Source organism: Streptomyces sp. NPDC036822 (assembly GCF_055609145.1).
Genome location: NZ_JBVJPY010000004.1, coordinates 506881 through 562123, shown reverse-complemented (window position 1 = coordinate 562123; position 55243 = coordinate 506881). Strand labels below are relative to the sequence as shown.

Annotated in this window: 53 protein-coding genes and 1 pseudogene (2 of these 54 running past the window's edge); 22 read left to right on the top strand and 32 right to left on the bottom strand. The window is 73.5% G+C overall.

All coding sequences use genetic code 11. The features are described 5' to 3' along the window. From ACZ68P_RS13125 to ACZ68P_RS13100, 6 genes are all read right to left on the bottom strand, one after another. On the bottom strand, window positions 1-426 hold the 5' end (the start) of the coding sequence (locus ACZ68P_RS13125; RefSeq protein ID WP_471005511.1) for an ABC transporter substrate-binding protein. The gene continues 528 nt to the left of window position 1, outside the view; 426 of the gene's 954 nt are visible here — the first part of the coding sequence; the start codon lies at window positions 424-426; the stop codon falls past the left edge of the window. Continuing rightward, the gene (locus tag ACZ68P_RS13120; protein ID WP_471005510.1) at window positions 423-1100 is read right to left on the bottom strand and encodes an ABC transporter permease; all 678 of its coding nucleotides are present in this window, start codon (window positions 1098-1100) and stop codon (window positions 423-425) included. The genes ACZ68P_RS13125 and ACZ68P_RS13120 overlap by 4 nt, the downstream gene beginning before the upstream one ends. Further along, a complete protein-coding gene (locus ACZ68P_RS13115) occupies window positions 1097-1786 on the bottom strand; it encodes an ABC transporter permease (RefSeq protein ID WP_471005509.1) in 690 nt (229 codons plus the stop codon). Before ACZ68P_RS13115 ends, ACZ68P_RS13120 begins: the two co-directional genes overlap by 4 nt. Window positions 1787-1864: 78 nt before the next feature. Further along, window positions 1865-3115: a cytochrome P450 gene (locus tag ACZ68P_RS13110; RefSeq protein WP_471005508.1), complete on the bottom strand. Its 1251-nt coding sequence runs from the start codon at window positions 3113-3115 to the stop codon at window positions 1865-1867. A gap of 127 nt (window positions 3116-3242) precedes the next feature. Then, window positions 3243-3896, bottom strand: coding sequence for a UdgX family uracil-DNA binding protein (locus ACZ68P_RS13105; RefSeq protein WP_471005507.1), 654 nt, complete (start codon window positions 3894-3896; stop codon window positions 3243-3245). 35 nt (window positions 3897-3931) lie between these two features. Then, window positions 3932-4177 (bottom strand): DUF6381 family protein, encoded by a 246-nt coding sequence (locus tag ACZ68P_RS13100; protein WP_471005506.1) that lies wholly within the window; start codon window positions 4175-4177, stop codon window positions 3932-3934. 103 nt (window positions 4178-4280) lie between these two features. On the opposite strand from ACZ68P_RS13100, the gene ACZ68P_RS13095 reads away from it, so the two are divergent. After that, a complete protein-coding gene (locus tag ACZ68P_RS13095) occupies window positions 4281-5249 on the top strand; it encodes an LLM class F420-dependent oxidoreductase (protein ID WP_471005505.1) in 969 nt (322 codons plus the stop codon). 19 nt (window positions 5250-5268) lie between these two features. Here the strand turns inward: ACZ68P_RS13095 and ACZ68P_RS13090 are convergent, their stop codons facing one another. The 3 genes from ACZ68P_RS13090 to nadE all read right to left on the bottom strand — a co-directional run bounded on the left by ACZ68P_RS13090 (window position 5269) and on the right by nadE (window position 7138). Next, window positions 5269-5673, bottom strand: a complete 405-nt coding sequence (locus tag ACZ68P_RS13090) for a nuclear transport factor 2 family protein (protein WP_365715667.1) — start codon at window positions 5671-5673, stop codon at window positions 5269-5271. Window positions 5674-5773: 100 nt separating this feature from the next. Then, a complete protein-coding gene (locus tag ACZ68P_RS13085) occupies window positions 5774-6160 on the bottom strand; it encodes a VOC family protein (RefSeq protein ID WP_365715666.1) in 387 nt (128 codons plus the stop codon). A gap of 147 nt (window positions 6161-6307) precedes the next feature. Beyond that, complete coding sequence (nadE, locus tag ACZ68P_RS13080; protein WP_471005503.1) at window positions 6308-7138, bottom strand: ammonia-dependent NAD(+) synthetase; 831 nt, start codon at window positions 7136-7138, stop codon at window positions 6308-6310. A gap of 334 nt (window positions 7139-7472) precedes the next feature. On the opposite strand from nadE, the gene ACZ68P_RS13075 reads away from it, so the two are divergent. Further along, window positions 7473-10466, top strand: a complete 2994-nt coding sequence (locus tag ACZ68P_RS13075; RefSeq protein WP_471005501.1) for a carbohydrate binding domain-containing protein — start codon at window positions 7473-7475, stop codon at window positions 10464-10466. 125 nt (window positions 10467-10591) lie between these two features. On the opposite strand, the gene ACZ68P_RS13070 is transcribed toward ACZ68P_RS13075, so the two are convergent. The 11 genes from ACZ68P_RS13070 to ACZ68P_RS13020 all read right to left on the bottom strand — a co-directional run bounded on the left by ACZ68P_RS13070 (window position 10592) and on the right by ACZ68P_RS13020 (window position 21178). Further along, window positions 10592-12250: a molybdopterin-dependent oxidoreductase gene (locus ACZ68P_RS13070; RefSeq protein ID WP_471005499.1), complete on the bottom strand. Its 1659-nt coding sequence runs from the start codon at window positions 12248-12250 to the stop codon at window positions 10592-10594. A 58-nt stretch (window positions 12251-12308) separates the two neighbouring features. Next, window positions 12309-13223, bottom strand: coding sequence for an amino acid ABC transporter permease (locus ACZ68P_RS13065; protein WP_471005497.1), 915 nt, complete (start codon window positions 13221-13223; stop codon window positions 12309-12311). After that, window positions 13220-13885 (bottom strand): amino acid ABC transporter permease, encoded by a 666-nt coding sequence (locus tag ACZ68P_RS13060; protein WP_471005494.1) that lies wholly within the window; start codon window positions 13883-13885, stop codon window positions 13220-13222. Before ACZ68P_RS13060 ends, ACZ68P_RS13065 begins: the two co-directional genes overlap by 4 nt. 10 nt (window positions 13886-13895) lie before the next feature. Next, window positions 13896-14747 carry a glutamate ABC transporter substrate-binding protein gene (locus ACZ68P_RS13055; RefSeq protein ID WP_471005492.1) on the bottom strand — a complete coding sequence of 284 codons (852 nt, stop codon included), beginning with the start codon at window positions 14745-14747 and terminating at the stop codon, window positions 13896-13898. 43 nt (window positions 14748-14790) lie between these two features. Further along, complete coding sequence (locus ACZ68P_RS13050; RefSeq protein ID WP_365715660.1) at window positions 14791-15546, bottom strand: amino acid ABC transporter ATP-binding protein; 756 nt, start codon at window positions 15544-15546, stop codon at window positions 14791-14793. Window positions 15547-15650: 104 nt separating this feature from the next. Next, entirely contained in the window at window positions 15651-16802 is a 1152-nt protein-coding gene (gene pcaDC, locus ACZ68P_RS13045; RefSeq protein ID WP_471005491.1) for a bifunctional 3-oxoadipate enol-lactonase/4-carboxymuconolactone decarboxylase PcaDC, read from the bottom strand. Next, window positions 16799-18298: a lyase family protein gene (locus ACZ68P_RS13040; protein ID WP_471005490.1), complete on the bottom strand. Its 1500-nt coding sequence runs from the start codon at window positions 18296-18298 to the stop codon at window positions 16799-16801. The genes pcaDC and ACZ68P_RS13040 overlap by 4 nt, the downstream gene beginning before the upstream one ends. Continuing rightward, on the bottom strand, window positions 18295-18873 hold the full coding sequence (pcaG, locus tag ACZ68P_RS13035) for a protocatechuate 3,4-dioxygenase subunit alpha (protein WP_471005625.1): 579 nt from the start codon (window positions 18871-18873) through the stop codon (window positions 18295-18297). Before pcaG ends, ACZ68P_RS13040 begins: the two co-directional genes overlap by 4 nt. Further along, entirely contained in the window at window positions 18870-19640 is a 771-nt protein-coding gene (gene pcaH, locus ACZ68P_RS13030; protein ID WP_471005488.1) for a protocatechuate 3,4-dioxygenase subunit beta, read from the bottom strand. The genes pcaG and pcaH overlap by 4 nt, the downstream gene beginning before the upstream one ends. A gap of 138 nt (window positions 19641-19778) precedes the next feature. Beyond that, complete coding sequence (locus ACZ68P_RS13025; protein WP_471005486.1) at window positions 19779-20429, bottom strand: CoA transferase subunit B; 651 nt, start codon at window positions 20427-20429, stop codon at window positions 19779-19781. Beyond that, window positions 20426-21178 carry a CoA transferase subunit A gene (locus tag ACZ68P_RS13020; RefSeq protein WP_471005485.1) on the bottom strand — a complete coding sequence of 251 codons (753 nt, stop codon included), beginning with the start codon at window positions 21176-21178 and terminating at the stop codon, window positions 20426-20428. Before ACZ68P_RS13020 ends, ACZ68P_RS13025 begins: the two co-directional genes overlap by 4 nt. A 172-nt stretch (window positions 21179-21350) precedes the next feature. Between ACZ68P_RS13020 and ACZ68P_RS13015 the strand changes: the two genes are divergently transcribed. Further along, on the top strand, window positions 21351-21812 hold the full coding sequence (locus ACZ68P_RS13015; RefSeq protein ID WP_471005483.1) for a MarR family winged helix-turn-helix transcriptional regulator: 462 nt from the start codon (window positions 21351-21353) through the stop codon (window positions 21810-21812). Between the two features lie 37 nt (window positions 21813-21849). On the opposite strand, the gene ACZ68P_RS13010 is transcribed toward ACZ68P_RS13015, so the two are convergent. Further along, window positions 21850-23562, bottom strand: coding sequence for an IclR family transcriptional regulator domain-containing protein (locus ACZ68P_RS13010; RefSeq protein ID WP_471005482.1), 1713 nt, complete (start codon window positions 23560-23562; stop codon window positions 21850-21852). Window positions 23563-23777: 215 nt separating this feature from the next. Here ACZ68P_RS13010 and ACZ68P_RS13005 point away from each other — a divergent pair, with 215 nt between their 5' ends. Then, the gene (locus tag ACZ68P_RS13005; protein ID WP_471005481.1) at window positions 23778-24965 is read left to right on the top strand and encodes a 4-hydroxybenzoate 3-monooxygenase; all 1188 of its coding nucleotides are present in this window, start codon (window positions 23778-23780) and stop codon (window positions 24963-24965) included. A gap of 25 nt (window positions 24966-24990) precedes the next feature. On the opposite strand, the gene opcA is transcribed toward ACZ68P_RS13005, so the two are convergent. After that, the gene (opcA, locus tag ACZ68P_RS13000; protein WP_471005480.1) at window positions 24991-25968 is read right to left on the bottom strand and encodes a glucose-6-phosphate dehydrogenase assembly protein OpcA; all 978 of its coding nucleotides are present in this window, start codon (window positions 25966-25968) and stop codon (window positions 24991-24993) included. Between the two features lie 185 nt (window positions 25969-26153). Beyond that, window positions 26154-27407: an MFS transporter gene (locus ACZ68P_RS12995; protein ID WP_471005479.1), complete on the bottom strand. Its 1254-nt coding sequence runs from the start codon at window positions 27405-27407 to the stop codon at window positions 26154-26156. 122 nt (window positions 27408-27529) lie between these two features. On the opposite strand from ACZ68P_RS12995, the pseudogene ACZ68P_RS12990 reads away from it, so the two are divergent. Continuing rightward, window positions 27530-27965 (top strand): annotated as a pseudogene (locus ACZ68P_RS12990) (aldo/keto reductase); the annotation flags it as partial. A gap of 53 nt (window positions 27966-28018) precedes the next feature. On the opposite strand, the gene ACZ68P_RS12985 reads toward ACZ68P_RS12990, so the two are convergent. Further along, window positions 28019-28831, bottom strand: a complete 813-nt coding sequence (locus tag ACZ68P_RS12985; protein WP_471005477.1) for a hypothetical protein — start codon at window positions 28829-28831, stop codon at window positions 28019-28021. Window positions 28832-28929: 98 nt separating this feature from the next. After that, the gene (locus ACZ68P_RS12980; RefSeq protein WP_471005476.1) at window positions 28930-29517 is read right to left on the bottom strand and encodes an SMI1/KNR4 family protein; all 588 of its coding nucleotides are present in this window, start codon (window positions 29515-29517) and stop codon (window positions 28930-28932) included. Window positions 29518-29682: 165 nt separating this feature from the next. Here ACZ68P_RS12980 and ACZ68P_RS12975 point away from each other — a divergent pair, with 165 nt between their 5' ends. The 5 genes from ACZ68P_RS12975 to ACZ68P_RS12955 all read left to right on the top strand — a co-directional run bounded on the left by ACZ68P_RS12975 (window position 29683) and on the right by ACZ68P_RS12955 (window position 33182). Beyond that, window positions 29683-30891, top strand: a complete 1209-nt coding sequence (locus ACZ68P_RS12975) for a carboxylate-amine ligase (protein WP_471005474.1) — start codon at window positions 29683-29685, stop codon at window positions 30889-30891. A gap of 125 nt (window positions 30892-31016) precedes the next feature. Next, window positions 31017-31277 carry a hypothetical protein gene (locus tag ACZ68P_RS12970; RefSeq protein WP_471005471.1) on the top strand — a complete coding sequence of 87 codons (261 nt, stop codon included), beginning with the start codon at window positions 31017-31019 and terminating at the stop codon, window positions 31275-31277. Then, a complete protein-coding gene (locus ACZ68P_RS12965) occupies window positions 31274-31897 on the top strand; it encodes a class F sortase (protein ID WP_471005470.1) in 624 nt (207 codons plus the stop codon). The genes ACZ68P_RS12970 and ACZ68P_RS12965 overlap by 4 nt, the downstream gene beginning before the upstream one ends. 140 nt (window positions 31898-32037) lie before the next feature. Further along, window positions 32038-32367, top strand: a complete 330-nt coding sequence (locus ACZ68P_RS12960; RefSeq protein WP_471005468.1) for a hypothetical protein — start codon at window positions 32038-32040, stop codon at window positions 32365-32367. Between the two features lie 83 nt (window positions 32368-32450). Then, window positions 32451-33182 carry a formylglycine-generating enzyme family protein gene (locus ACZ68P_RS12955; RefSeq protein WP_471005624.1) on the top strand — a complete coding sequence of 244 codons (732 nt, stop codon included), beginning with the start codon at window positions 32451-32453 and terminating at the stop codon, window positions 33180-33182. Here the strand turns inward: ACZ68P_RS12955 and ACZ68P_RS12950 are convergent. Beyond that, window positions 33142-34347: an aromatic acid exporter family protein gene (locus ACZ68P_RS12950; protein WP_471005466.1), complete on the bottom strand. Its 1206-nt coding sequence runs from the start codon at window positions 34345-34347 to the stop codon at window positions 33142-33144. The two genes, ACZ68P_RS12955 and ACZ68P_RS12950, sit on opposite strands and share 41 nt — an antisense overlap. Window positions 34348-34545: 198 nt before the next feature. Here ACZ68P_RS12950 and ACZ68P_RS12945 point away from each other — a divergent pair, with 198 nt between their 5' ends. After that, the gene (locus ACZ68P_RS12945; RefSeq protein WP_471005465.1) at window positions 34546-35751 is read left to right on the top strand and encodes an amidohydrolase; all 1206 of its coding nucleotides are present in this window, start codon (window positions 34546-34548) and stop codon (window positions 35749-35751) included. A gap of 29 nt (window positions 35752-35780) precedes the next feature. On the opposite strand, the gene ACZ68P_RS12940 is transcribed toward ACZ68P_RS12945, so the two are convergent. Continuing rightward, window positions 35781-37247 carry an aminotransferase class I/II-fold pyridoxal phosphate-dependent enzyme gene (locus ACZ68P_RS12940; protein WP_471005463.1) on the bottom strand — a complete coding sequence of 489 codons (1467 nt, stop codon included), beginning with the start codon at window positions 37245-37247 and terminating at the stop codon, window positions 35781-35783. A gap of 367 nt (window positions 37248-37614) precedes the next feature. On the opposite strand from ACZ68P_RS12940, the gene ACZ68P_RS12935 reads away from it, so the two are divergent. The 3 genes from ACZ68P_RS12935 to ACZ68P_RS12925 all read left to right on the top strand — a co-directional run bounded on the left by ACZ68P_RS12935 (window position 37615) and on the right by ACZ68P_RS12925 (window position 42886). Continuing rightward, window positions 37615-39399, top strand: a complete 1785-nt coding sequence (locus ACZ68P_RS12935) for an N-acetylglutaminylglutamine amidotransferase (protein ID WP_471005461.1) — start codon at window positions 37615-37617, stop codon at window positions 39397-39399. After that, a complete protein-coding gene (locus ACZ68P_RS12930; RefSeq protein WP_471005459.1) occupies window positions 39372-41663 on the top strand; it encodes a S9 family peptidase in 2292 nt (763 codons plus the stop codon). Before ACZ68P_RS12935 ends, ACZ68P_RS12930 begins: the two co-directional genes overlap by 28 nt. 128 nt (window positions 41664-41791) lie before the next feature. Then, window positions 41792-42886: a carboxylate-amine ligase gene (locus tag ACZ68P_RS12925; RefSeq protein WP_471005457.1), complete on the top strand. Its 1095-nt coding sequence runs from the start codon at window positions 41792-41794 to the stop codon at window positions 42884-42886. A 221-nt stretch (window positions 42887-43107) separates the two neighbouring features. Here the strand turns inward: ACZ68P_RS12925 and ACZ68P_RS12920 are convergent, their stop codons facing one another. Beyond that, window positions 43108-44538, bottom strand: a complete 1431-nt coding sequence (locus ACZ68P_RS12920) for a polysaccharide lyase 6 family protein (protein WP_471005455.1) — start codon at window positions 44536-44538, stop codon at window positions 43108-43110. Window positions 44539-44895: 357 nt separating this feature from the next. Here ACZ68P_RS12920 and ACZ68P_RS12915 point away from each other — a divergent pair, with 357 nt between their 5' ends. Next, a complete protein-coding gene (locus ACZ68P_RS12915) occupies window positions 44896-46815 on the top strand; it encodes a glycosyl hydrolase family 8 (protein WP_471005453.1) in 1920 nt (639 codons plus the stop codon). A 95-nt stretch (window positions 46816-46910) separates the two neighbouring features. On the opposite strand, the gene ACZ68P_RS12910 is transcribed toward ACZ68P_RS12915, so the two are convergent. Next, window positions 46911-47414: a metallophosphoesterase family protein gene (locus ACZ68P_RS12910; protein ID WP_471005452.1), complete on the bottom strand. Its 504-nt coding sequence runs from the start codon at window positions 47412-47414 to the stop codon at window positions 46911-46913. A gap of 129 nt (window positions 47415-47543) precedes the next feature. Between ACZ68P_RS12910 and ACZ68P_RS12905 the strand changes: the two genes are divergently transcribed. Further along, window positions 47544-47765 (top strand): hypothetical protein, encoded by a 222-nt coding sequence (locus ACZ68P_RS12905; protein ID WP_471005451.1) that lies wholly within the window; start codon window positions 47544-47546, stop codon window positions 47763-47765. 49 nt (window positions 47766-47814) lie between these two features. On the opposite strand, the gene ACZ68P_RS12900 is transcribed toward ACZ68P_RS12905, so the two are convergent. Further along, a complete protein-coding gene (locus tag ACZ68P_RS12900) occupies window positions 47815-48456 on the bottom strand; it encodes a TIGR03086 family metal-binding protein (RefSeq protein WP_471005450.1) in 642 nt (213 codons plus the stop codon). Window positions 48457-48519: 63 nt separating this feature from the next. Here ACZ68P_RS12900 and ACZ68P_RS12895 point away from each other — a divergent pair, with 63 nt between their 5' ends. From ACZ68P_RS12895 to ACZ68P_RS12885, 3 genes are all read left to right on the top strand, one after another. Continuing rightward, window positions 48520-49329, top strand: a complete 810-nt coding sequence (locus ACZ68P_RS12895; RefSeq protein WP_471005448.1) for an AraC family transcriptional regulator — start codon at window positions 48520-48522, stop codon at window positions 49327-49329. Between the two features lie 491 nt (window positions 49330-49820). Beyond that, window positions 49821-50450, top strand: coding sequence for an alpha-ketoglutarate-dependent dioxygenase AlkB (locus tag ACZ68P_RS12890; protein WP_471005447.1), 630 nt, complete (start codon window positions 49821-49823; stop codon window positions 50448-50450). Between the two features lie 331 nt (window positions 50451-50781). Beyond that, window positions 50782-51162, top strand: coding sequence for a DoxX family protein (locus ACZ68P_RS12885; RefSeq protein ID WP_471005446.1), 381 nt, complete (start codon window positions 50782-50784; stop codon window positions 51160-51162). Window positions 51163-51199: 37 nt separating this feature from the next. On the opposite strand, the gene ACZ68P_RS12880 is transcribed toward ACZ68P_RS12885, so the two are convergent. After that, the gene (locus ACZ68P_RS12880; protein WP_471005445.1) at window positions 51200-52354 is read right to left on the bottom strand and encodes a saccharopine dehydrogenase family protein; all 1155 of its coding nucleotides are present in this window, start codon (window positions 52352-52354) and stop codon (window positions 51200-51202) included. Window positions 52355-52425: 71 nt separating this feature from the next. Between ACZ68P_RS12880 and ACZ68P_RS12875 the strand changes: the two genes are divergently transcribed. Next, window positions 52426-53442: a GlxA family transcriptional regulator gene (locus ACZ68P_RS12875; protein ID WP_471005444.1), complete on the top strand. Its 1017-nt coding sequence runs from the start codon at window positions 52426-52428 to the stop codon at window positions 53440-53442. Here the strand turns inward: ACZ68P_RS12875 and ACZ68P_RS12870 are convergent. Continuing rightward, entirely contained in the window at window positions 53426-54016 is a 591-nt protein-coding gene (locus tag ACZ68P_RS12870) for a DUF642 domain-containing protein (protein WP_471005443.1), read from the bottom strand. The genes ACZ68P_RS12875 and ACZ68P_RS12870 overlap by 17 nt on opposite strands. Window positions 54017-54406: 390 nt before the next feature. Here ACZ68P_RS12870 and ACZ68P_RS12865 point away from each other — a divergent pair, with 390 nt between their 5' ends. Then, window positions 54407-54916, top strand: a complete 510-nt coding sequence (locus ACZ68P_RS12865) for a hypothetical protein (RefSeq protein WP_471005442.1) — start codon at window positions 54407-54409, stop codon at window positions 54914-54916. Between the two features lie 198 nt (window positions 54917-55114). Then, a protein-coding gene (locus ACZ68P_RS12860) for a PP2C family protein-serine/threonine phosphatase (protein ID WP_471005440.1) crosses the window boundary here: on the top strand, window positions 55115-55243 show its start. It continues 1164 nt past the right edge of the window; 129 of the gene's 1293 nt are visible here — the first part of the coding sequence; it begins with the start codon at window positions 55115-55117; its stop codon lies off the right edge, out of view.

Below are 55243 nucleotides of genomic sequence, written 5' to 3'. Positions count from 1 at the left end.
GCCGGGGTCGAGGACGGTCAGTCCGCGGGGGCCGGCGAGGCCGCGCAGGGCGGTCATCGTGGCGGCGAGGTCGGGCGAGCCGACGGTCGGCGCGTCGGGGCCGTTGACCTTGGTGTTGAGCCAGTCCGCGAACGTCGCCGCGTACTCCGGTACGACGTCGACCTGACCGCTCTCCAGGGCCGGTTCGTACAGCTCCCGGTTGGTGACGGACAGGATCTCGGTGTCGTAGCCGGCGTGTTCGAGGAGCAGCGCGTACATCCGGGCGAGCAGCTCGCTCTCGGTGAACCCCGCCGTGCCGATCGTGAGCCGCCGGCTGTCTCCGGGCGGGGCGGTGAGGGCGCCCCGGTCCTCCAGGGACGGTCCGGTGGCGCAGCCGCCGAGGGCGAGGAGGACGGCGAGGACGCGGGGCGTCCGGTGCCGCCTCATCCGGCGCTCCCCCGCGTCCAGGCGGGGGCGAGCCACCGCCGGGTCGCTTCGAAGACGCCCTCCACGGCGAGCGCGAGGAGCGCGACCAGGACGGCTCCGGCGACGACCTGCGGGGTGGACGCGAGGTTGAACCCCGCGGTGATGATGCGGCCGAGCCCGCCGCCGCCGGCCAGCGCGGCGACGGTCGCGGTGGCCACGAGCTGCACGGCGGCGACGCGGACGCCGGTGAGGACGAGCGGCAGGGCGAGCGGGAGCTCGACCCGGAACAGCGTCTGGCTCCCGGTCATCCCCATGCCGCGCGCGGCCCGGACCACGTCGGCGTCGACACCGCGCATCCCCACGTACGCGTTGGTGAGCAGGGGAGGTACGGCGAAGAGCACCAGGGCGATGATCGTGGGCCACCAGCCGTACGCGCCGACCGGGCTGAGCAGCAGCAGGACCAGGACGGCGAAGGTGGGGACCGCGCGGCCGACGTTGGAGAGGTTGACGGCGAGGGCCCCGCCCTTGCCGAGGTGTCCGAGGACCAGCGCGACGGGCAGCGCGAGGACGCAGCTGAGCGCGAGGCAGACCACGGTGAGGAGCAGATGCTCGACGAGGCGGCGGCCGGCGCCGTTCTCGCCGGACCAGTTCGCGGCGTCCGTCAGCCAGTCCCAGGTGGCGGCGAGGGTGTTCACGCGGCCCGCCCGCGGGCCGGCGCCGTCCATGGGGTCAGGAGCCGTTGCAGGCCGAGGAGGAGCAGGTCGGCGACGACGGCGATGAGGACGCAGAGGACGGAGGCGGTGAGGACCTGCGCCTTGAAGTAGGTGTTCATTCCGGAGTAGATGAGGTTGCCGAGGCCGCCGTGGCCGACGATCGCGCCGATGGTGACCAGGGAGACGGCGGAGACGGTGGCGATGCGCAGGCCCGCCATGGCGGCGGGCAGGGCGAGGGGGAGCTCGACGGCGAGCAGCAGGCGCACGGGGCCGTAGCCCATGCCGCGGGCGGCCTGGCGGATGTCCTCGGGGACGGCGCGGAGCCCGGCGAGGAGGTTCCGTACGAGCAGGGTGAGCGAGTAGAGGACGAGCCCGGCGACGACGAGGGAGGCGCTCAGCCCGTAGAGGGGCAGGAGCAGCGAGAACATCGCGAGGGAGGGGATCGTGTAGAGGATCGTCGTCACCCCGAGCACGGGCCCGGCGCTCCAGCGCCGGTGGCGGGCGGCGACGGCGAGGGGCACGGCGAGCAGCACGCCGAGGGCGATGGAGACCGAGGTCAGCTGGAGGTGCTGGACGACGGCGTCGGTGAGGATCTCACGCCGCGAGGACAGATAGGCGCCGCAGATCCACTCGTTGCGCGCGAGGCAGTCGTCGGGAGGCGCGGTCATCACCCCATTCCAGGCCGGGCCCCGCGCGGCCGCACGCGGGACCGGGCCGTTCGGGGCCGCCCAGGGCTCCCCGGCCTGTCAGCCGGGGTGGGGAACGATCAGGAATCCGCTGCGGGGGCGGGTGGGCACCCGGTGGAGGGGGATGCGCAGGTCCTGCTCGGGGACCGTGTGGTCGAGCCGGGCCAGTTCGGTCGAGAGGGCGGCGAGCACGGCGACGGTGATGTCCTCGCCGGGGCACCGGTGGCCGCTCTTGGCGTCGCCCCCGCCCTGCGGGATCAGTTCGTCGCGGTGCGGCGGCCGGCGGAGGAACCGCTCCGGGTCGAAGCGGTAGGGGTCCTCGAAGAGCGCGGGGTCGTGGTTCTGGCCGTAGACGTCGAGCAGGACGAGGGTGCCGGCGGGGATGTCGGCGCCGTCCAGCCGGAGGTCCGTGGCGGCGAGGCCCCCGACGAAGGGGGCGAAGGGGTAGAAGCGGCGGACCTCGTGGGCGAAGGGCTCGGCGTAGGTCTCGGTGTACGGCTCCGCGTACGAACCGTCGTCCTCGCGGAGCAGGTGGCGCTGCTCGGGCCACCGGTGCAGGGCGTGGGCGGCGAAGGTGACGAACCAGGCGATGGCGACGATGGGACGGACGATGTTGAGCAGTTCGACGGCCGCGGTGTGCGGGTCGAGGACCGTGCCGTCGGCGTCGTGGTGGCGGACGATCGCGTCGAACGGCGTCGCGGGCGCACGGGTCGCGCCGGCCCGGGTCTCCTCCACCAGGTCCGCCAGGACCTGTTCCTGCCGTGTGCGGGCGCGCCGGGCGTTGAGATGACGCGGCCCCGGGGTGGCGAAGCCGTCGACCATGGCGACGCAGTCCCGGGCCATGAGCCGGATCTGCTCGTCGGTCAGCGGCAGGCCGGTCCAGGCGCAGGCGGCGCGGGCCAGGACCAGCGCGGCCTCGTCGAAGAGGACGACCTCCCGGCCGTGCGGCGGGGCGAAGACGCGCTGCCACTCCGCCCGGACCATGTCGACGAGTTCGGCGACGGCGGCGGGCCCGGTCAGCTCGGTCATGAAGAGCGCCTTGCGCGCCCGGTGGTCCTCGCCGTCGAGGGTGTGGACGGCGCCTCGGCCGAAGAGGGTGTCCAGGACGGGCCCGGGCAGGGCGTCGTGCCGCCGGATGTGCTCCTCGTCGTAGAAGAAGCGCACGGCGTCGGGGCCGTGCAGGGCGAGGGCGGGCCGCCCGAGGAGCCGGGTGCGCACGGGCGCTCCGCCGTTGCGGCGGCGCCGGTCGGGCAGCCAGGCGTAGCCCTTGAGGAGCAGGGCGGCGGTGCTGTCGAGTGTCATGGGGGCCATGGGGCCCGGGTGCCCTTTCCACGGCGGAACACGCGCCTGCGCCGGCGATCCACCCGAAGGCCGGGCCGCTTTCACCCGTTCGTCGGGGCGGGGCGGAGATCCGGGCTCTCGGGCGACGGCCGGGCGCTCACAGCGCGCCGGCCGCCACCCTCAGGTCGGCGACGAGGCCCGCGTACGCCGTCTCGCGGTCGTCCGAGCGCAGGACGGCCGACGGGTGCAGCGTCGCCACCACCCGCGGGCCGTCCCCGTCCGCGCCGGGCAGGGAGAGCAGGGCGCCGCGGTCGGCGCCCACCCGGAACGAGCGGCCGAGGACCGCCTTGCCGGCCGTGGCGCCGAGGACGACGACCACGTCGGGGTCGACCAGCCGCAGCTCGGCCTCCAGCCACGGGTGGCAGGCGGTCATCTCGCGCAGGCTCGGCGCCTTGTGGATGCGGCGCTTGCCGGGCCCCGAGCGGGTGAACTTGAAGTGCTTGACCGCGTTGGTGAGGTACGCCTCGCCCTCGTCGATCCCGGCGTCCCGCAGCGCCTCGGAGAGCAGCCGGCCGGCCGGCCCGACGAAGGGCTCGCCCTGCCGGTCCTCCTGGTCGCCGGGCTGCTCCCCCACGAGCAGGACGCGCGCGGCGGGGTCGCCCCGGCCGAAGACGGTGGCGGTGGCCTCCTCGAAGAGCGGGCAGCCGCGACAGTCGGCGGCGGCCCGTCGATGTGCCGTCAGGCCGCCTCGCGCGGGCAGGTAGGGCGTGGCGTCGTACTCCTGCCCGGCGCCCACGGTGGTGCCGCTCATGCGGAAACCTCCTCCCGCCCCGGGCCGGACGCCCGTCAGCCGGGGTACTCCTCGTGGAGGTCGTCGGCGGGCGGCCCGGGTTCCTCGCGCACGGCGCGCTCGCTGCGCTCCTTGAGCTGTTCTCCCTGGTCGCGCAGGCGCGCGGCCTCCTCGGGATCGGCGCTGCGGCGTGCCCGCTGGAGCAGGTTCTCGGCCTTGTCGCGCTGGTAGCGGGCGCGGGCGTGTGCGCCCTCGCCCTCGCGCGTGGCGTGATCGCGCGTGCCGTCCTCGCGTCCTGTCACCTCGCACCTCCTCAAGCGGCGGCTTCCCCCGGCGTACGGGGAGAAACCACCGGACGGCGCCCCGGGATGTTTCTCCTCCGCGGCCACCGGCAACGCGCGGGGCATGGCGAACTTCGGATACACGATGATGACGGAGCAGGCCGGCCCCCGGGACCTGGTGGCGCACGTGGTGCGGGCGGAGGAGGCGGGTTTCGACTTCTCCGTGACCTCGGACCACTACTTCCCCTGGCTGGAGAGCCAGGGCCACGCGCCGTACGCCTGGAGTGTGCTCGGGGCGGCCGCGCAGGCCACCTCGCGGATCCCTCTCATGACCTACGTGACGTGTCCCACCGTCCGGTACCACCCGGCGGTCGTGGCCCAGAAGGCCGCGACGATGCAGCTGCTGAGCGAGGGGCGGTTCCGGCTGGGCCTGGGCTCGGGCGAGAACCTCAACGAGCACGTGGTGGGCGCGGGCTGGCCCGCCGCCCACGTCCGCCTGGAGATGCTGGAGGAGGCCCTCGACATCATCCGGTCGCTCTTCGAGGGCGGGAACGTGAGCCGTCACGGCGCCCACTTCGACGTGGAGAACGCCCGGCTCTGGGACCTTCCCGACGAGCCGCCGCCGATCGGGGTGGCGGTGTCGGGCGACCGTTCCTGCGAGATCGCCGGGCGGCTCGCCGACCTGGTGATCGCCGTGGAGCCGAAGAGCGAACTCCTCGACGCCTACGACCGGCACGGCGGGGCGGGCAAGCCCCGGGTCGGCCAGCTGCCCGTCTGCTACGACCCCGACCGGGACGCGGCGATCAAGCGCGCCCACGACCAGTTCCGCTGGTTCGGCGGGGGCTGGAAGGTGAACTCCGAGCTGCCCGGGCCCGAGGGCTTCGCCGGTGCCACCCAGTTCGTACGCCCCGAGGACGTCGCCGAGTCGATTCCCTGCGGCTCGGACGTCGACGCCTTCGTCGAGGCGGTCCGGCCCTACACCGAGGCCGGGTTCACCGACGTCGCGCTCGTCCAGATCGGCGGCGAGCACCAGGAGCCGTACATCGAGTGGGCGGAGCGGGAGCTCCTGCCGGCGCTGCGCGCCTCCCTCTGAGACCCGGCGCCGGCGGGCGTCACCCGGCCGGGGACGCCTGCGCCGCCTCGCGCGCGATCCTGTCGAACTGCGCGCCCATCGCCTCGGCCAGGGCCGTGGCCGCCGAGAGCGGCCGGACCATGACCACGAAGTCGTCGATCCGGCCCTCCTCGTCGATGTGCAGAAAGTCGCAGCCGTTGATCTCCTTGTCCCCCACCTTCGCCGTGAAGACCAGGGCGTGGTCGCGCCCGTCGGCACCGGCGATCTCGCGGACGTAGCGGAAGTCGGTGAAGACCCGGCCGACCCCGCGGATGATCGCGGCGGTGATCGCCTTGCCCGCGTACGGCTTGAAGGCCACCGGGCTGGTGAAGACGACCTCCTCGGCGAGCAGGGCCTCGATGGCGGCGTGGTCGTCGGCCTCGACGGCCTGGCGGAACGGATGCATGCGGACCCACCCCATAAGCAACTAGTTGACTAGGTGCGGATGAGGGTAACAGCAGGCGCGCTCCCCCGGGGCGATCCGCCGAGGCCCTTCCCGAGGGGCGTCAGCTGTCGCGCAGGACGGAGAGGACATTCCCGGCGGGGTCGGTGAACCAGGCGATCGTGGGCCCGCCCCCGGCCCGCACGATGCCCTTCTCGTCCGCGTCGAACTGGGGGTACTTCTCGAAGGTCACCCCACGACGGACGAGTTCGTCGACGACGGCCTCGACGTCGTCCACGGGGAAGTTGAGGATCGTGAACGTCGCGGGCGTGTGGTCGTCCTTCGGGTAGACCATCACCTTGGCGCCGCTGCCGAGGCTGAGGGTGAGCATCCGCATGTCCCCCTCGCCGGTCTCCTCGACCGGGAGGCCCAGCGTGTCGGCGTAGAAACGCCGGGCCTCGCCGAGGTCGTTCACCGAGAAGCCGCTGAACGCGGCCGACTGTCCGAGCATGGAGGTCTTCCTTCCGGGATGACGCCGTGAGTCGCCCCCTCAGGGCACACCACCGGGCCGACCACCCGGACCCGCGCCACGCGGAGGCGTCCGGATGGTCGCGCCACATCACCCGTCCACCATGCCCGGCGGCGGGGGCGCGCGCGGTCAGGGCGCCAGGGGGAGCCTGCGCTTGTGCTCGGTGAGTTCGTAGCGGCGGACGATCGACGCGAAGGCGGCATCGCCGACCGGCTTGCCCTCCAGGAAGTCGTCGATGTCGTCGTAGGTCACGCCGAGCGCGTCCTCGTCGGGCTTGCCCGGGTCCAGGGTCTCCAGGTCGGCCGTCGGGGTCTTCCAGACCAGCGCGGACGGCGCGCCCAGGGCCTCGGCGACCGCCCGGACCCGGCGCTTGGTCAGGCCGGTCAGCGGGACGACGTCCGCGGCGCCGTCGCCGTACTTGGTGAAGAAGCCGGAGACGGCCTCGGCGGCGTGGTCGGTGCCGACGACCAGGCCGTCGCGGGCGCCCGCGACGGCGTACTGCGCGATCATCCGCTGCCGGGCCTTGATGTTGCCCTGGACGAAGTCCTGGTGGTGGGCGTCGCGGAACGCCACTCCCCCGGCGACGCAGGCCTCCAGCGCGGCGTCGGCCGCGGGCTTGATGTCCACGGTGAGGACCTGGTCGGCGGCGATGAAGCCGAGGGCCAGCTGGGCGTCCTGCTCGTCGGCCTGGACTCCGTAGGGCAGCCGCATGGCGTAGAAGGTCGCCTCGTGGCCGGCGGCCCGCGCCCGCTCGACGGCCAGCTGGCAGAGCCGGCCCGCGGTGGTGGAGTCCACGCCGCCGCTGATCCCGAGCACGAGACAGCGCAGCCCCGTGGCGGTGAGGCGCTCGGTGAGGAAGGCCACCCGGCGCTCGATCTCCGCGCCCGGGTCGAAGGTCTCGGAAACCTCCAGTTCCCGGGCGATCTGCTGCTGCGTGGCGGTGGACGCCGGGTCGGTCACGGGGTGCTCCTCGGGGTGGGGCGCGGTCAGGGAGGGAGGCCGGGCGGCGGCGCCCGGACCGGGTCCGACTCTAGGCGATCGCCGCCGCGCCGACCGGAGCGGCGGTGGCCCGGGCGCACGCCGCCCCTTCAGCGGATTCCGCGTGCGCGGACCCTTTACGCCTCTGTCATGTGCGGGTAACTTCCCGACTCGCAAGAGGTTGCAGCAAGTTGCTGGCTGTCGTTGCAGCGACCTGCGGCAGTCTCTCCCGTTCCGGTCCGAGGCGCGTCGGGTCGAGCGGGCCTGTCCGCCACGGCCGTGTCATCGCCGTGGCCCTGTTCCGGAGAAGAGACGCATGCGATCCACTCCCTTCCGGCTGACCGGACGCGCCCCGGCCCTGGCCGTCGCGGCCGGCTGCCTCGTCGGACTGCTCACGGCGGCGCCCCCGCCGACCGGGACCACGACCGCCCGGGCGGCCACCGTCGCGGCGGAGACGAACACCGCGACCGTCTTCTACTCGACGAAGACGAAGAACTGGTCGGCCTACCACCTGCACTACGCGCCCGACGGAGGTTCCTGGACCACCGTCCCCGGTGTGCGCATGGAGGCGGCCTGTACGGACTGGGTGAAGACGACCGTCACCCTGGGCGCGGCCGACGGACTCCAGGCCACCTTCACCGACGCCGCCGGCACCTGGGACAACAACAGCGGGCGGAACTACGACCTGGGCACCGGGAACATCACCGTCAAGGACGGCGTGGTCGCCCACTCCGACCCCTGTGCGACCGAGCCCGCCGAGCCGCCGGCCCCCGGCAACCAGGCGACCGTCTACTACTCCACCGCCGCCCTCGGCTGGACGACCGCCAACCTCCACTACCGGCCCGCCGGAGGGGCGTGGACCGCCGTCCCCGGCATCGGCATGGAGGCCGCCTGCACCGGCTGGTGGAAGCGAACCGTCGACCTGGGCGCGGCCACGGCGCTGAACGCCGTCTTCAACAACGGCAACGGCGTCTGGGACAACAACAACGGCGCCGACTACACCCTGTCCGCCGGTACGAGCACGGTCAAGGACCGGGTCGTCACCAGGAACGCCGCCGACCCGTGCGCGGCCGAGGTGCCCGACACCCGGGCGCCCACCGTCCCGGTCGGCGTCACCGCCAAGGCGGACGGCGTGTCGGTGGTGCTCGCCTGGGAGCCGTCCACCGACGACAGGGCGGTCACCCGGTACCAGGTGACCCGCACCGGCGGCACCCGCGGCACCGTCGTCAGCGATGTCGGCTCGACCGTTTTCTCCGACGCCGGGCTGGAGGAGAGGACGGCCTACACCTACACGGTGAAGGCAGTCGACGCGGCCGGGAACGTCTCCGCGGCCTCCGCCGCCGCAATGGCGACCACGGGCGAGAAGCCGCCGGCCGCCGCCCCCGGCAAGCCGCTGGGCACCGACCCGCGCAAGGACCCGATCTACTTCGTCCTGACCGCCCGCTTCAGCGACGGCGACGCGACGAACAACCGCGGCGGGAGCCAGCACCAGAAGTCGGGCAACGCCGCCAACGACGACCCGATGTTCCGCGGCGACTTCAAGGGCCTGGTGAAGAAGCTCGACTACATCAAGGGGCTCGGCTTCTCCGCCGTGTGGATCACACCCGTGGTCCTCAACCGGTCGGACTACGACTACCACGGCTACCACGGCTGGGACTTCTACAAGGTCGACCCCCGCCTGGAGTCGGCCGGCGCCTCCTACCAGGACCTGATCAACGCGGCCCACGCCAAGGGCATGAAGATCTACCAGGACGTCGTCTACAACCACTCCTCGCGCTGGGGAGCGAAGGGCCTGTTCACCCCGAAGGTGTACGGCGTCCGTGACGCCCAGTGGAGCCGGCACTACGACGAGCCCTCCGCCTCCTTCGAATACGACGGCCTGACCGTCGAGCCGAAGTCGGGGAAGTCGTACTACAACGGAGACCTGTGGTCGACGGCAGAGCCGTCCGGGAACACCTGCGTCAACTGGGGCGCACCGACGCAGTACACCTCCCCGGAGGGCTACCGCATCTACAACTGCCAGTGGCCCAGCCCCACCTCCGGCATGTTCCCGAAGTCGCTCTACCACAACTGCTGGATCGGCAACTGGGAGGGCGAGGACTCCCGTTCCTGCTGGCTGCACGACGACCTCGCCGACTTCAACACCGAGAACGCCCAGGTGCAGAACTACCTGATCGGCGCGTACGACAAGTACATCGACATGGGTGTCGACGGCTTCCGCGTCGACACCGCCGTCCACATCCCGCGCACCACCTGGAACCGCCGCTTCCTGCCCGCCATCCAGGCGCGCGTCACCCAGCGGCACGGCGCCGAGGCGGCGAGGAACTTCTTCGTCTTCGGAGAGGTCGCCTCCTTCGTCAACGACAAGTGGAACCGCGGCTCGGTCAACCACTCCGCCCAGTTCTTCACGTGGAAGGAGCGCAAGGAGTACGACGCCGACGACACCAAGGCCGCGCTCGAGATGTACGCCTACGAGCAGCAGGCGGGCACGGCGAACCAGCCGACGTCCACCAACGCCTTCCTCGACGGCAACGTCTACCACGCCCCGGACCACAGCAGGTTCTCCGGGATGCACGTCATCGACATGCGTATGCACATGAACTTCGGCGACGCGAGCAACGCCTTCCACAACGGCAAGGACTCCGACGACAGTTACAACGACGCCACCTACAACGTCGTCTACGTCGACAGCCACGACTACGGCCCCAACAAGGGCCACGAGCGGTACGCGGGCGGCACCGACGCCTGGGCCGAGAACATGTCGCTGATGTGGACCTTCCGCGGCATCCCGACCCTCTACTACGGCTCCGAGATCGAGTTCCAGAAGGGCAGGAAGATAGACTGCGGGCCCACCTGCCCGCTGGCGACCACCGGCCGCGCCTACTACGGCGACCACGTGGCGGGCGACGTCACGGCGTCCGACTTCTCCCGGGTCGACTCGGCCACCGGCGCCGTCGCCACCACGCTGCAACAGCCCCTGGTCAAGCACGTCCAGCGCCTCAACCAGATCCGCAGGGCGATCCCGGCCCTGCAGACGGGCCAGTACTCGACCGAGGGCGTCCAGGGCGGGATGGCGTTCAAGCGGCGCTACACCAGCGGCGCGACGGACAGCTTCGCCCTCGTCACCGTCTCGGGGGGTGCCACCTTCAGCGGCATCCCGAACGGCACCTACACCGACGCCGTCACCGGCGAACGGCGGACCGTCACCGGCGGCACGCTGACCGCCGCCGCGCCGGGCAAGGGCAACCTCCGGGTGTTCGTCCTCGACGGCCCCGGCCGGATCGGGGTGGCGGGGCCGTACCTGAAGTAGGCACGGTCCACGTGTGATCCACGCGTGACGCCCCGGCGGGTGGCGGGTGGCGGCTCCGGTCGCGGCCCGCCACCCGTTCGTGCGCGCGCCGCGTCCGTCCCGTCGGCCGTCAGTCCGCGTGTCCGTCAGTCGACCGTCACGACGACCGAGTGCCACCCGCTCGCGCCGTCGGGCATGGTGTCCGTCCGGCGCTCGGTCTGGACCCGGCCCGTACCGTCGGTGGCGCGGACCGTGAGGGTGTGGCGGCCGGACGTCGCTTCCCAGGGGTACATCCACTGGCGCCAGGTGTCCCGGCTGTCCTCGGTCCCCAGCCGGGCGTCCCGCCACGGGCCCTCGTCGATCCGTACCTCGACCCGCTCGACGCCCCGGTGCTGTGCCCAGGCCACTCCGGCGATCATGACGGTGCCCGGCTTCGGACGGGCGAACGAGCGGGGGGTGTCGATCCTGGACTGGGTTTTGACGGGCGCCTCCGCCGCCCAGCCGCGCGGCACCCAGTAGGCGTCGTAGGAGTCGAAGGTGGTGAGCTCGATCTCCTCGATCCATTTGCAGGCGGAGACGTAGCCGTACAGGCCGGGAACGAGCATACGGACGGGGAAGCCGTGGTCGAAGGGGAGCGGGTCGCCGTTCATCCCGAAGGCGAGGAGGGCGTCCCGGCCGTCCATCACCTGCTCGACCGGGGTGCCGATCGTCATCCCGTCCACCGAGCGGGCGACCAGCTGGTCGGCGGGTCCCCCGGCGGAGGGCGGCGTCACCCCGGCCTCGCGCAGGAGGTCCGCCAGCCGCACGCCGAGCCAGCGGGCGTTGCCGACGTACGGCCCGCCGACCTCGTTGGAGACGCACGCGAGGGTGATGTCCCGCTCGACGACCTCCCGGCCGAGCAGGTCGTCGAGGGTGAGGCGCAGCTCCTGGGTCACGCCCAGGCCGTGGACGCGCAGCCGCCAGCCGCCGGCGTCGACCTTCGGGACGACGAGAGCGGTGTCGACACGGTAGAAGTCCCTGTTCGGGGTGGTGAAGGGGCTGATGCCCGGGACGGGAAGCTGCGCTCCCGCGGGCACGGCGGGCGCGGGCGACGCGGGACGGGGCAGCCGCAGCGCCGTGCGGGAGGCCACCGCGTCCTGGGCGCGGGTGCCGCCGAGCGCGCGGCCGAGCGCCGCCGCTCCGGTCGCGGCGACGGCGCTCCCGGCGGCGACCACGAGGAAGCCGCGGCGCGCGACGCCGACGGCCGCCTCCGGTGCGGCCGAGGGGCGGGGTCCCATCAGCCGGCCGATCAGGACGTACAGCAGGAGTGCACCCGCCACGGCTCCGGCCAGGGAGGGCAGCGCGTCCGTCGCGGAGTCGGAGTCCGGCCGGCCCACGGCGGCGAGCGCGCCGACCACGCCGAAGGCGAGCACCCCGGCCGCGCCGGCCACGCGGTGGCGCAGGGCCAGCAGGCCCAGGGCGACGGCGAGGACGGCGAGCACGACGAGGATGCCGAGCAGGAGGATGATCTTGTCGCTCTCGCCGAAGGCGATGATGGCCCAGTTCTTGACCGCCGCCGGGGTGAGGTCGATGGCGGCCCCTCCGACCGCCGTGACGGGTCCCGCTTCGGGGCGTACCGCGGCGGCGGCCAGTTCGGCGACGGCGAGGGAGACGTATCCGGCGAGGAGCCCGCCGAGGGCGGCCAGGAGACGGTCGGTGCGGGTGGGCTCGCGCACCGTCCCGGGCGGGGGTGGCGCGGTGGGCCCGCGCGTCGCGCCGGGCGTGGGTTCGGACGAGGGCTCGCGCGGGGACTCGGAAGGGGTCATGTCCTTCCCTTCGGCACCGCGGCCCTCGCGGATGGGCCGATTCACCCGGGAGGACGTGTCACTTCGGGCCGTCGGCCGGTCCGATGTGCTCGCCGGGCCGGGCCAGTTCGTCCACCGCCTCGGCACCGACGACCGCGCCCGTCGACTTCTTGGCGCGCCGCAGCCTGCGCTCCAGCCACCCGGCGAAGGTGGTGAGCGCGAAGTTGAGGATCACGAAGACGACGGCGACGATCGTGAAGCTCGCGATGGTGTTGGCGCCGTAGTTCGCGCTCATGGGGCGGACGGAGGCGAGCAGTTCGGAGAAGCCGAGCATGGCCCCGCCGAGCGCGGTGTCCTTCACGATGACGACGAGCTGGCTGACCAGTGCGGGAAGCATGGCGGTGACCGACTGCGGCAGCAGGACGTTCGTCATCGTCTGGCCCTTGCGCATGCCGATGGCCTGGGCGGCGTCGGTCTGGCCCCGGGGCAGGGCGAGGATCCCCGCCCGGACGACCTCGGCGAGGACGGAGGCGTTGTAGAGGACGAGTCCGGTGACGACGGCGTACAGCGGGCGCGTCTCCGGGCTGACGTCGGTGAACTCGGAGTAGGCCGCGTTGGCGAAGAGCATCAGGATGAGGACCGGGATGGCGCGGAAGAACTCCACGACCGTGCCGGACACGCCCCGCACCCACCGGTGGTCGGAGAGGCGGCCGATGCCGAACAGGGCTCCCAGGGGCAGGGCGATGACCATGGCGAGCGCCGCCGCGACGAGGGTGTTCTTCAGGGCGGGCAGGAGGTACGTCGTCCAGGTGCGGGGGTCCGTGAAGAACGGCTCCCACTTGGCCCCGGTCAGCTGGTTCTTGTCGGCGAGGGCACTGATCACCCACCAGGCCAGAGCGGCGACGGCCAGCAGGAAGAGCACGGTGTAGAGGACGTTGCGCCGTCGGGCGCGGGGTCCTGGGACGTCGTAGAGGACGGGGGTGCCGGGCTTCATCGCTTCACCGCCACCTTCTTGGCCAGCCAGCCCATGAAGAGTCCGGTGGGGAGGGTGAGGCAGATGAAGCCGCCCGCGAAGATCACCGAGATGAGGATCAGCTGGGCCTCGTTCTCGATCATCTCCCGCATCAGCAGGGCCGCCTCGGCGACACCGATGGCGGCGGCCACGGTGGTGTTCTTGGTCAGGGCGATCAGCACGTTGGCGAGCGGCCCGACGACCGAGCGGAAGGCCTGGGGCAGCACGATCAGCCGTAGGACCTGCGGAAAACTCAGCCCGATGGCGCGGGCCGCCTCGACCTGGCCGACGGGCACCGTGTTGATGCCGGACCGCAGCGCCTCGCAGACGAAGGCGGAGGTGTAGGCGATCAGCCCCAGCACCGCGAGCCGGAAGTTGATGGTGGTGAAGTCCTTGGCGCCCATGTCGACCCCGAGGGTCTGGAAGAGGCCCAGCGAGGTGAAGACGATGATGACGGTGAGGGGGATGTTGCGGACGATGTTGACGTAGGCGGTGCCGAAGCCCCGCATCAGGGGGACGGGGCTGACGCGCATCGCGGCCAGCAGCGTCCCCCAGACCAGGGAGCCGATCGCCGAGTAGACGGTGAGCTGCACCGTCACCCAGAAGGCTCCCCACAGGTCGTACCCTTCGAGGAAGTCGAACACGTCGGCCTGCTCACTTGACGATGGTGCCGATCTGCGGGGCGGGTTCGTTCTGGTAGCCGGCCGGTCCGAAGTTCTTCTTCACGGCAGCGTCCCACGAGCCGTCGGCGACCATCTTCTCCAGGGCGGTGTTGATCTGCGCCTTGAGTTCGCTGCCCTTCTGCACGCCGATGCCGTAGTTCTCGTTGCTCATCTTGAAGCCCGCGAGCTTGAACTTGCCCTTGAACTCGTCCTGCGCCGCGTATCCGGCGAGGATCGAGTCGTCGGTGGTCAGGGCGTCGATGACGCCGTTCTCCAGACCGGTCAGGCACTCGGAGTAGCCGCCGTACTCCTGCAGCTGCGCCTGCGGGGCGAGCTTCGTCTTGACGTTCTGGGCGGAGGTGGATCCGGTGACCGAGCACAGCTTCTTGTTGTTCAGGTCGGACGGCTTGGTGATCGAGTCGTCGTCCGCGCGGATCAGCACGTCCTGGTGGGCCAGGAGGTACGGGCCGGCGAAGTCGACCTTCTGGGCGCGCTCGTCGTTGATCGAGTACGAGGCCGCGATGAAGTCCACGTCGCCGCGCTGCAGCAGCGTCTCGCGGTCGGCGCTCTTGGCCTCCTTCCACTCGATGTCGGCGGGATCGTGGCCGAGCTCCTTGGCCACGTAGGTGGCCACGTCGACGTCGAAGCCGGTGTAGGTGCCGTCCGGCGTCTTCAGCCCGATGCCGGGCTGGTCGTACTTGATGCCGACGGTGATCTTGTCGTCGCCGGCGGCGGCGCCGGATCCGCCGTTCCCGCCGTCGTCGCCGCATCCGGCGGCGGTGACGGAGAGGACGACCGCCGCCGCGGCGGCGAGGGCGGCCCTGGTGAGCTTGCGCGGGTTCATGACCTTCACACCCCTGGGTGCTCCTGTGCGCGGGCGGCCGTGCTCAGTGGTGCAGGATCTTCGACAGGAAGTCCTTGGCACGGTCGCTGCGCGGGTTGCTGAAGAACTGGTCCGGCGTCGTCTCCTCCACGATCCGGCCGTCCGCCATGAACACCACACGGTTCGCGGCGGAGCGGGCGAAGCCCATCTCGTGGGTGACGACGACCATGGTCATCCCGTCACGGGCGAGTTGCTGCATGACCTCCAGCACCTCGTTGATCATCTCGGGGTCCAGGGCCGAGGTGGGCTCGTCGAAGAGCATCACCTTCGGCTCCATGGCCAGGGCTCGCGCGATCGCCACGCGCTGCTGCTGACCTCCGGAGAGCTGGGCGGGGTACTTGTCGGCCTGCGAGGCGACCCCGACCCGGTCGAGGAGTTCCCGGGCCCGTCGTTCGGCCTCCTTCTTGTCCTTCTTACGGACCTTGATCTGGCCGAGGGTGACGTTCTCGAGCACGGTCTTGTGGGCGAAGAGGTTGAAGGACTGGAACACCATGCCGACGTCGGCGCGCAGGGCGGCGAGCTCGCGGCCCTCGGCGGGCAGGGGCTTGCCGTCGATGACGATCTCGCCGGAGTCGATGGTCTCCAGCCGGTTGATGGCGCGGCAGAGGGTCGACTTGCCTCCGCCGGAGGGGCCGATGACGACGACGACCTCGCCGCGTCCGACGGTCAGGTCGATGGACTGGAGCACATGGAGCGCGCCGAAGTGCTTGTCGACGCCGCTCAGCACGACAAGCGCGTCACCGCCTACCGGGACGGGCATGGCACCCTCCTGGGTCACCGCCCCCGCTTACCGCTTCCCTCCCACGTTCATGCTCCGCCCTCTGCGGGGCGCGCGCACGCCGAGGGCCCGGCCGGGCGGACCGTTCAGTGGCCGGGTCGTGCGTCCGCCGGGTCCTCGGCCAGGACGCGCCGGGCGACGGTGAAGGCCGCGTTGGCCGCCGGGACGCCGCAGTAGACGGCGGTCTGGAGCAGCGCGGCGCCGATCTCGTCCTCGGTGAGGCCGTTGCCGCGCGCGGCGCGGAGGTGCATGGCCAGCTCGTCGAGATGGCCGTGGGCGACCAGGGCCGTGAGGGTGACGAGGCTACGCTCCCGGCGCGAGAGAGTGGGGTCGGTCCAGATCTCCCCCCAGGCGTAGCGGGAGATGAAGTCCTGGTAGCGGGCCGAGAACGCGCTCTGGCCGGCCTGGGCGCGGTCCACGTGCGCGTCGCCGAGCACCTCGCGCCGCATCGCCATGCCCCGCGGGGCGTGGCGCCCGAAGTGGGCGGTCAGGGCGCCGATGACGGCCTCGGGCCGTTCGGCCGGTGCCAGGTGGGAGGCGCCGGGGATCTCGGTGAGCGCCGCCCCTGGCACTGCGTCGGCGATCTCCCGCAGGTGGGCGGGCGGGGTGGCCGGGTCCTCCCGGCCGGCGACGAGGAGGGTCGGCGCGGTGATCGACGGCAGCCGGTCGCGCAGGTCGAAGGCGGCGAGCGCGTCGCAGCAGGCGGCGTACGCCTCCGGGTCGGCCGTGCGGTGGTCCTCGACCAGGCGGGGGACGGTGAAGCCGGGCGTGAACCACCGGGAGCCGGCGCTCTCGGCGAGCGCGGCGAGTCCCTCACGGCGCACGGAGGCCGCCCGCTCGCGCCACCTCGCCGGTCCGCCGAAGTGCGCGGAGGAGCAGAGCACGGCCAGGCGGTCGACCCGCTCGGGGTGGTGGGCCGCGAGATGGAGGCCGACGGCCCCGCCGAGGGACACCCCGGCGTACGAGAAGCGGTCGACGCCGAGCCGGTCCGCGAGGGCCAGGACGAGCCCGGCAAGGTCGGCGACCGTCGCTCCGGGGCCGATGAGGGAGGCCGGGGAGCCGCCGTGGCCGGGGAGGTCCCAGCGGACGACCCGGTGGGTGGCGGAGAGCTCGGGGGCGACCGCGTCCCATAGGGCGGTGGAGGTGCCGAGGGAGGGGCCCAGGAACAGGACCGGTCCTGAGGCGGGCCCCTCGGCCCGGTGGTGGAGCGGTGCTTCGTACGGCGGGGTGGTGGTCAACGTCGCTCCAGGGCGCGGTCGGTGAGGGCTGCCGCGGATCCGGTGCAGCGTGTGGGGTCGGTCAGCTCGTCCAGGTCGAGCCCCCGCGCCTCCCCCGTCTCCGCGAGGAGTTCGCGCAGCGTCCGCCCTTCGGCGCCGGCGCTGCGGGCGAGGTCGGTGAGGAGCTGTGCGGCGCGGTCCCGTCCCAGGAGCGGGGCCAGGGCGGCGGACAGCCGCTCGGATACGATCAGCCCGCCGGTGAGCCGGAGGTTCGCGCGCATGGTGTCCGGGTGGACGCGCAGGTCTCCGGCGAGCGCGGCGGCGGTGTGGGCGGCGCCGCCGACGAGGCGGAGCAGCTCGCGCAGCGGCTCCCACTCGGCGTGCCAGGCGCCCGCCGGGCGTTCGTCCTCCGCCGCGAGTGAGGAGTGGAGGGCGGCGGCGAGGTGCGGTGCGCGCCGGGCGGCGGACGCGACGAGGGTGGCCCGGACGGGGTTGGCCTTGTGCGGCATGGCGGAGGATCCGCCGCCGGCGCCCTCGGTCACCTCGGCGATCTCGGTACGGGAGAGGGTGAGCACGTCGACCGCCGTCTTGCCGAGCGCACCGGCCGTGAAGGCGAGCACGCCGGCGAGGTCGGCGACGGGGGTGCGCAGGGTGTGCCAGGGCAGCGCGGGCACGGCGAGACCGGTCTCGTGGGCGAAGGCGGCGACGAGCCGCTCGGCGGAGAACGGGGTGCCCTCCGGCCCGGGGCGGGCAGGGGCGGGGCCGGTCGCCCCCGGCGCGGTCGATCCGGGGACGGTGGCGACGGGGCGGGGCGCACCGGGGCCGGTCGCACCGGGGCCGTCGGGGCGGGTGGCAGGCGAGCCCGGGCGCGTGTCGCCGGATCCGGTCGGGGCGCCGCCGTGCTCCTCGAACGCGGCCAAGGTGCCCGCCGCGCCTCCGAGCTGCGCCGGCAGTGAGTCCCGCACGGTCCGGACGCGGTCGCGCGCGTCGAGGACGAGCGAGCGCCAGCCCGCCGCCTTCAGGCCGAAGGTGGTGGGCACGGCGTGCTGGGTGAGGGTGCGGCCGGGCATCGCCGTGTCCCGGTGAGCGGCGGCCAGGGCCGCCAGGGCCCGTGCCGTGCGGTCGAGGTCGGCGAGGACCGGGCCCAGGGTGCGGGCCGCGACCAGCATCGTCGCGGTGTCCATGATGTCCTGGCTGGTCGCGCCCCGGTGGACGTAGGACCGCCACTCCCTGGGCACGGCGGCCCTGAGGTCGGCGACGAGCGGGATGACGGGGTTGCCTCCGCCGCGGGCCCGCAGGGCCAGGTCGCGCACGTCGAAGCGGCTCGCGTCGGCGGCGGCCGTGACGGCCTGGGCGGCCCCGGCCGGGATGTGGCCGACGGCCGCCTGGGCGCGGGCGAGCGCGGCCTCCGCGTCGAGCAGGGCCTGGAGGAACGCGGTGTCGGAGGTGGCCGACTCGGCCGGGGACCCCACGCGTCCCGGGGCGAGCAGTCCGGCGTCGACGAGGGCGTCCGTCACCGGAACTCCAGGAAGACGGTCTCGCCCTCGCCCTGGAGGCGGACGTCGAACCGGTACGTGCGGTTCTCCTCCGGTCGCGCGACCAGCGTGGCGCGGCGCCCGGCCGGAAGCGCGTCGAGCAACGGGTCCGTGCCGTCCCGCAGATAGACCCGGGTGAAGAGGTGGTGCAGCAGTCCGCGCGCGAACACGCAGACGCTGATGTAAGGCGTCCCCGCGTTGCCGGGCGGCAGCGTGTGGAGGGCGTAGTGGCCGTCGGCGTCCGTGGCGACCCGGCCGAAGCCGGTGAAGTCGGTGCCGTTGCGGCCGAGGAACCCGCCGGTCACGGGGTCGCGGCGCATCGATCCCGGCGCGCCCGCGAGGGAGCCGTCGGGGGCCGCCTGCCAGAACTCCAGGACGGCGTCGGGGACGGGGGCGCCCGCGCCGTCGCGCACGTGACCGTGCACGGTGATCCGCTCCGGGTGGCCCGCGGGCGCGACCCGCTCCCCCTCGGGGAACGGCAGGGCGTAGCCGTAGAACGGCCCGACGGTGTGGGAGGGCGTGGGCAGCGGTGGCGGCGTCGTCTCGGGCACGGTCAGCGTCCTTCCTCGATCCAGGTGGCGGAGGGACCGTCGAGGACGATGTCCCAGGCGTAGCCGAGCGAGAACTCGGGCTGCGAGAGGTCGTGGCGGTAGGTGGCGACGAGCCGTTCGCGGGCGGCGCGGTCGGTGACCGAGCGCAGGATCGGGTCGTACGCGAACAGGGGGTCGCCCGGGAAGTACATCTGGGTCACGAGCCGCTGGGCGAACGCCGTGCCGAAGAGCGAGAAGTGGAGGTGGGCGGGGCGCCAGGCGTTGGTGTGGTTGCGCCACGGGTAGGCGCCGGGCTTGATGGTGGTGAAGTGGTACCTCCCCTGGTCGTCGGTGAGGGTGCGGCCCACGCCCGTGAAGTTCGGGTCCAGCGGGGCGGGGTGGCGGTCGCGCAGATGGGCGTACCGTCCCGAGGCGTTGGCCTGCCACAGCTCGATCAGCTGACCGCGCACGGGGCGGCCGTCCCGGTCGAGGAGGCGTCCGGAGACGGTGATCCGCTCGCCGAGGGGCTCCCCGGCATGCCGGCGGGTGAGGTCGTTGTCGGCCTCGGTGACGTCGGTGGGTCCGAAGACCGGCCCGGAGAGCTCGACCGTCTCGGGGTCCCCGCCGTTGACGGCGACGAGCGGGCGGTGGGGGTGGCGGAGGAGGGAGCTGCGGTAGGGGGCGTAGTCGCGGGCCGGGTGGCTGCGCGCGGGCGCGCCGGCGGCCAGCTCCTTGTCGTACGCCTTCTGCAGGTCGTCGATCTCGGTGTCTATGTCCGACTGGGTGAGAGCCATGAGGATGTCCCGGAGGTCTGGTACGGGGTCTGGATGCGGGGCGCCGGGGTGCGGCAGTCGCCTGGGCGGTAGTGGGGCGCGGTGGTGGCGTGCGCGGTACGGCGCCGGGGTTCAGGGCCGTGCGGTCGGAGGCCCGGGTCAGCGCGGGTGGCCGGCGTCGGGCACACGCACGTCGGCGGCGGTCCTGGCGAGGATCTCGTCGGTGCCGACACCGGGGGCCGTCTCGACCAGCACGAGGCCGTCGTCGGTGACGTCGAGGACCCCGAGGTCCGTGATGATCCGGTTCACGCAACGCCGGCCCGTCAGCGGCAGATCGCAGCTCGCCACGATCTTCGGCGAGCCGTCCTTGGCGGTGTGGGCCGTGATCACGAGGACCGAGCGCGCGCCGTGGACCAGGTCCATCGCCCCGCCGATGCCGGTGACCAGCTTGCCCGGCACCGCCCAGTTGGCGAGGTCGCCCCGGGCGGAGACCTGCATGGCCCCGAGGACGGCGACGTCGATGTGGCCGCCGCGGATCATGCCGAAGGAGAGGGCCGAGTCGAAGAAGGAGGCGCCCGGGAGGACCGTGACGGTCTCCTTGCCCGCGTTGATGAGGTCGGGGTCGACCTGGTCCGGCGTCGGGTAGGGGCCGGTGCCCAGGATGCCGTTCTCCGACTCCAGCACCACTTCCACGCCGTCCGGGAGGTGGTTGGGTATGAGGGTCGGCAGTCCGATGCCGAGGTTGACGTACTGGCCGTCCTTCAGCTCGCGCGCGGCGCGGGCGGCCATCTGTTCACGGGTCCAGCTCATCGGACGGTCCTCTTCTCGATCCGCTTGTCCGCCGCCTGCTCGGGCGTCAGTTCCACCACGCGCCGCACGAAGATCCCGGGCAGGTGCACGGCGTCGGGGTCGATCTCCCCCGGCTCCACGAGCTGTTCGACCTCGGCGATCGCGATCCTCCCCGCCATCGCCGCCAGCGGGTTGAAGTTGCGGCTGGACCGGTTGAAGACGAGGTTTCCGTGGCGGTCGCCCTTCGCCGCCCGTACGAGCGCGAAGTCCGTGCGGATCCCGCGCTCCAGGACGTACTCCGCCCCGTCGAACTCCCGGACCTCCCTCGCCGGCGAGGCCAGCGCGACCCCGCCCCGACCGTCGTACCGCCAGGGCAGCCCGCCCTCCGCGACCTGGGTGCCGACGCCTGCCGGGGTGTAGAAGGCGGGGATGCCGCAGCCGCCGGCCCGCAGCCGTTCGGCGAGCGTGCCCTGCGGGATCAGCTCCACCTCCAGCTCACCGGCGAGGTACTGCCGGGCGAACTCCTTGTTCGCGCCGATGTACGACCCCGTCACCCGCGCGATCCGGCCCGCCGCCAGCAGTACGGCGAGGCCGGAGTCCATGGCTCCGCAGTTGTTCGACACGACCCGCAGGTTCCGTGCGCCCCCCGCGTACACCGCGTCGATCAACGTGCCGGGCACACCGCTGAGACCGAAGCCGCCCACGGCGAGCGAGGCTCCGTCCCGGACATCGACCACCGCCTCGGCGGCTGTGGCGACCACCTTGTCCATATCCGACGCCTCCGAAATCAGTCAGTGCACTGAGCATTTCCTCACGACGCGGTCATGCTGGCACCCGATTTCCCGCACGTCAATGGGTGGCTAGGTGGGCAAAGCCCTGGCGGGTATGGTTCCGTTTTACTCAGTACACCGATGAACCTGGCGTGAAGCGGGAGTGACCACCATGGCCGCAGTGGATCTGACCACCCATCCCGGGCACCTTGCCCGGCGGCTCCAGCAGGCGCACCACCTGCTGTGGAACACGATGGTCTCGGAGGAGATCACCTCCCCGCAGTTCGGTGTCCTCAACGCGCTGACGGCCGAACCCGGGCTCGATCAGCGGACCGTGGGCGAGCGCGTCGGCCTCGACCGCTCCACCATCGCCGAAGTGATCACCCGTCTCATCCGCCGCGGCCTGCTCGACAAGGTGCGCGACCCGGGGGACGGCCGCCGGTTCCTGCTGCACGTGACCGCCGAGGGGGAACGGACGCACCGGAGGCTGACCCTGCGGACGGCGCGGATGAACCAGGTCTTCCTCGCGCCGCTCTCGGACGAGGAGCGGACCCAGTTCATGGACCTGCTGCTGCGGGTGTCGGACGCCGCGGAGCGGCTGCGCGCCCCCGCGGAGCCGGCGGCCTCCGCCTGACGCCCGAGAGCGCGGGGAGAACCGCCCGGCGGGACGGTCAGACCGCGGGTACGGTCGCGAACCGGCCCACGACGCGAAGGTCCTCCTCGATCGCGGCCGCGGCGGCGCGCAGCTCGGGGAGCACGTCCCTGACGCACTCCTCGACGGTGCGGCGGCTGCTGTGCATGGCCACGTTGACCGCCGCCACGACGGCCCCCGCACGGTCGCGCACCGGTACGGCGATCGACCTCAGCCCTTGCTCCAGCTCCTCGTCGACGAGTGCGTACCCCTGCTCCCGCACTCGGTCGAGCAGCGCGGCCAGTTCCGTGCGCCCGGTGACCGTGCGCGGGGTGAGAGCGCGCGGCTCGACGCCGGAGAGCCACGCCCGGCGCTCGTCGGAGGGGAGGTCGGCGAGCATCACCCGCCCCATGGACGTGGCGTGGGCGGGGAAGCGGGTGCCGACCGTGATGTGGACGCTCATGACGCGCCGGGTGGCGACCCGGGCCGTGTAGCGGATGTCCGCTCCGTCGAGGACGGCCAGGGAGGCCGAGTCGTGCACCCGCCTGGAGAGCTCGCCCAGGTGCGGCGCGGCGATCTGCGGCAGCGGCATGCGCGAGAGGTACGGGAAACCGAGGGCCAGCACCCGGGGCGTGGGGCGGAACAGCCGGCCCTCGGTGTGGACGTATCCGAGGTGCTCCAGCGTGATCAGGGCACGTCGGGCGGTGGCACGGGCGAGTCCGGTGGCCTCGGCGACCGCGCTCAGGGAGAGGGCGCCGCGTCCCTCGCCGAAGGCGGTCAGGACCGTGAGGCCGCGGGCGAGCGATTCGACGAAACCGCGGCCGAGTTCCTGTTTCGAGGCGTGTGTCCACGCCGCGAGGCCCTCGGGCGGCGCGACCGCACCCGCGGCGGCCGGTGGCTGCCGCAGCAACTCCTCCCAGGCCGTCACCGCCGTCCGCAGCCGGGGCAGCATCGCGTCCCGCAGGGACGCGGCGGTGTGGCGGCTGGTGTGGCTCACCACGCTCGCCACGCAGGCGAGGCCGCCGTCGCGATCCCGTACGGGCAGGGCGAGCGCGACCAGACCGGGCTCGATGAGCTGGTCGTCCAGGGCCCAGCCGCGCTCCCCCGCCAGGGCCGCACGGGCGGCGAAGTCCCCGCCGCCGGCTCCGTCCGGCGCTCCGCCGCCGCCCGCCGCGGCTTCCGGAGGGACGGCGGGAAAGCCCGCGTCCCGGGGATCGGCGTGCCGGCGCGCTCGCCAGCGCTCCCACTCGCTCTCCGTCCATTCGGCGGCGAAGAGGGCTCCGGGGGCGGTGCGTTCGGCGGGCAGCGGATCGCCGATGCGGAAACTGAGGGACATCGCACGCCGGCGCGTGGCCTGGTGGACGAAGCGGATGCCGTCGCCGTCGCCCACCGCGAGCGAGACCGACTCGTCCAGCTCGTCGGCGAGGGCGTCGGCGTGGCGGCCGAGCAGGCCGGGAAGGCGGAGGGCGGCCAGATAGGCGTTGCCCAGTTCCATGAGCCGGGGAGCGAGGAAGACGTCGCGGCCGTCGAGGCGTACGTATCCCATGCGGGCGAGCGTGCCGGTGACCCGGTCGACGGTCGAGCGGGCCAGGCCGGTGGCGCGCTCCAGTTCGCTGAGGCTGAGGACCCCGTCGGCGTCGGTGAGTCCCCGCAGCACGGTGAGGCCGCGCATCAGCGGCGCGACGGCTTCCGGCGGGGCCGGGGTGCCCGGCGCCTCGCCGCTCGGCGCCGTCGCGGTATCGGTGGGTGACATGGACTCTCCCTGACGGATCTTGGGGACACCGTAGAGGACGGACGACCCGGGGTCCGGGCGCGGGCCGGACCGTCGGGCCCGGTCCTGGCCGGCCGGGCGGCCCGTCGGCGGCGGGGCCCGGGCCGGACCGTTGACAGCGGGCGGCGCCGGGCGCAGACTCTGCCGACCAGTGAGTGAAGTTTCTTTCACTATACGAACATTTCTCGGGAGGCACCGTGCACACCACCGTCGGGATCGTCGGCGGCGGCCCCTCCGGCCTGCTTCTGGCACGTCTTCTGCACCTCGCCGGCGTCGACAGCGTGGTCCTGGAGAGCAGGGACCGCGGCTACGTCGAGCGGCGGCAGCGCGCCGGCATCCTGGAGCAGGCCACGGTCGACGCGCTGCGGGCCGCCGGGGCGGGCGCCGGGCTCGACGCCGAGGGCCTGCCGCACGACGGGATCGAGCTGCGCTTCGCCGGCCGCGCCCACCGCGTGGACCTGCCCGGGTCGGCGGACGGCCGGCGGGTCTGGGTCTACGCGCAGACCGAGGTGGTCAAGGACCTCGTCGCACTCCAGCTCGCGGAGGGCGGGCCACTGCTCTTCGAGGCCGAGGTGCGGGCGGTGGAGGGCGCCGACACCGACCGTCCGGTGATCCACTACACCCACGAGGGCCGCGAGCAGACGCTGACCTGCGACTACGTGGTGGGATGCGACGGCTTCCACGGAGTGACCCGCACGGCGGTTCCGGCGGGCGCCCGGACGACGTACGAGCGGACCTATCCGTACTCCTGGCTCGGCATCCTCGCCGAAGCCCCGCCCGTCTACGACGAGTTGATCTACGCCCACTCGGAGCGGGGCTTCGCGCTGGCCAGCATGCGCTCGCCGGCCGTGAGCCGGCTCTACCTCCAGGTGCCGAACGGCACCGACCCGGCCGACTGGTCCGACGGACGGATCTGGAACGAGCTGGACGCCCGGCTCGCGCTCGACGCGGAGCCCGGGTGGCGGCTGAAGCGGGGCCCGGTCGTCCAGAAGTCGGTGCTGCCGATGCGCAGCGCGGTGACGGAGCCGATGCGCTGGGGCCGGGTCCTGCTCGCCGGGGACGCGGCGCACATCGTCCCGCCGACCGGCGCCAAGGGCCTCAACCTCGCCGCCGCCGACGTCGTCGTGCTCGCCCGCGCGCTCGCCCACCGGGCTTCCACCGGCTCCGACGCACTCCTCGACGCGTACTCCGACACCTGCCTGCGCCGGGTCTGGCGTGCCGAGCACTTCTCGAACTTCATGACGACCACGCTGCACACCGACCCCGGCCAGTCCCCGTTCGACACCCGGCTGCAGCTGTCACAGCTGGAACGGATCGCGAGCTCCCCCCACGCCGGCGCCGAACTGGCCGAGAACTACGTGGGGTTGCCGCTGGATCCCCGGTGACGAGGCCGGCGTACGGCAGCGGCCCTCAGGAGGCGGCCGGGGACGGGGCCGGCGGCGCGGCCGGGGGCTCGGCCGAGGTCGGGGGCGGGGGCGTCAGCCGGGCACGCAGCGCCGCCGCGTAGATCTCGTCCGGGTCGAGCCGGCGCAGCTCCTCCGCGATCAGTTCGGCCGTGGTCCGTACCTTCAGGGCGAGGACCCGGCTCGGCTGGCCGGGGATGGCGAGCCTGGCCACCGGCCCCTCGGGCCGGTCGATGCGGATCTCGCCGTCGGGCGTGCCCAGCCGGACGGCGGTGACGACCGGGCCGTCGGTCACGACCTGCTCGACCGGGACGTTCAGCCGGTCGACGAACCAGCGGGCCAGGAGTTCGGCACTGGGGTTGTCGGCCTCGCTCTCCACGACGGCCGAGACGACGGTCGTACGGGCCTGGTCCAGCGCGGCGGCGAGCATCGAGCGCCAGGGAGTGAGCCGGGTCCAGGCCAGGTCCGTGTCACCGGGGGCGTACGACGCCGCGCGGGCCGCGAGCGCGGCCGGCGGGTCCTCGACGGCGTAGGCGTCGGTGATGCGGCGCTGGGCGAGGGCGCCCAGCGGGTCCTTGGACGGCACCTCGGGGGCGTCGACCGGCCACCAGACGACGACGGGGGCGTCGGGCAGGAGCAGGGGCAGGACCACGGAGTCGGCGCGCGCGCCGAGCTCTCCGTGCAGCCGGAGCACGACGGTCTCCCCGGCGCCGGCGTCGCTGCCCACACGCACCTCCGCGTCCAGGCGGGGCGCGAGGCGCTCGCGCGGCGAGCGGGCGTGGCGCTTGATGACCACGAGGGTGCGCGAGGGGTGCTCGCGGGACGCCTCGTTGGCCGCCTTGAGCGAGTCGTAGGCGTTCTCCTCGTCGGTCACGATGACGAGGGTGAGCACCATCCCGACCGCCGGCATGCCCAGGGACCTGCGTCCTGACAGGATCGCTTTGTTGATCTTGCTCGAGTTGGTGTCGGTGAGATCGATCTTCATGACCTGCGCCCGTTCCTTCCGTCCGGTGCGAGCCGCTTCTTCCGCTGTTTCCCCGTAGCGCCCGCGGGACCGCGGTTCTTCCGCGGCGATTCCCCGCACTCTTCGGCACGGGAGGGGCGAGGGGCCGGTTTTCGGCCGACGACGCGCCGTACCGGACGTGTGGGGGCGCCGGGCTCGCGGGTCGGTCAGTGGAGCGCCGAGGCGCCCGGGCGGTCGGCGGCCGCGTCCCGGACCCGCGGGGCGGCGGAGCCGGCGACGACGTGCGCGTCCCCGGGGACGGCCCGGCCGGCGGCCCGGTCGCGGCGCTCGAGTCCCGCGGAGAGGAGGGCGAGGACCAGGGCGGCCGCGGCGAGGAGGGCGCCGACCCAGTTGGGGGCGGTGTAGCCGAGGCCGCCGGCGATCACCAGACCACCCAGCCAGGCGGCGAGCGCGTTGCCGAGGTTGAAGGCACCGATGTTCACGGCGGAGGCGAGGGTCGGGGCCCCGTGGGCGTGGTCGAGGACGCGCTTCTGGAGCGGGGGCACGGTGGCGAATCCGAGGGCGCCGATGAGGGTGACGGAGATGGCCGCCAGGACCTTGTCGTGGGCCGTCACGGTAAAGAGGGCGAGGACGAGGGCGAGGCCGCCGAGGGAGACGAAGAGGAGGGGCATGAGGCGGCGGTCGGCGTAGGCGCCGCCGACGAGGTTGCCGGCGACCATGCCGAGTCCGAAGAGGACCAGCAGCCAGGTCACGGAGGAGTCGGCGTATCCGGCGACCTCGGTCATCATCGGGGCGATGTAGGTGAGGGCGGCGAAGACCCCGCCGAAGCCGAGCACGGTCATGGCCATGGCGAGGAGCACCTGGGCGTTCCTGAAGACGGCCAGTTCGTGCCGTACGCGCACCCCCACGGGCTTCGGCATGTCGGGGACGAGCCTGGCGATGCCGAGCAGGCCCAGGACGCCGAGCGCGGCCACGATGACGAAGGTGGTGCGCCAGCCGACGGCCTGGCCGATGAGCGTGCCGCCGGGGACGCCGACGACGTTGGCGACGGTGAGGCCGGTGAACATCAGGGCGATGGCGCCGGCCTTCTTCTCGGGTGCGACCAGCTCCGCCGCGACGACGGAGCCGATGCCGAAGAACGCGCCGTGGGCGAGGGAGGCGACGATCCGGCCGGCCACCATGACGCCGAAGCTCGGCGCGACGGCCGACAGGAGGTTGCCGAGGACGAAGAGGCCCATGAGGACCATGAGCATCCGCTTGCGGGTCACCTTGGTGCCCAGCACGGTCATGAGCGGGGCGCCGACGACGACGCCGAGGGCGTAGCCGGTGACCAGCAGGCCCGCTGTGGGGATGGAGACACCGAAGCCGGCCGCGACATCGGGCAGCAGGCCCATGATCACGAACTCGGTGGTGCCGATTCCGAAGGCCCCGATCGCGAGGGCGAGAAGCGCGAGTGGCATTGAAGAGCACCTTCCACAGGATTGCGCGAGCGCTTTACTTGCGCTGACAATACTTGCAGACGCGCTTTAGTTGCAAGCGCGGGGTTTCTCGCGGTCGGCAGCAGGGGCGGCGTTGACGATACGACGGCCGCGGCCGGGCCGCCGGGGTCTCCAACTTCACGCCCACGCACCTCGACCGGCTCCTGGCCGACGCCACGCTCGTCCCGGCCGTCAACCAGGTCGAGCTGCACCCCGCCCTGCAGCAGAGCGAGCTGCGCGAGCACCACGCCCGGTTCGGCATCACGACCGAGGCCTGGAGCCCGCTCGCCCAGGGCGCCGTCCTGGGCGAGGCCGCCCTGCGGGAGATCGCCGCCCGCCACGGCAGGTCACCGGCGCAGGGTGGTGCTGCGCTGGCACCTCCAGCTCGGGAACGTCGTCATCCCCAAGTCCGTCACGCCGGCCCGGATCCGCGAGAACATCGACGTCTTCGACTTCACGCTGACGGCCGACGAGATGACCGCGATCACCGCCCCCGACCGGGGCCTGCGCACGGGGCCGGACCCCGACACGCTCGACTAGCGACGGGTGTCCCCGCGAGGCCGCCGAGCCGCGGGGCAAGAGGACACCCCCCGTCAGCGGAGCTTGCCGGTGTCGAGGATCTGGTCGGCGGGCGGTGGGGTGGTGTCCACTGGGCGGTCGAAATCGCTGAACGTGATCCGGGCGTCCGGCGCGGCGCTGCCGGAGTCGGTGGTGAGGACCTCGACGGGGTAGGGCTTCCCGGTCTTGGCGATGTGGACGGTGGTGACGTGCCAGCCCTCCCGGTGGTAGACGACGGCGTACGGCTTGCCGCCGCGGGTGATGTCGGCCCCACGGCGGTTTCCTGTGCCGCGCTCACCATCGACGCTCTTCATCACCTCGTCGAGCTCGCAGACGTCCTGACGGGTCATGGACTTCGCGGTCCGCTGGTCCGCCTTCATCCAACGGCCCCTGAGGACGGCGAGGACGGCGTCGGCCTTCTTGCCGGCGAGCTTGTCCTTCCCCTGCTGGAGGGTGGCGCGCCAGAACTCCTCGTCGCCCTTCAGATGGACGACGTCTCCGTTCTTGATCATCTCCATGGTGCCGGCGTCGGGCTGGGTGATCGTGCCGCGGCAGGATCCGGCCCTGTTCATGTGCATGTCCATCCGCACCTGGCGGCCGTTCTCGTCCGGCCCTTCGGTGATCATGCGCAAGGACGTGAGGCCTTCGACGGCGTCGGCGGCCTTGTCACTGATCTGGTCGCCCGTCAGGCCTTCGAAAGCGTCCTCGGGCGTGGACGGGCCCGCGCTCGTGGCGGGGTTCTTCGCCCCGCCGTCGGCGGTGTCCGGGCCACAGGCGGTGGCGGCGGTGACGACTGTGGCGCACAGGAGCGCGGCCGCGGCGATACGGCGGTCGGTGTGGTTCTTCACGTGCTCGTTTCCCTCCCCTTGGAACGGAGCGACTGTACGTGCCGGGTCTGACAAGGCCGGACGTCGTTTCCGCACCGGCCACGCCCCGACGACGGGCCCTACGCCGCGAACCAGTCGCGGCCCTGGGCCCAATGCGTCGCCCAGCCCGTGAAGCCGGGGACACCGGGCATCAGCGGGTGGGGCGACTGCGTGCCGAAGGGCATGGCGCCCTCGCCCGCGATCTGCCAGATGTGACCGCGCTGCGGGCCCGTGACGATCAAGTGCCAGTACATGCCGCAGCCGTCGGTGCCGAGCACCAGCGAGCCGTGGTCGAACACGGGGTCCGTCCGGGCCTCGAACTCCTCCTCCGACAGCGTCTCCTCGTCGCCCTCCGCCTCCCACAGCCAGGCCGCCGTGAGCGGGAAAGGCTCGGCAAGCAGGCGCTCGGGACGGTTCGGGCCCCAGTCCGAGGGCGTCTGCGCGAGGGGCAGCAGGCCGTAGAAGGGCGGCCCGGCGCGCAGCCCGTCGCAGATCTCCGCCACGAACGTGCGGTACGGCTCCGGGAGCACGATGCCGTGCTCCGCCTCGAACGCCCGCACCGCCTCCCAGCCGGCCGGGGGCAGCGCCCCGGGGCGGGACGCGAAGATCTCCCGGAGGGCGGCCTGCTCGGCCGGGTCGCGTGATTCCGTGTTCATGGCGGTCATCATGCAAGAGCCGGAGGTGACCGCCCGGGGCGGGCGGGGGTGGGATGCCTAAGACGGCCCTATCCGGGCACTCGCGGGTCGTAGAACCGGCCTCCTGACCCGCCGCCCGTCGATGGCGGGGGCGGGTGAGGCCGGTCGAACCGTCCCCGGGATCCCTGGAGAGTGGTCGTGACCGTTCGGGTAGGGGTTGAGGAAGAGTTCCACGTGATCGACCGGGAGCGCGGATCCCTGGTGCCGTGCGCCGATGTGCTGCTGGACGAGCTGCCCGGCGGGACGTTCACCCGTGAGATGGCGCGCTCGATCATCGAGACCAACAGCGAGGTCCACGCCTCCCTCGGGGGACTGCACGACGACCTTCTCCGCACCCGGCGGCGCCTGGACGAGGCGGCCGCGCGCCACGGCCTCGCCGTCCTCGGCGCCGGCACCGCCCCCCTGGGGCGGGTCGAGGCGGTGGACGTCACCCCGGAGCCGCGCTACCGGGACATGGCCGACGCCTACCGCCGCGTCGCGGACGAGCAGCTGATATGCGGTGCCCAGGTGCATGTGGACGTCCCCGACCGCGACACCGCGGTACGCGCCCTGTGCACGCTGGGGCCGTGGCTGCCGCCGCTGCTCGCTCTGTCGGCGAGTTCACCGTTCTGGCTCGGTTCCGACACCGGTTACGCCAGCTGGCGGACCATGCTGTGGCAGCGCTGGCCCACCGCGGGACCGGCCGGCTGCTTCGACGGCGCCGCGGAGTACGACGAGGCGGTGACGGGCCTCATCCGGTCGGGCGTGATCAGCGACGCGGGAATGATCTATTACGACGTCCGGCCGTCCGCCCATCAGCAGACCCTGGAGCTGCGCGTCAGCGACGCCTGCCCCCGCCCCGAGACGGTGGTGATGATCGCGGGGCTCTTCCGCGCCCTGGTGACCGACGCCTGTGCCCGTACGGCGCCTCCCGGCCGACGGGAATGCGACGGCAGGCACGAGTGGCTGCGCGCGGCGACCTGGCGCGCGGCGCGGTCCGGGCTCGAAGGGGACCTCGTCGATCCGGAGACCCGCCGCCCGGCTCCCGCGCCGCGGGTCATGGAGACCCTCCTGCGCCGGCTGCGTCCCGCGCTGGAGGAGCACGGCGACTGGGAACCGGTGCGCGAACTCGTCGCACGGGCGGTGGCGACCGGCAGTGCGGCCCGGCGTCTGCGGGCGGCCGCCGCGCGGGACGACCTGCTGGCCGCCGTCGACCTGCTCGCCGCGGAGACCCGCGGGGAGGAGCCCACGCGCGCCCGCGCCTCCGCTTCCGCGCGGGCCGCTCGCGTACTCCCGGCCGAGGAGACGCGACCCGTACGGGTGAAAAGCGCCGAACAGCGCCCTGCACGGCGTGTCGCGGGGGACTGATGTCCTCGCGAGGTGCTATCCGGCCCGCCGGGCCGACGCGGGGCGATCCGTGGGACCCGTCCCGGAGCCGCACCTCTTCGCGATCGTCCTCCGGTGGTGGGCCGGTGGACACGGAGGGAGTGGTTGTGAGGCGTATTCGGCCGGCGCACGTCGCCGGGCTGGTGGTCGGGGCGGCCGCACCGTCGGCTGCCCCTCCGACGGTCGGCGCGGTCCGAGCCGGCGGGGCCGGACATCCGGCCGCCTCCGGCGCCGGCGTCCTCTCCGGCTCCTGGTCCGACGCCCTGTCCCCGGCCGGAGCCGTGGGCCTGGCCGGCGGCGGCCTTCTCGCCGGCTTCGGCGCCGCCCGGCTCGTGCGGGGACGCCGGCGGGGCACGCCGCACCCTTGAGCCGCCGCGCGACCACGATGGTGGCGCTCGGTCTGGCCGGAGTGACCGCCGGCGTGTACGCGCTCGCGCGGCCGGCCGGTCCGGCCGACGGCGGAGCGCTCCCGCCGGTGGCCGCAAGGCCGCTGCCCTCCGCCGTCGGAGCACCCCCGCCGTCTCCGCCTTCGGAGATACGCGGCGCGAAGGGGCTGCGCGCGGTACTGGTCCCGGTGGCGGCCGGCCGGGACGGCGCCCTGGCCCTGCCCGAGGACGCCCGCACCGGTGGATGGTGGGCGCTCGGGGCGATGGCGGGCGCCACCGAGGGCACGACCCTCATCGCCGGCCATGTGGACACCCCGGACTCCGGTCTCGGGGCCTTCGCCGCCCTGCACGGCCTCGCCCCGGGGGCCAGGGTGGAGCTCGTCGCCGCGAACGGCCTGACGTACCCGTACGTCATCGCCGCCCGGCGCCTCTACGACCGACAGGCCCTTCCGGCGGAGCTGTTCGGCCGGAGCGGCGCGCACCGGCTGGCGCTGGTCACCTGTGCCGGAAGCTACGACCCCGACAAGCGGGCGTACGACTCCAACCTGGTCCTGTACGCCACCCCGCTCGGCGGGCCCCTTCGGCCGCGGGGCGAATCCTGACGATCGCCGCCGCCTTCTCGATGCGCGTCGTGCGCGCCGCTCTGCCCGGTCGGACGCCCTGGCGTCACACTGGACGCGGCACGCGGGCGCGGAGCTGCGCGGCGGCGCCTCCTGTGCACCCCGAGGAAGGGCGGTGGACGATGCTCGTCACCCACATGATCGACGGCGGCACCCTGCGCGTGACCGTCCAGCAGGACCTGAACGTCACCAATCGCGCCGCGGCCGCGCTCCAGGTCGAGGCGCTCGTCTCCGCCCACCGTCCGGACCTGGTGGTCTTCGAACTCCCGACGGACTCCCCTTCCCCCGCGACGCTCAGCGCCGTCGCCCGCACCCGCCGGATGTGCCAGAGCATCGGCATCCCCTTCACCCTGACCGGGCCGGTCACCTCCGACCGGCGGCTGCTGGACGCCGCCGCGTCCGGCGAGGCGAGACCACGGCTGCTGGAGTTCGGGGCGCGTCGCGACCACTGAGTCAGGGCGCGGGGCGGGACGGAGCGGACGGGACGGCGGCGCGGGGCCGCCCGGGGCGGCGGCGGTAGGGTCACCTCATGGACATGATCACCGTCCCCGCCGGCCGGGTCACGCTGTCGGACCGGCGCACCGGACGTCGCTGGACGGCCGACGTCGCGTCCTTCCACCTGGCGTCGGTGCCGGTCACGCGGGCCCTGTACGCGGACGTCACCGGCGAACGGCCCGGCGAGGCCGAGGGGGACCGGCTGCCCGTGGACAGCGTCTCCTGGTGGGACGCCGTCCGCTTCTGCAACACCCTGTCCCGGCGCGAGGGGCTCACTCCCTCCTACCGCTTCGACACCGGTGCGCAGGCGGAAGAGGAGGCTCCGGCGGGGGCGGGGGCCGACGGCGGCGGCCACGTCACCTGGGACGCCGCGGCGGACGGGTACCGGCTGCCGACCGAGGCCGAGTGGGAGCACGCCTGCCGGGCCGGCACGACCGGGCCTCACTACGGGGCCCTCGACGACATCGCCTGGTACCGCGACAACGCCCAGGAGCGCGTACGGGAGGTGGGCGGCAAGCGGCCCAACGCTTGGGGCCTTTACGACATGCTCGGCAACGTCTGGGACTGGTGCTGGGACGTCTACGACCCGGAGGTCTACGGCAGCTACCGGGTGCTGCGGGGCGGCGGCTGGTTCGACGAGCACTGGAGCTGCCGTGCCTCGGCGCGGCGCCGCAGCCACCCGACCTTCCGGGTCGACGACGTGGGCTTCCGTCTCGCCCGGACGGCCCCGCTCACCGGCGCCCCCGGTCGGCACCGTTCGACAGGTGCCTGATCTCCTCGATGACGCGGGCCGCCTCCACGAGGGCCGTGCCGTGCACGGGCCACTCCCCCGGGTGGTCGAGATGCCCGGCGCGCGCCATGGCCGTCGCCTCCTCGTGCCGGCGCTCGGCGTCCTCGACGTGGCGGCGAAGCCGGTCGGGATCGTCCGGCCCGTGGGGCGGGTCAAGACACTCGAGCGCCGCGACGGTGGCGTGCAGCAGCCCGGCGTAGGAGGCGCGGAAGTCCGCGGAGACGGACGCTCCGGGCGACGCTGACGGGGCCGGCGACCCGGGCTCTCCGGACGGGTCCTTGGCCTGGGATTCGTACGCCAGGGCCCGGGCGATGGAGCGGACGTAGGTGCCGATGCGCTCGACCACGCTGATCGTCTCGTGGCAGCGCAGCAGCGCGGCCTCGGCGCTGCTCCACGGCCGGCGCGGGTTGAGCCGGGTGTTCTCCCGTTCCCTTTGGAGCGTGCCGCGCGCGTGCGCCGCTCGTCCGGCCAGTTCCTCGCAACGGTGCGCCCAGTCCTTCCCCCCGTCCTCGTCCGCAGCCTCCCCCGTGGCGGTCCGTGCCAGGTCGCGGAGCAGCGTCCGGGTGTGGGCGGCCAGGTCGGCGACGCGTCGCCGCGCCGTGTCCGTGTGCGGGGAGGGGGCGATCGCGAAGTGGGCGGCGAGGCCGCAGCACACGCCGATGACCGCCGAGGACACCAGATGGCCGATGTAGTCGATCCGGCCCCCGCCTCCGGCGAACGCGAAGAGGGCCACGACCGGGACCTGTGATCCCTGACCGCCGAGCAGGTCGAGCCGGGACACCAGGAGGGCGATGAAGACCAGGACGCCGAGGGTCCAGGCGTGCACGCCGACGGTGCTGCCGAATCCGGCCGCCACCGCCGTCCCGATCGCCATGGCTCCCAGGTACTGCGCCGAGTCCCACAGCGAGCGGTAGACCGTGGACTGCAGGGCCAGCAGCGCCGTGAACGGGGCGAAGGCCGTGACACCCGCGGGCAGCAGCAAGGAGGCCAGGCACCAGGCGACCGTCGCGGCGGCGGTTCCCTTGGCCAGCAGCAGGACGCCGTCGCGTGCCTCGCCCGGCCCCCGGACGGCGTCTTTCACGAACGCGCACGCCGAGCGTCGGCGGCGCCCCCACCAGGTGGCGGCCTGGGACGTCCTGTCGGACACGGATCTCCCGTCCTTCGTCGCTTCCGTGTTCGCCGCGTACCCCTCACGCGGACATGTACGTGTCCTTCCTCCGGCGGGGGGTGGCGGGGGCGAGACCGGCGTGTTCCGGTGGGAGGGGCGGGCCGCTTCGGGCATCGCGCGCCGCGTCCGTGGAACACGAGGGGGATGGCAGCACCCGCCCGCGTCGGAGGAGGCTTCGTGTCGCAGACCCCGGAATCCGTGTACGCCCGCGTCAGGGAGGAGGTGGCCGCCCGCGCGGACCGCCTCTGGGACGTGAGCCTCGCGCTGCACCGCGACCCCGAGACGGCCTACGAGGAGCGGCGGGCCGCCCGTCTGCTCTCGGACGAGCTCGAACGGGAGGGCTTCCGCGTGGAGCGCGGGGTGGCCGGCCTGCCCACCGCTTTCGTCGCACGTACGGGCACGGCGGCCACCCCGGGCGACGGTCCCCGTGTCGCCCTGCTGATGGAGTACGACGCGCTGCCCCTGCTCGGCCACGCGTGCGGGCACAACCTGATCGCGTCGGCCGGACTCGGCGCCTCCCTCGCCGTGCGGGCGGCGCTCGGGGAGGTCGGGGGAACGCTGCTGGCCGTCGGGGCTCCGGCGGAGGAACGCGGGGGCGGCAAGGTGGCCGAGGTCGAGGCGGGCCTGTTCGAGGGGGTGGACGCGGCGCTGATGTTCCACCCGGGCGTCCACGACTGGGCGTGGGCTCCCCTGACGGCCAGCGCGCAGGTGCGGGTGGGGTTCCACGGCCGCGCCGCGCACCCGACCGGCAGCCCCACGGAGGGGATCGACGCCTTGGGGGCGCTGATCCAGCTGTTCAACGCGCTGGGCGTCCTGCACAAGCGGCTGCCTCCCGGCTCGCACATCCAGGGCATCGTGACCGACGGGGGGCGGGCCACGAACATCGTCCCCGAGTACGCGGAGGGGATGTTCGGCCTGCGCGGGTCGACCACGTCCGCGCTGGAGGAGCTGGTGGAGGAGTTGCGGGGCTGCGCGCAGGGCGTGGCGCTGGCCACCCGTACGACGGTGGAGGTGACCGACGTGGGCGGGCGGTACGAGCACTTCCGGGACAACGACGTGCTGTCCGGCCTGTTCGCCCGGCACATGGACCGCGCGGGGATCCGGCTGTCGGAGCCGGTGCCGGGCGTGTACCTCGGCTCGTCGGACATCGGCAACGTCAGCACGCGGGTGCCCGCGATCCATCCGTTCGTCGCCATCATGGGGCCGGAGGCGGCGGACCACACGCCCCCCTTCGCGGAGGCGGCCGCCGGGCCCCGGGCCCGGGAGGTGATGCTGGCGGCGGCGGAGGCGCTCGCCTGCACGGCAGTGGACGTCCTCCTGCGTCCGGACGTGACGGAGCGGGCCTGGACCCGCCTGCGTGAGAAGGCCGCCGCGGGCCTCTGACGGCTTCTCGCCGCCGGCGGCGGCCGGCGTCAGTCCTCGACGCTCACGCGGATGGTCTTCACCTCGGTGTCGGCGGCGTCCGGGACGACCATGCCCGCCTCGACGCCGCTGCGCAGATAGCGCAGGACCTCGGCGTTGAGCTTCTCGCCCGGCACCGCGGCCGGGATGCCGGGCGGGTAGGGCGTGAGCATCTCGGCGGTCACCCGGCCGGCGGCCTTCTCCCACGGCACCTGCTCGACGCGCCCGAAGAAGGCGTCGCGCGGCAGCATGACCTGCTCCAGGCGCAGGTCGGCCGGGTCGGGGACCTCCACCCGCGCCGCGGGCCGCAGCTCGTCGGCGTGGGCGGCCGCGTCGCGCAGGGCCGCGACCAGGGCGCGGGCGCTGCGGGAGTCGTCGGCGTGGGTGAGCTGGGCGCTGGTGCGGCGGTGGTCGGACAGGTGCAGGTTGATGCGATGGCGGGCGCGGATCCAGTCGGCGACGCGGTAGCCGGTGGTGTCGAGGCCGGTGATGTCGACGATGACCTGGAGGGGGTCGAGGTCGGCCGCGCGGCCGGGCCCGCAGAAGTCGTCCCGTCCGTGGACGTGCAGGCCGTCGATCTCGTCGATCTGCGCCCGTACCGTCTTGGCCAGGGTGAGGGCGTCGTCGTAGAGGGCGTGGCCGTGCTGGACCATCTGGCGGCGCCAGCCGTCGAGGGCCGCGTAGACGAGCACGGAGGGGCTGGTGGTGCCGAGCAGGTCCTCGCGGTTCTTGAGTACCTCCGGTGCGATCAGGTCGCCCTGGAGGTGGAAGACGGACCCCTGCTCCAGGCCGGAGCCCATCTTGTGGACCGAGGTCACGCACACGTCCGCGCCGGCGTCCATGGCCCAGGTCGGCAGGTCCGGGTGGAACGGCAGGTGGGCTCCCCACGCCTCGTCGACGATGAGGGGCACGCCGTGGTCGTGGCAGGTGTCGGCGATGGCCCGCAGGTCGGAGCAGGTGCCGTACGGCGTCGGCGTCGTCACCAGGGCGCCCCGCGCGTCGGGGTGCTCGGCGAAGGCGGCGCGGAAGGCCTCGGCGGACGGCGGATGGGCGAGGTGCCGTTCGGGGTCCCACTGGGGGTCCACCCAGATCGGCACGATCCCGGCGAGGACGAGACCGGAGACCACGGACTTGTGCGCGTCCCGGCCCACGAGCAGCTTCTCGTGCGGCCCGGCTACGGACAGCATGGCGGCCTTGACCGACAGGGAGCTGCCGCAGGTGGAGAAGAAGGTGTGCTCCGCGCCGACGGCGTCGGCCATCAGCTCCTGGGCCCTGGTGATCACCCCGTGGGACGAGGTCCGGTCGTCCAGGCCGCTGGTGGCGAGCACGTCGGAGTGGAACACGCCGTCGCCGAGGATCGCGCGGACCCGGGGGTCCGCACCCCGCCCCTGCTTGTGGCCGGGCGGTGTGAAGGGGGTCTGGTTCTCTGCGTGGTACGCGGCCAGCGCGTCGAGCACGGGTGCCTGTGAGTGGTCCATGGCACTGCGGGTTCCCTGCGGAACAGGGCAAAAACAACCTCGGATGATCATGGTGGCTGCCGCGGACTCCCCCGCGCTCCCCCGTGTCGGCGGCCGGGGCCGGGCCGGCTCCTGGGCCGGCTGGACGCCCTGCGCCGGGGCCGTCGGCCGGGCGCGCGCGCCGGTGGCGCGCTCGTGAGGCATGCCCCACGATCAACGGGGAACCCGCGAAGCGGAGCGGGTCGCCGTGGGCCGAGGAACAGGACGGCGCACGGGCGTCCGCTCCCCGTCTTCAAGGAGTGGTCGTGATTGATACGCGTGGGGTCGAGGAGGACAGCGAGATTCCCGGTGTGCCGGGGGCGGGTGTGGCACAGCTGGCAGGTGTGACATGTGCGGTTTGAGCGGTGAGATACGTTTCGACGACCGGCGGCCCGATGTGGCCGCTGTGGAGCGCATGACCGACCGCCTGGCCCCCCGCGGGCCCGACGGCCGGGGCATCTGGGCCCAGGGGCCGGTGGCCCTGGGGCACCGCCGACTGAAGATCATCGACCTGTCCGAGCGCGGCGCGCAGCCGATGTCCGACACCGAGGCCCAGCTGACGGGCGTCTTCAACGGATGTGTCTACAACTACCGGGAGCTGCGGCGGGAGCTGCAGTCCCTCGGGCACCGGTTCGTCTCCACCTCGGACACCGAGGTCATCCTCAAGGCCTACCGCCAGTGGGGCACGGACTGCGTCGACCGCTTCGTCGGCATGTTCGTCTTCGTCATCGTCGAGAACGACAGCGGCCGCGTGGTCCTGGCCCGTGACCGGCTCGGCATCAAGCCGCTGTACCTGGCGCACGGTCCCGGCCGGCTGCGGTTCGCCTCGACGCTTCCTGCGCTGCTCGCGGGCGGCGGCGTCGACACGTCGCTCGACCCCGTCGCGCTGCACCAGTACCTGAGCTGGCACGCCACGGTGGCGGCGCCGCGGACCGTGCTCAACGGCGTGCGCAAGCTGCCGCCTGCCACGGTCCGCGTGGTGGAGCCGGACGGCTCCTACCGCGACCGGTGCTACTGGCAGCCGTCGTACACCCGCCGCCCGGAGGACGCCGGCATGGACGCGGCCGACTGGCGCGACGCGGTCCTGGACGCGCTGCGGACCGCCGTGCGGCGCCGAATGGTCGCCGACGTGCCGGTCGGCGTGCTGCTGTCCGGCGGGCTCGACTCGTCCCTGATCGTGGCGCTGCTGGCCGAGGAGGGCCAGCGGGACCTGGCGACGTTCAGCGTCGGCTTCGAGGCGGAGGGCGGCGAGGAGGGCGACGAGTTCGCGTACTCCGACCTGATCGCGCGCCGCTACGACACCGAGCACCACCAGCTGATGGTTCCCTCGGACCGGGTGTCGACCGCCCTCGACGGGGCGGTCCTGGCCATGAGCGAGCCGATGATCAGCCATGACGTGGTCGCGTTCCACCTGCTGTCGGAGCTCGTCTCCAAGGAGGTGAGCGTCGTCCAGAGCGGCCAGGGCGCCGACGAGGTGTTCGCCGGGTACCGCTGGTATCCGCAGATGGCCGCCGTCGAGCGCGAGCGGGAGCCGGAGACGTACGCGGAGGTGTACTTCGACCGGCCGCACTCCGACTTCGCCCGGATCCTCCAGCCGGACCTGCTGACCGGGCAGGACGAGTCCGGCCGGTTCGTGCGCGAGCACATGGCCGCACCGGGCGCCGAGACCGCGCTGGACGCGGCGCTGCGGCTCGACACGCACGTCATGCTGGTCGACGACCCGGTCAAGCGCGTGGACAACATGACCATGGACTGGGGCCTGGAGGCCCGGACGCCGTTCCTGGACCACGAGCTGGTCGAGCTGGCCGCCGCCTGCCCGCCGGAGCTGAAGCTGGCGCAGGGCGGCAAGGGCGTCGTCAAGGACGCGGGCCGCGCGTTGCTGCCCCGTGAGATCGTCGACCGGCCCAAGGGCTACTTCCCGGTGCCGGCGATCCGCCATATGGCGGGGCCCGTCCTCGAACGGGTGCGCCAGGCACTGTCCGCGCCCGAGGCCCGGGCTCGGGGCGTCTTCCGCGACGAGTACGTCGCCGAGCTGCTCTCGGCCCCCGATCACCACCGGACGAAGCGAGGGGCGAACGCCCTGTGGCACGTAGCGTTGCTGGAGATATGGCTGCAGACGCACGGGATCAACTGAGCGGAGTCACGTCGGCGGCGCCGGTGCCGGTGCCGCTGGCCGATGCCGCGGGCCTGCGCGACACGCCCCAGCCGTTGATCTCGCACGGCTGCTGGTACCCGTCCGTGGACCCGACGGGTGAGCAGGTGGCGTTCATCTGCGACCGGACGGGCGTACCGCAGCTGTGGACGGGGCCGGTGGCCGGCACGGAGATCCACCTGCTCGACGCGGACCCGGACCCGGTCACGGAAGTGGCCTGGTCGCCGGACGGGCGGTGGATCGCCTACACGGTCGCCCCCGGGGGCGGCGAGCTCACCCGGGTCCTGTGCGTACGGCCTGACGGCACCGGCCGCCGGATCGTGGCGGGCGCGGACGCCGGCAGTTCGGCCTACCTCGGCTGCTGGACGCGCGACGGATCCGCCGTGGCGGTCACGGTCGCCGAGCCCCCACCGCCTCCACCGGGCCACTCCGCCGTCCGGCAGGAGCCGGTCGTCCCTCCGGACCACGAGGCGGTGTTCGCGGACCTGCCCGCCGGGTGGGCGGAACGCGACGGCCCGGCCACGCTGCTCGGGGGCGCCCGCCGGGGCGATGTGGGCCCCTCCCTCTCCGGTACGCCACCGGCCTTGCCGGACGGGACGGGGAGCGGGCTGTTCCTGACGGACGGGTTCGTCCTCCCGGCGGGCACACCGGACAGGGCGGCCGGAGGGAACGGGGCGCGGCGGAGCCCGGACGGCGACGGGCCGGCCGGTCCGGCCGGCGAGGCGACGAGCGCGCCGGCCGACCAAGGGGCGAGCGGCCTGGACGGCGCTGCCCGCGACCGGCTCACCGCCTACCTGGTCGATCCCGACGGACTCCGGTCGCCCGTGCTCGTCGCCGCCGAGTCGGGGGCGGCGACGCTGCGTGTCTGCGACGTCAGCGAGGACGAGCGGTTCGCGCTGGTACGCAGGGGGCCGCGAGGCCGGCGCGAGGCGGTGGTGGTGCGCACCGCCGACCTCGGGACCGGATCCGTCCTGCGGGTCGGGGACGGTGACCCGTGGATCGGCCGTTTCTCGCCGGACGGCCGCACGCTGTGGCTGCGGAGCGATCACGAACGGCAGTTCGCCGCCCTGCTCGCCACGGGGCTCGACCAGGACGGCGGCCACCTCGGGCTGTCCGTGCTGGCCGAGCGGGAGGGCTGCGACCTGGAGCTGCTCGCGTTCGCCGAGGACGGCCGCACGGCCGCGCTCGCCTGGAACGTGCGGGGCGCGACGGAGCTGCAGACCCTCGGTCTTCCCGCGGGAGGGCCCGTGCCCAGCGGGGCGGCCACCGGGACCACGCCGCCCCGGGACGTGCCGCTGCCGCACGAGGTGGTCACCCGGATCACCCGGGCGGGGCCCGGCGGGATGGTGCTGGCGCTGTCGGGTTCCCAGCGGCGCCCCGGGGTGTGGCGGGTGCCGCCGGGAGCGCTGTCGGCGCGCACGCCCTGGTCCTCGCGGGACGAGGACGCCGTGCCGCCGGGCCGGCCGCCCGTACGACCGGTGCCCCTGCGTCCGGTGGCCCGCGACGGACTGCACCTGGGCGGCTGGTACTACCGCGCCCCGGGCCGTGACGCCGGCCGGCCGGCCCCGTGCGTGATCCATCTGCACGGCGGTCCCGAGGAGCAGGAACGGCCGGTGTTCGACCCGCTGTACCACGAGCTGCTGGGCCGGGGCCTGGACGTGTTCGCGCCCGACGTCCGCGGTTCGTCCGGCTGGGGCCGGTCGTTCGTGGACGCCGACCTGGGCACGGGCCGGTTCGCGGCGATCGACGACGTCGCCGACTGCGCGGCGCACGTGGTGCTGACCGGCCGCGCCGACCCGACGCGGCTCGCGGTGATGGGCCGCTCGTACGGCGGGTATCTGACGCTGGCCTCCCTCGTATGGCATCCGCAGCTGTTCCGTACGGGTGTCGCGGTGTGCGGGATGTCGGACTTCGCGACCTTCTTCGAGGGCACCGAGCCGTGGATCGCCGAGTCGGCGGCGCACAAGTACGGCCATCCGGTGCGCGACCGGGACCTGCTGCGCGCGCTGTCCCCGATGAGCCGGGTCGACGAGCTGCGCGTACCGCTGCTCGCGGTGCACGGCGAGCACGACACCAATGTGCCGCCCGGCGAGTCCGAGCAGATGGTGCGGGCCGCCCGGGACAGAGGGCTGGCGGCCGAGCTGCTCACGTTGCTCGACGAGGGCCACGACTTCCGGCGGGCGGACAACCGGCGGCTCTTCCGCCGCACCGCCGCCGACTGGATGCAGCGCCACCTGGGCGCCTGAGCGGCGCCCGGGGCCTTCGCCGGGGGCCGGGCGCCCGGCGCCCGGGATGGGCCTTCGTGTGGCGGCCGCCGCGGACGGCGACCTGACCAGGGCCGATTCCCTCCGCCGATACGGGGTACCGGAGGGACATGATCACCATTGGGGTCGAGGAAGAGTACCTGCTGCTCGATCCGGACACGTGCCTGCCGGTGCCGCTCGCGGACGAGGTGCGCGCGGCGGCCGGACTGCAGCCGATCGTCGAGGACGCCGAGGTCCAGTCGGAGCTGTTGCAGGCGCAGGTCGAGGTCGCCACGCCCGTCTGCGAAGACCTCGGCGAGGTCGGCGGCCACCTGCTGCGGCTGCGGCACGCGGTCGGCACGGCGGCGGAGAAGAACGGGTGCCGGCTCGCCGCCTGCGCGACGGCCCCCTACCGCGAGACCGCGCCCGTCCCGGTCACCCGCAAGGCCCGCTATCTGGCGATGTCCTCCCAGGCACCCCAGCTGGTGGCCGAGCAGCTCGTCAACGGGATGCACGTCCACGCGGCCGTGCCCGACCGGGAGACGGGCGTCGCCGTCCTGAGCCGTATCCGGGTCTGGCTGCCCGTCCTGGTGGCGATGTCCGCGAACTCGCCCCTGTGGGACGGCAACGACACGGGGTTCGCGAGCTGGCGCACGGTGGTCTTCGGCCGCTGGCCGGTCAGCGGCCCCCCGCCCCTCTTCACCTCGCTCGAGGACCACGAGAGGCGCGTCCAGTCGCTGCTCGACACCGGCATCATCACCGACACCGGTCAGCTGTACTGGCAGGCCCGCCTGTCCGACCGGTATCCGACGGTCGAGGTGCGCTGCGCCGACGTGCAGCTGCGCGCCGACGCGGCCGTGATGTTCGCCGGTCTCGTCCGTGCCCTGATCGCCACCGCCATCCGCGAGGAGAAGGCCGGGGCCCCGCTCCCTGCGTGCTCGCCCGAGCTGCTGCAGGCGTCCAACTGGCACGCCGCCCGGCACGGCCTGAGCGGCCTGCTGGTCGACCCGACCGGCCGGGCGCGCCGGGCGGGCGACGTCCTCGTCATGCTGCTCGACCACGTCACGCACGCCCTCGACGAGGCCGGGGACACCCGCGAGGTGACCTCCCTTGTGCACCGGCTGCTCCAGGAGGGCACCCCGGCGGACCGGCAGCTGCGCGCACTCGCCGAGGGCGGCCCGGCGGCCCTCGCAGAACTGATCACCAGCGAGACGGTCGCCCCCTGACACACCGCGGACCCGCCGCCGGCCGGGCCCGGGACGCTGTCCCGGAAGAGCGCCGGCCGGGGCTCACCGACGGTCGGCTCACGCCGCAGTCGAGCCCACGTCCACCGGGGTGAACGGGCGGCTCGCGAAGGCCGCGTTCGGGCCGACGCCGGCCGGGACCCACGGCCGGTTCGTCATGCCGCGTTCGGGCCGACGCCGGCCGGGGCTCACCGAGGGCCGGCTCACGCCGCGTTCGGGCCCACGTCCGCCGGGGTCAGCGGGCGGCGCAGCGGCGCCGCCGTGGCGTACTCGTCCGCGCCCACGTCGCGGGCGCTGCCCCGCTCGTGGCCGTCGGCGTCGTACGGGACGGCCGGGGTCACCAGCGTCGCCGCGCCGATCGCCGGGCTGCCGGCCGACAGCCGGAACACCCCGTCGGTCCCGCGCCGGAGTAGAGGGTCGACCCTCCGGTAGCCGCCGGACGGTATCGTGCCGGCCGATGCCGCGCCCCACAGGATGTTGCCCTGCCAGGTGATGCCGGTCGTCGTCTCCATCTCCACCAGGCTCCCGGTGTCGCCGACCAGCAGGTTGTCGGCGACGACGACGCCCTGCGGGGCGTAGGTCCTGGTCTCGCCGGAGAGCGTGCGGGCGTTGCCCACCAGGGTGTTGTGCGCGATCACCGCACGGTCGCAGGCGTCGTTGCCCCGCCGCTCCTCGGTCGTCTCGCCGGCGTGGTGGTCGCGGGTGGTGCCGCTCCCGATCACCAGGGCCCGTCCCGTGAGACCGGCGAGATGGTTGTTGACCACCAGATGGTCGTTGCCGTAGAGACGCAGGCCCTCGGCGCCGTCGAGCAGGTGGTTGCCGTCCACCGTGGAGCGGTTGCCGTGACGCAGCACGATCCCGCCCCGGCTGTCGCGGACCGTGTTGCACCGGATGGTGTTGTCCGACGACTTCACCGAGATCGCCTCGGGGTCTCCGTCGCACCGCTCGAACAGGTTGGCCTCCACGAGCGCGTGGGCGCTGGACAGGGCCCGGGAGCTGACGCCGAGCCGGATCGGCTCGCCGCCGTTCTCGCCGCCGAAGCTGTGGCGGGAGAAGTGGTTCTTGTAGACGTGGAGGCGCTGGGCCATGGCGGTCGAGCCGGGGCCGTCCACGACGAGGAAGATGCCCTCGGTGGTCTTGTCGTGGAAGTGGTTCCGGTCGATCTTGGCGTCGTCGCCGCGCACGACGACCCAGTCGAGCCCGGCGGTGTCGGCGAACCGGAAGTCGTTGCGGGTCAGCCGGATGCGCGGGCAGCCCGCCGGGATCTCCAGCGTGGTGCTCTGCCGGAAGGCGAAGCCGCTGACGGTGATGTCGCTCGCGTCGGAGAAGACGAAGCTCCGGCCGCCCTGGAGCACGGCCCCGCCGCGCGACTGCGCGACGATGGTGATCGGCGCGCTGCTGGTGCCGTGCCTGCCGGAGACGTTGATGGCCTGGCCCGACGGGACGGTGTAGGTGCCGTCGGCCACGACGATCCGGTCGCCGGGTGCCGCCCGGTCGATCGCCCTCCGCAGCTCGTCCAGGGTGGTCACCGCCGTGGTGGCCGCCGCGGCGCCGACCGCCGGCCGGGCGGCGAGGGGTACGGCGGAGATCGCCGCGCCGGACAGGGCGCCGGCGAGGAACGTGCGTCGTTGCATCAAGTCTCCTAGGAAGGACGGGCGTCGGGCCGCGACGAGGGGTGCCGCACGCGGTGCGTGAATTCCCCTCCCCATGGCCTTGCGCGAACGTCGGGCCTCTCTCTACGCTCCCGAGCCAATGGTTAGGAAGATTTCCTAACCATTGAGTCGCCCCGGGGCCTACCCCTCGTCGCACCCGTCTACTCCTCAGCCCTCGACACCGCGTCCGCGCCCCCTCAGCCCACCAGCACGCCCCCTCCGTCACCGGCCGACGCGATCGGATGCCCGCACTCCGTACGCCCGCGCCCATCCTCACCGAGATCACGATCCACTGGAGATGCCATGACTCGAGATGTCCGGAAAGGAACGACCCCCGCCATGAGCCGAAGAGGCATATCCCTCCTCGTCGCGACGGGCCTCCTGGCCCTGCCGCTGGTCGGCGCCCCCCAGGCCGCCGCCGCCGACACCCTGGTGTCGGTCGGCAGGGCCACGGCGACCTCGTCGATCGAAGGGGCCGGGTTCGAAGCGGGTCTCGCCGTCGACGCGAACACCGCCACCCGGTGGGCGAGCGCCGAGGGCGTCGATCCGCAGTGGGTGCGGATCGACCTCGGCTCCAGCCACACGATCTCCCGGGTGAAGCTCGACTGGGAGGCCGCGTACGCCAGGACGTACAAGATCCAGACCTCCCCCGACGGTTCGACCTGGACCGACGTGTACTCCACCAGCGCGGGCGACGGGGCGACCGACGACCTCACCGTGGCCGGTACCGGACGCTACGTACGGATGTACGGGACGGGCCGGGGCACCCCGTACGGCTACTCCCTCTGGGAGTTCGGGGTCTACGGCTCCCCGGCCGGCGGCGCCGACACCGTCGCGCCGAGCGCCCCGGGCAGCCTCCGCACGACCGCCTCCTCCGCCACGAGCGTCTCCCTCGCCTGGAACGCGTCCACCGACAACGTCGCCGTCACCGGCTACGACGTCTACCGGGGCGGCGCCCTCGTCGGCTCCACCACCGGCACGTCCCACACCGACACCGGCCTCACCGCCTCGACGTCGTACGGCTACACCGTGAAGGCCCGCGACGCGGCCGGCAACCGGTCGGCCGCGAGCAGCACCCTCACCGTCACCACGCCCGCGACCGGCACGGGCCCCGCCGTTCCCTTCGGCAGCCACCTCAGGCCGTACGTCTCCGGCACGCTGAGGCCGTCGGGCGGCCAGGCGGCCGTCGACCAGAAGGTCGTCGACTACTACAAGAGCTGGAAGTCGGCCTTCGTCCGCCAGAACTGCGGCAACGGCTGGTACCAGGTCATCTCCCCCGACGCCGACCACCCGTACGTCGCCGAGGCGCAGGGCTACGGCATGGTGATCGCCGCGACGATGGCCGGCGCCGATCCCGACGCGAAGAAGATCTTCGACGGTCTGGTCAAGTGGAAGATCGACCACCCCTCCGCCATCAACCCGAACCTGCTGGCGGCCGAGCAGGACGTGAACTGCCGAAGCGTCAACGGCGGTGACGGGGCGACCGACGGTGACATGGACGTCGCGTACGGCCTGCTGCTCGCGGACAAGCAGTGGGGCAGCGCGGGGACGTACAACTACAAGGACCTCGCGATCAAACACATCGCGGCGATCAAGAAGGACGAGGTCAACCCGACGACCCACCTGCTGAAGCTGGGCGACTGGAGCAGCTCCGGCGACCAGTACTACTACATCACCCGCACCTCGGACTGGATGGTGGACCACTTCCGGGCCTTCCGCGCCGCGACCGGTGACGCGGCCTGGGACACCATCCGCACCGCGCACCAGACGCGGATCGCCTCCCTGCAGTCCACGTACGCCCCGAACACCGGCCTGCTGCCCGACTTCGTCGTCAACACCGACACCTCCCCGAAGCCGGCACCCGGGCAGGTCCTGGAGGACCCGAACGACGGCGCGTACTGGTGGAACGCCTGCCGCACCCCGTGGCGGATCGCGGACGACGCGGTGACCAGCGGCGATGCCAAGTCCCTCGCGGCGGCGCGGAAGCTGAACAGCTGGATCAAGGCGAAGACCGGCGGTGACCCGAACAGGATCGCCATGGGTTACCGCCTCGACGGCACCCAGATCTCCGCGGGCAGCGAGGCCGCCTTCTTCGCCCCGTTCGCCGTCGCGGCGATGACCGACGCGGGCAGCCAGGCGTGGCTCGACGCCCTGTGGAACAAGATGCTGGCCACCCCCGTCGACACCGGCAGCTACTTCTCCGCGAGCATCCAGCTCCAGGTGATGATCACGGCGTCCGGCAACCACTGGGTCCCGTAACACCACCGCTCCCGCTCCCCCCACCCCGCTCCTTCACCGTGCTCACCGGCCCGTCACGGGCCGGTGAGCACGTCCTCGTGGCGCGGGCGCGGGCGTCAGGACCTCGGGGGAAGCCGGTGCAGGGTGACGTCGCCCAACCTGCCGGCCGCGACGGTCAGCGTCATGTACGTGCAGAAGGGCTGGCGCCTGCGGTCCGTCGGGGACCCGGGGTTCAGCAGTCGCAGACCGCCGGGGGCCGTGGAGTCCCACGGGATGTGACTGTGCCCGAAGACGAGGACGTCCAGGTCGGGGAAGCTCCGGGCACAGCGCTGTTCGCGCCCCGCGGCGGCTCCGGTCTCGTGGACGACACCGAACCGCAGTCCGCCCAGCTCGGCGCGCGCGACCTCGGGCAGCCGACGCCGCAGCGGCGGCCCGTCGTTGTTGCCGTACACGCCGATCAGCCGCCGGGCCCGGGACTCCAGCAGGTCGAGGGTGGCCTCGTCGATCCAGTCCCCCGCGTGGACGACGGCGTCGGCCTCGTCGACCTCCGCCAACAGGGCCTCGGGCAGGCGCTTGGCGCGGGCCGGCAGATGCGTGTCGGACATGAGAAGCAGCCGCATGATGCCACCGTAGGCCGGTCGGGTTGCCCCAGCTCGGCCGACGTGCGGAGCTGGGGCCCCATCCGTGTGCCCTGCGCCGACCGGAGTACGCCTGATGCGGGTGAGTCCGTACGGATTCACAGTGGACCCATGAGCAGCCACCCGCCCGTCGTCGTCCATCCGCCGTCCCCGACCGGCGCCCGTCGCGTGCACGCGGACGGAAGGATCCTCGGTCTGGCGGAGAGCGTGGCCGACGTGGCGGACCTGCTCGCCTCCGTGGGGCTCGAGCTGGGACCGGACGAGGTCGTGGACTCGCCCCTGATCGAATGGCGGGGCGGCGGCCCCGCGGTCTGGGCGGAGTCCCCTCCGTGAGAGACCGGTCAGGAACGGAGCTCGGGAAAGGCTCCCGGGTCGCGGCCGGTCAGGGACGAGCCTCCGGAAAGGCTTCCGGGTCGCGGCCGGTCAGGGCGAGCAGGGTCGTGAAGTCCGAGGCGCCCGGCTCGATCGGACACGGCTCGCCGAAGACGCCCCACTGCCGGGCCGCGGGCGCCATCTCCCGTACCACGGCGAGAAGTTCGCGCACACCCTCGTCGTCAGGTGTGAAGCTCTGCCCGCTCGACCGGGCGAGGTCCCAGGCGTGCACGGTCAGGTCGATCAGCGCCAGGCCGCCCACCGTCCGGGCCGGGAGGCCCAGCGCGCCGCTGGTGCCCTCCCCGGCGCCGGGCGCGGACCAGGCCCGGACCAGACGGGCGGTCTCGTCGGCGAAGCGCTCACGCCAGTCGGGCCCGTAGATGCCGATGTAGTCCGGGGTGGTGGAGAAGTCCGGGGTCTCCTTGGCCGCCAGCGCCTGGAAGTTGACGACGACCTGGAAGAGGTGGTTGAGCAGGTCGCGGATGGTGAACCGGTCGCAGGGCGTGGGGGCGCCGAGCCCGTCGTCCCGCAGCCCGCTCACCACGGGGACGGCGGCGCGGGCGGCGGCTTCGAGGAGGGCACCCATCCCCGGCGGAGCGGGCGACGGTGCGAGGGGGTGGGGGCCGGGTGCCTGCTGAGCGGTGTCGGTCATGGCGGCACCGTAGGAGCGGGCCAAGGGCCCCGGCTTGAAGAAACGCGACATAGGATCGCCGCCATGGCAGGACCGCGGCGCGACACCCGGGGCATCATGGACGCTTCCGGACTGCTGTCGCAGGTACGTTTCCGCCGTCGCGAGCCCGCCGTGCCGCTGCGGCCGTACGTGGAGCACTACTGGCTCGTCGACTGGGCACTGGACACGCCGTACGTGACGCGGGTGGTGCCGCACCCGTCGGTCAATCTCGTCTTCCAGCGTGACGACGTCCGCGCTGCCGGCGCCGTGGTGTCCGGTGTCGGCCTGGAGCTGTTCACCCGTGAGCTGGCGGGGACCGGCCGGGTGTGCGGGGTGCAGTTCAGGCCGGGCGGCTTCCGGGTCTTCGCGCCCGCCCGGCCGGTGGCGCACTGGACGGGCCGGCAGGTGCCGCCGGCCGAGGTCTTCGGGCGGGAGATCGCGCGGGACGTCGAGGCCGTCCTCGGCCCGGAGCGGGAGGACGCGCGGGTGGCCGCCCTGGACGCGTTCCTGCTCGCGCTGGGCCCGGAGCCGGATGCCCAGGCCGAGGCCGCCATGGCGCTGGCGGACCGGATCCGGCAGGACCGCACCGTGCGGCGGGTCGGCGCGCTCGCCCGCTCCGAGGGTCTGTCCGTCCGTTCCGTGCAGCGGCTGTTCTCCGCCTACGTCGGGGTGAGCCCGAAGTGGGTCGTCCTGCGCTACCGCATCCACGAAGCCCTCGAGCGTGCCGCCGGCGCGCCCGGCCGGGCTGTGGACTGGGCCGCTCTCGCCGCCGAGCTGGGCTACAGCGACCAGGCACATCTCGTCCGGGACTTCACCGCGACGGTGGGCGTGCCGCCGACCGCGTTCGCGCGCTGACCCCTGCCGCGGAGGGACGGACCGGGAAACCGAAGAAATTCCGCCATGCGGGGAATGGGCCACCCGATCCGGGGCACCAGCCTGACAGGCCCCGCCGCGTACCCCCCCGTCGCGGCGGGGTCTCCTGCGTGTCGCGGCACGGGACCTGGCCCGGAACGTAAGGGGCCCCACCAGGCCGGGGGGGGTGACCGGTGGGGCCGACGAGCCCGTATGACGGGGGGAGACACAGGGGCTCGTGTCTGGAGTGTGGCACGACGGAGCCCTCGCCGGACACCGAAACGCCGTCTTCCGCGCCGTCCGTCCGAGAATCATGCTGACGGATCAACGTCACGCCGGTCCGACGCCCGGGGATCCGGGAGTGGACCGGGGCTTTCCGGCGCACGCGCGGAGTGATGGGGCACACCCGGGCGAGTCCCGCCGCCCCGCCCCGTCGACCGGAACGCGATCCCGTTATTCGCTCACGTGTTCGTTTTATTGGGTAGCCTGGAGGCATGCACGCACATCTCCAGGCCTCGCTGTTCGACCAGGGCGACGACATGCGGCTCGGTCCGCTGCACGGCCTACGGCGACGCGAGCTGGGGAGCGGGGCCTGGATCGACGTGCTGCCCGGCTGGCTGACGGGGGCGGACGCCCTCTTCGAGGAGCTGGCCGGCGGGGTCCCCTGGAAGGCCGAGCGGCGGCAGATGTACGAGCGGGAGGTCGACGTGCCCCGGCTCCTCGCCTCCTACCGGGAGGGCGAGGCGCTGCCGCACCCGCTGCTCGACGAGGCCCGGTCCGCCCTGTCCGCGCATTACGCCCCCGAGCTGGGCGAGCCGTTCGTCACGGCCGGTCTCTGCCTCTACCGCGACGGGCGCGACAGCGTGGCGTGGCACGGCGACCGCACCGGCCGCTCCGCCACACAGGACACCATGGTGGCCATCCTCTCCGTCGGTGACCCCCGCGACCTGGCGCTGCGCCCCCGAGGCGGCGGCGCGGCGGCCCTGCGGCTGGCGCTGGGCCACGGCGACCTGGTGGTGATGGGCGGCTCCTGCCAGCGGACCTGGGAACACGCGATCCCCAAGTCGAGCCGCGCGGTCGGCCCTCGGATCAGCGTCCAGTTCCGCACCCGCGGCGTGTCCTGACATTCCCGCCGCCGGCGCCCGCCGCACTCGCCCGCACCTGACGAGGCCAGGGCCTTCCGTGTCCGCAGCGACTCCGGCCCGCAGAGCTGCCGCGCGCAGAGCTTCCGATGCGCGAAGGGGGCATGGCGCCCGAAGGGCATCGGGTACGCAGGCCCCGGCACGCGAGGGACTCCCGCGCGCAGGGCCTCCCGTGCGCGCAGGCCGTGGGCCGGGGTCCCGTGGGCCGGGGCCTCTCCCGGGCGAAGGCGTGCACCCGCGCGCCTTCTTACCGGCTGGTAACGTCCGCGTCGACGCCGTAGCCGGTCCGCTCCCCCCCCCCCGGAGGAATCCGATGCCCCGATCGTTCCGTCCCGCCCGCTCCGCCCTCCTGCTCGCCGGCCTGCTGGCCTCGGCGGGCGTCGCCCATTTCGTCGCCCCGAAGCAGTTCGACGCCACCGTGCCGCGGACCCTTCCCGGCAGCCCGCGGGTCTGGACCCAGGCCAGCGGCGTGGTGGAGCTGGCGCTGGCCGCAGGTCTCGTGGTCCCCGCGACCCGTCGGGCGAGCGCCCGCGCCACCGCGGTGTTCTTCGCCGGGGTGTTCCCCGCGAACGTCAAGATGGCGTACGACTGGCGGAACCGCTCGCCGCGCGCCAGGGCGCTCGCCTACGGCAGGCTTCCGCTCCAGGTTCCGCTGGTGCTGTGGGCCCGGCACGCCGGCCGCGCCGAGGCCTGACGGAAGGGCTTCCGGCCCCCGGCCGGGGCCGGCGGCCTCAGGGACCCTCGGAAGGGGCGGTCAGCGACCATGCGAAGCCGCCCGCTCCGTCCTCCAGCGAGGAGAGGAAGTCGGCCGCGTCGAAGAGCGCGCCCGCCGGCACGACGCCGGCCGGCCGGGGGCGCGCGTGCCCGCCCGAGCCTCCGTCCGCCCCCTCGCCGTCGGGGGCCCGACCGTCGGAGGTCCGGCCGTCGAGGATCCGCGCCACCGCCTCCACGGCAAGCGGCGCGCTGATCGCGTAGATGTCCCGGCCCCGCGCCACGGCCCGCCGCTCCTGGCCGCCGAAGCGGACGACGACCTCCACGAGGAACCTCTGGTCGGAGCGTCCGCGCTCGTCGACGGCCGCCGGGGGCGGCGTGTCCGGGGACGCCAGGTCCTTGACCGCCTCGGCGCTCATGAACGTCCGCATCTCCGGGATGCGCACGTGACGCGGGACGGTGACGCTGTCCGCCATGGTGAACTCGCCCACCACGTCCCGCTCGCCGACCGGCTCGGGGAACGACCAGCGGGACAGGGGCGGTTCGCCGGTGCGGTACTCCAGGCTTCCGTTCGTGTGGAGCCTGCGGCGGCCGTTCCGGCGCTCGCGTGAGACCCGGCCCGCCGCTCGCGTGCCGGCGGTGGGGTGCCAGCTGCTCAGGGCGTAGGCGGTCAGCACCTCGTCCGCCTCCGTCCGGTCGCCCAGGGCCGCGGAGACCAGGAGGTCGCCGAGGCCGCCGTAGAACGCCATCGCCGGGACGACCACCGTCCCCGCCTCACGGGCGCGGTCCCCGAAGCGTGCGAACGTGTCCGCGACGGCCTCCAGCTCCGCCGCGACGTCCACGTACGGAATCCCGGCGCGCAGCGCCGCCTCGATCACCGGGGCCGCCGTCGACGCGAACGGCCCGGCGCAGTTGACCACGGCGACGGCGCCCGACAGCGCGCGGTCGAGCGAGGCGGGGTCGTCGACCGCCGCCGGCCGTACGTCGAGTCCGCGGTGTTCCGCCGCGAGCTCCCGGAGCCGGCCGGCGTCACGGCCGGAGAGGACGGGGGTCCAGTCACGTGCCAGCAGCTCCGCCACCACGAAGCGCCCCGTGTGTCCGTAGGCGCCGTACACCACGACCGTGCGGTCCGGATGTGCGGAGTGGGAGTCTCGTCTTGCCGGTGATGCGTTCATGCGGCCATCCTGTCCGCCCCGTGCGTGCCTCCGTGAGTGGCGGTAGTGCCACGGCTCGTACACTTTCGGACATGAGCAGTGTCAGGGTCGCGCTGGCCGTCACCGAAGGTGTCCCGCACTTCGAACTCGCCGCCGCCTGCGACGTCTTCGGCGTCGACCGGTCCGACCTCGTCGACCCCTGGTACGACTTCACGGTCTGCGGCCCCGCGTCCGTGGGGGTCGGCGACCGCTTCCGGCTCGCGCCCGACGAGGGGCTCGACGGGCTCGTCCGCGCCCACACCGTGATCGTCCCCGCGTGCGCGGACCCCGCCGAGGAACCGCCCGCCGATCTGGTGGAGGCCGTACGCGCCGCCCACGACGCCGGTGCGCGGGTGGCGTCCCTGTGCACGGGCGCGTTCGTGCTGGCCGCCGCCGGGCTGCTGGACGGACGGCGGGCCACCACGCACTGGTGGCACGCCGCCGCGCTGGCCGCCCGCCACCCGCGCGTCCGGGTCGACCCGGACGTGCTGTACGTCGACGACGGCCGGGTCCTGACCTCCGCGGGCAAGGCGGCGGCGATGGATCTGTGTCTGCACCTGGTCCGGCTCGACCACGGTGCCGCCGTCGCCAACGCCGTCGCGCGCCGCCTCGTCGTACCGCCCCACCGGACGGGCGGGCAGGCGCAGTTCGTCGCCACGCCGGTGCCGGAGCCCCGGGACCACTCCCTCGACGCGCTGTTCGCCTGGGCGTTGGCGCGGCTGGACCGGCCGCTGACGGTGGAAGACCTGGCCCGCCGGGCGAGCATGAGCTCGCGCAACCTCGCGCGCCACTTCCACGCCGTCACCGGGACGACGCCCCTGCGCTGGCTGTCGACCCAGCGGATCCACCGTGCGCAGGAGCTTCTGGAGACGACCGACGACAGCGTCGACACGATCGCGACGGCCACCGGCATGGGCACCGCGACCACCCTGCGCCGCCACTTCCACCGCACGCTCGGGGTCCCGCCGGACGCCTACCGGCGCACCTTCCGCAGCGCCCACCCCGCTCCTCCTGCTCCTCCCTCTCTCCCTGTTCCTTCTCCTACTCCTCCTCCTACTCCTCCGCGGTGACGTCCGTGATGACGGCCCCGCAATGGCCCTCGGTCACCGAGTCGAACCGGAGGTGCGAGACGCGGGACCGTGCGGTGAAGGCGTAGGTCGCCGTCCGCCAGTCGGCGCGGGCGCCGTCGGGGGCACCGGCGTTGAAGAGTCGCTCGGAGTCCGGGCCCGCGCCCGAGACCGCGAAGCGCAGGTTCCTGGACTTCTCGCAGCCCGACCACGTCTCAGTGCCGTACCGGAAGGTGACGGTGACCACGCGACCGGGAGTCGTCGGCACCGCCTGGGAGATCCCGCCGATACCCGTGCCGTTGAGGCTGACGGCCTGGGACGGCGAGCCGGTCTTCGCCCACTCCGCGGCCTCCACGTCCACCGAGCCCGAGGTCACGGTCCAGCCGGGGATGGTGTTGAAGCCCGTCGACACGTTCTGATAGCCGCTGCCGAGCTGCGGCTGCGTGAACGACGGGTTGGTCACCGGAAGGAACCGCCCGGCGGGCTCCGCTTGGGCCGGCACCGCCGCCGTCAGCAGGAAGGCCGACGCGGCGGCGGCGCCGAGCAGGACACGGCCGAGGGCGGGGGTGGGGGGCATGACGGATCTCCGTTCTGTCGCGGACTGAGGCCGCCCCTACTGTTCCCGCCCGTCACGGTGCGTGACGGGCGGTCGGCCTCTGTCACCCGAAAGTGTCGAGAGGACGGGCGAGCGTCCGCTCGACGCCACGGCGTTCCCGCACGGCGGGCCGCCGAGGGGCGATGGTGGTCGGATGCGATCGACGACGACCCGCGCCGGGACCTCCTCCCGGGCGTGCGGCCCACCACCGCGGGCCGGTTCCTCGGCCGTGGCGCGCCGCGCGCCCGCCGACAACGCGGCCGGGGGCACCCCCGTGCCCGAGGGCTACGGGGGAGTGCGTACCGGACGCCGCAGCCCAGGCGAGACCTTCCGGACACGACCCAAGGGCTCCCGTACACGAGGAGAAGGCCCGTGACCTCACCGGAGACGCCGGAGAAGCCCGACCTCTCGGCCGACCGGCCCCCCGGCCGGCCGTCCCCCTGGCTGCGCCTGCTGCCGGGCATCTCGCCCGAGCGCCGCGGGTTCGTCCTCGCCTGGTGGGGCTTCGCCCTCACCTTCGGCGGGATGCGTCTGCTCACCTGGCTGATCCACATCGACATGGCGGGATTCGGCGATGTCGAGACCGGCGGCGTCCACCTCCACCACTACGTCTGGGGCATCCTGCTTCTCGCGGGCGTGGGAGCGGCCTCCCTGGCCGACCGCTCGGCCCGGACGCGCGCCTGGATGGGGCTCGCCTACGGAGTGGGGCTTGCCCTGATCCTCGACGAGGCGGCGCTGCTGATCAGCCTCGAAGACGTGTACTGGGACACCGAGGGCGGAGTCAGCGTCGCCCTGGCCATCGCGGTGATCGCCGTCGCCGGCAGCGTCCTCGCGGCGACCGGCGGCCGTCGTTCCGGCGGTTCCCGGCGGCACGGCTCGTAAGCGGCGGCGCCGCCCCGAGGAACCCCCGCGAGACGGCGGGTACCGGCCTCCCCGAACGGAAGACCGGGACTCGGACGGGCGATCGGCCGTGCGCCCCGCCGCCTCACCGTCCCGGTGTAAGTGATCTCGCACCCGGCGACGGCGGCGTGAGAAGCAGGGCTTCGGGGGCATAAGAAGCGGCGACTTGAGGAGGTTGCCGTGGACGGTGACGTGTGGGGGCTGGGAGACGTCTTGGCCGAGGCGGAGGACGCCTCACCGGTCGAGTCCGTCGATGTCGTGGCGCGAAACCTGCAGAAGCGGTTCGGAGCGACCTGCGTGTCGTTCCTC

What these genes read in the sequence shown, in the direction of transcription:
- ACZ68P_RS13115 (WP_471005509.1), bottom strand. Translation starts at nt 1,786, where the DNA reads ATGACCGCGCCTCCCGACGACTGCCTCGCGCGCAACGAGTGGATCTGC.
- ACZ68P_RS13110 (WP_471005508.1), bottom strand. Translation starts at nt 3,115, where the DNA reads ATGGCCCCCATGACACTCGACAGCACCGCCGCCCTGCTCCTCAAGGGC.
- ACZ68P_RS13105 (WP_471005507.1), bottom strand. Translation starts at nt 3,896, where the DNA reads ATGAGCGGCACCACCGTGGGCGCCGGGCAGGAGTACGACGCCACGCCC.
- ACZ68P_RS13095 (WP_471005505.1), top strand. Translation starts at nt 4,281, where the DNA reads ATGGCGAACTTCGGATACACGATGATGACGGAGCAGGCCGGCCCCCGG.
- ACZ68P_RS13090 (WP_365715667.1), bottom strand. Translation starts at nt 5,673, where the DNA reads ATGCATCCGTTCCGCCAGGCCGTCGAGGCCGACGACCACGCCGCCATC.
- ACZ68P_RS13085 (WP_365715666.1), bottom strand. Translation starts at nt 6,160, where the DNA reads ATGCTCGGACAGTCGGCCGCGTTCAGCGGCTTCTCGGTGAACGACCTC.
- ACZ68P_RS13075 (WP_471005501.1), top strand. Translation starts at nt 7,473, where the DNA reads ATGCGATCCACTCCCTTCCGGCTGACCGGACGCGCCCCGGCCCTGGCC.
- ACZ68P_RS13070 (WP_471005499.1), bottom strand. Translation starts at nt 12,250, where the DNA reads ATGACCCCTTCCGAGTCCCCGCGCGAGCCCTCGTCCGAACCCACGCCC.
- ACZ68P_RS13065 (WP_471005497.1), bottom strand. Translation starts at nt 13,223, where the DNA reads ATGAAGCCCGGCACCCCCGTCCTCTACGACGTCCCAGGACCCCGCGCC.
- ACZ68P_RS13055 (WP_471005492.1), bottom strand. Translation starts at nt 14,747, where the DNA reads ATGAACCCGCGCAAGCTCACCAGGGCCGCCCTCGCCGCCGCGGCGGCG.
- ACZ68P_RS13050 (WP_365715660.1), bottom strand. Translation starts at nt 15,546, where the DNA reads ATGCCCGTCCCGGTAGGCGGTGACGCGCTTGTCGTGCTGAGCGGCGTC.
- pcaH (WP_471005488.1), bottom strand. Translation starts at nt 19,640, where the DNA reads ATGGCTCTCACCCAGTCGGACATAGACACCGAGATCGACGACCTGCAG.
- ACZ68P_RS13025 (WP_471005486.1), bottom strand. Translation starts at nt 20,429, where the DNA reads ATGAGCTGGACCCGTGAACAGATGGCCGCCCGCGCCGCGCGCGAGCTG.
- ACZ68P_RS13020 (WP_471005485.1), bottom strand. Translation starts at nt 21,178, where the DNA reads ATGGACAAGGTGGTCGCCACAGCCGCCGAGGCGGTGGTCGATGTCCGG.
- ACZ68P_RS13015 (WP_471005483.1), top strand. Translation starts at nt 21,351, where the DNA reads ATGGCCGCAGTGGATCTGACCACCCATCCCGGGCACCTTGCCCGGCGG.
- ACZ68P_RS13010 (WP_471005482.1), bottom strand. Translation starts at nt 23,562, where the DNA reads ATGTCACCCACCGATACCGCGACGGCGCCGAGCGGCGAGGCGCCGGGC.
- opcA (WP_471005480.1), bottom strand. Translation starts at nt 25,968, where the DNA reads ATGAAGATCGATCTCACCGACACCAACTCGAGCAAGATCAACAAAGCG.
- ACZ68P_RS12995 (WP_471005479.1), bottom strand. Translation starts at nt 27,407, where the DNA reads ATGCCACTCGCGCTTCTCGCCCTCGCGATCGGGGCCTTCGGAATCGGC.
- ACZ68P_RS12980 (WP_471005476.1), bottom strand. Translation starts at nt 29,517, where the DNA reads ATGATGACCGCCATGAACACGGAATCACGCGACCCGGCCGAGCAGGCC.
- ACZ68P_RS12960 (WP_471005468.1), top strand. Translation starts at nt 32,038, where the DNA reads ATGCTCGTCACCCACATGATCGACGGCGGCACCCTGCGCGTGACCGTC.
- ACZ68P_RS12955 (WP_471005624.1), top strand. Translation starts at nt 32,451, where the DNA reads ATGATCACCGTCCCCGCCGGCCGGGTCACGCTGTCGGACCGGCGCACC.
- ACZ68P_RS12940 (WP_471005463.1), bottom strand. Translation starts at nt 37,247, where the DNA reads ATGGACCACTCACAGGCACCCGTGCTCGACGCGCTGGCCGCGTACCAC.
- ACZ68P_RS12935 (WP_471005461.1), top strand. Translation starts at nt 37,615, where the DNA reads ATGTGCGGTTTGAGCGGTGAGATACGTTTCGACGACCGGCGGCCCGAT.
- ACZ68P_RS12930 (WP_471005459.1), top strand. Translation starts at nt 39,372, where the DNA reads ATGGCTGCAGACGCACGGGATCAACTGAGCGGAGTCACGTCGGCGGCG.
- ACZ68P_RS12925 (WP_471005457.1), top strand. Translation starts at nt 41,792, where the DNA reads ATGATCACCATTGGGGTCGAGGAAGAGTACCTGCTGCTCGATCCGGAC.
- ACZ68P_RS12920 (WP_471005455.1), bottom strand. Translation starts at nt 44,538, where the DNA reads ATGCAACGACGCACGTTCCTCGCCGGCGCCCTGTCCGGCGCGGCGATC.
- ACZ68P_RS12915 (WP_471005453.1), top strand. Translation starts at nt 44,896, where the DNA reads ATGAGCCGAAGAGGCATATCCCTCCTCGTCGCGACGGGCCTCCTGGCC.
- ACZ68P_RS12910 (WP_471005452.1), bottom strand. Translation starts at nt 47,414, where the DNA reads ATGCGGCTGCTTCTCATGTCCGACACGCATCTGCCGGCCCGCGCCAAG.
- ACZ68P_RS12905 (WP_471005451.1), top strand. Translation starts at nt 47,544, where the DNA reads ATGAGCAGCCACCCGCCCGTCGTCGTCCATCCGCCGTCCCCGACCGGC.
- ACZ68P_RS12900 (WP_471005450.1), bottom strand. Translation starts at nt 48,456, where the DNA reads ATGACCGACACCGCTCAGCAGGCACCCGGCCCCCACCCCCTCGCACCG.
- ACZ68P_RS12895 (WP_471005448.1), top strand. Translation starts at nt 48,520, where the DNA reads ATGGCAGGACCGCGGCGCGACACCCGGGGCATCATGGACGCTTCCGGA.
- ACZ68P_RS12890 (WP_471005447.1), top strand. Translation starts at nt 49,821, where the DNA reads ATGCACGCACATCTCCAGGCCTCGCTGTTCGACCAGGGCGACGACATG.
- ACZ68P_RS12885 (WP_471005446.1), top strand. Translation starts at nt 50,782, where the DNA reads ATGCCCCGATCGTTCCGTCCCGCCCGCTCCGCCCTCCTGCTCGCCGGC.
- ACZ68P_RS12880 (WP_471005445.1), bottom strand. Translation starts at nt 52,354, where the DNA reads ATGAACGCATCACCGGCAAGACGAGACTCCCACTCCGCACATCCGGAC.
- ACZ68P_RS12875 (WP_471005444.1), top strand. Translation starts at nt 52,426, where the DNA reads ATGAGCAGTGTCAGGGTCGCGCTGGCCGTCACCGAAGGTGTCCCGCAC.
- ACZ68P_RS12870 (WP_471005443.1), bottom strand. Translation starts at nt 54,016, where the DNA reads ATGCCCCCCACCCCCGCCCTCGGCCGTGTCCTGCTCGGCGCCGCCGCC.